The organism is Novosphingobium pokkalii, assembly GCF_014652855.1.
Classification (GTDB): domain Bacteria; phylum Pseudomonadota; class Alphaproteobacteria; order Sphingomonadales; family Sphingomonadaceae; genus Novosphingobium; species Novosphingobium pokkalii.
This window is the reverse complement of the sequence record NZ_BMZP01000010.1, coordinates 1-57,225: the sequence shown is the minus strand read 5'-3', so window position 1 is coordinate 57,225 and position 57,225 is coordinate 1. Positions and strand designations below refer to the sequence as shown.

Annotated in this window: 50 protein-coding genes (1 of these 50 only partly in view); 22 read left to right on the top strand and 28 right to left on the bottom strand. The window is 66.0% G+C overall.

Translation table 11 applies throughout. The annotated features are described in order from the left end of the window. The 3 genes from IE191_RS12115 to IE191_RS12105 all read left to right on the top strand — a co-directional run. A protein-coding gene (locus tag IE191_RS12115; RefSeq protein WP_191324629.1) for a cobalamin-independent methionine synthase II family protein crosses the window boundary here: on the top strand, positions 1–585 show its 3' portion. 549 nt of this gene lie to the left of the window's left edge; 585 of the gene's 1,134 nt are visible here — the last part of the coding sequence; its start codon lies off the left edge, out of view; it ends in the stop codon at positions 583–585. Then, positions 582–977 (top strand): nuclear transport factor 2 family protein, encoded by a 396-nt coding sequence (locus tag IE191_RS12110; RefSeq protein ID WP_191324628.1) that lies wholly within the window; start codon positions 582–584, stop codon positions 975–977. The genes IE191_RS12115 and IE191_RS12110 overlap by 4 nt, the downstream gene beginning before the upstream one ends. Before the next feature lie 84 nt (positions 978–1,061). Beyond that, positions 1,062–1,808, top strand: coding sequence for an IclR family transcriptional regulator (locus IE191_RS12105; protein ID WP_191324627.1), 747 nt, complete (start codon positions 1,062–1,064; stop codon positions 1,806–1,808). 314 nt (positions 1,809–2,122) lie between these two features. Here the strand turns inward: IE191_RS12105 and IE191_RS12100 are convergent, their stop codons facing one another. From IE191_RS12100 to desA, 6 genes are all read right to left on the bottom strand, one after another. After that, positions 2,123–3,175 (bottom strand): LPO_1073/Vpar_1526 family protein, encoded by a 1,053-nt coding sequence (locus IE191_RS12100; protein WP_191324626.1) that lies wholly within the window; start codon positions 3,173–3,175, stop codon positions 2,123–2,125. Positions 3,176–3,599: 424 nt separating this feature from the next. Continuing rightward, positions 3,600–4,460 carry a transporter gene (locus IE191_RS12095; protein WP_191324625.1) on the bottom strand — a complete coding sequence of 287 codons (861 nt, stop codon included), beginning with the start codon at positions 4,458–4,460 and terminating at the stop codon, positions 3,600–3,602. 53 nt (positions 4,461–4,513) lie between these two features. Next, entirely contained in the window at positions 4,514–6,088 is a 1,575-nt protein-coding gene (locus IE191_RS12090; protein WP_229815304.1) for an amidase, read from the bottom strand. Positions 6,089–6,273: 185 nt separating this feature from the next. Beyond that, complete coding sequence (locus IE191_RS12085; RefSeq protein ID WP_191324623.1) at positions 6,274–7,221, bottom strand: PAS domain-containing protein; 948 nt, start codon at positions 7,219–7,221, stop codon at positions 6,274–6,276. A gap of 271 nt (positions 7,222–7,492) precedes the next feature. After that, the gene (locus IE191_RS12080; protein ID WP_191324622.1) at positions 7,493–8,338 is read right to left on the bottom strand and encodes a beta-etherase; all 846 of its coding nucleotides are present in this window, start codon (positions 8,336–8,338) and stop codon (positions 7,493–7,495) included. A gap of 138 nt (positions 8,339–8,476) precedes the next feature. Further along, positions 8,477–9,865 (bottom strand): syringate O-demethylase, encoded by a 1,389-nt coding sequence (gene desA, locus IE191_RS12075; RefSeq protein WP_191324621.1) that lies wholly within the window; start codon positions 9,863–9,865, stop codon positions 8,477–8,479. 260 nt (positions 9,866–10,125) lie between these two features. Between desA and IE191_RS12070 the strand changes: the two genes are divergently transcribed. Continuing rightward, the gene (locus IE191_RS12070) at positions 10,126–11,037 is read left to right on the top strand and encodes a nucleoside hydrolase (RefSeq protein WP_229815302.1); all 912 of its coding nucleotides are present in this window, start codon (positions 10,126–10,128) and stop codon (positions 11,035–11,037) included. Positions 11,038–11,129: 92 nt separating this feature from the next. On the opposite strand, the gene IE191_RS12065 is transcribed toward IE191_RS12070, so the two are convergent. From IE191_RS12065 to IE191_RS12040, 6 genes are all read right to left on the bottom strand, one after another. After that, on the bottom strand, positions 11,130–11,384 hold the full coding sequence (locus IE191_RS12065; protein WP_191324619.1) for an ATP synthase F1 subunit epsilon: 255 nt from the start codon (positions 11,382–11,384) through the stop codon (positions 11,130–11,132). 51 nt (positions 11,385–11,435) lie between these two features. Beyond that, a complete protein-coding gene (atpD, locus tag IE191_RS12060) occupies positions 11,436–12,887 on the bottom strand; it encodes a F0F1 ATP synthase subunit beta (protein WP_191324618.1) in 1,452 nt (483 codons plus the stop codon). A gap of 29 nt (positions 12,888–12,916) precedes the next feature. Further along, positions 12,917–13,795 carry a F0F1 ATP synthase subunit gamma gene (locus IE191_RS12055; RefSeq protein ID WP_191324617.1) on the bottom strand — a complete coding sequence of 293 codons (879 nt, stop codon included), beginning with the start codon at positions 13,793–13,795 and terminating at the stop codon, positions 12,917–12,919. 69 nt (positions 13,796–13,864) lie between these two features. After that, positions 13,865–15,394, bottom strand: coding sequence for a F0F1 ATP synthase subunit alpha (gene atpA / locus IE191_RS12050; protein ID WP_191324616.1), 1,530 nt, complete (start codon positions 15,392–15,394; stop codon positions 13,865–13,867). Positions 15,395–15,424: 30 nt separating this feature from the next. Then, positions 15,425–15,979, bottom strand: coding sequence for a F0F1 ATP synthase subunit delta (locus IE191_RS12045; RefSeq protein WP_191324615.1), 555 nt, complete (start codon positions 15,977–15,979; stop codon positions 15,425–15,427). A gap of 406 nt (positions 15,980–16,385) precedes the next feature. Continuing rightward, a complete protein-coding gene (locus IE191_RS12040; RefSeq protein WP_229815300.1) occupies positions 16,386–17,942 on the bottom strand; it encodes a S1C family serine protease in 1,557 nt (518 codons plus the stop codon). Between the two features lie 101 nt (positions 17,943–18,043). Here IE191_RS12040 and IE191_RS12035 point away from each other — a divergent pair, with 101 nt between their 5' ends. Beyond that, entirely contained in the window at positions 18,044–19,075 is a 1,032-nt protein-coding gene (locus tag IE191_RS12035; RefSeq protein WP_191324613.1) for a bifunctional transcriptional activator/DNA repair enzyme AdaA, read from the top strand. Positions 19,076–19,177: 102 nt separating this feature from the next. On the opposite strand, the gene IE191_RS12030 is transcribed toward IE191_RS12035, so the two are convergent. After that, positions 19,178–20,737, bottom strand: a complete 1,560-nt coding sequence (locus IE191_RS12030; protein WP_191324612.1) for a cryptochrome/photolyase family protein — start codon at positions 20,735–20,737, stop codon at positions 19,178–19,180. Between the two features lie 5 nt (positions 20,738–20,742). Beyond that, positions 20,743–22,923 (bottom strand): primosomal protein N', encoded by a 2,181-nt coding sequence (locus IE191_RS12025; protein ID WP_191324611.1) that lies wholly within the window; start codon positions 22,921–22,923, stop codon positions 20,743–20,745. A gap of 175 nt (positions 22,924–23,098) precedes the next feature. Between IE191_RS12025 and fsa the strand changes: the two genes are divergently transcribed. The 3 genes from fsa (at position 23,099) to cysS (ending at position 27,321) form a co-directional block, all read left to right on the top strand. Continuing rightward, positions 23,099–23,752 (top strand): fructose-6-phosphate aldolase, encoded by a 654-nt coding sequence (fsa, locus tag IE191_RS12020; protein ID WP_191324610.1) that lies wholly within the window; start codon positions 23,099–23,101, stop codon positions 23,750–23,752. Between the two features lie 61 nt (positions 23,753–23,813). Beyond that, positions 23,814–25,634, top strand: coding sequence for a cobaltochelatase subunit CobT (gene cobT, locus IE191_RS12015; protein WP_191324609.1), 1,821 nt, complete (start codon positions 23,814–23,816; stop codon positions 25,632–25,634). A 214-nt stretch (positions 25,635–25,848) separates the two neighbouring features. Next, entirely contained in the window at positions 25,849–27,321 is a 1,473-nt protein-coding gene (gene cysS / locus IE191_RS12010) for a cysteine--tRNA ligase (protein ID WP_191324608.1), read from the top strand. A 167-nt stretch (positions 27,322–27,488) separates the two neighbouring features. Here cysS and IE191_RS12005 read toward each other — a convergent pair whose 3' ends face one another. Then, positions 27,489–27,860, bottom strand: coding sequence for a hypothetical protein (locus tag IE191_RS12005; protein ID WP_229815299.1), 372 nt, complete (start codon positions 27,858–27,860; stop codon positions 27,489–27,491). A 231-nt stretch (positions 27,861–28,091) separates the two neighbouring features. On the opposite strand from IE191_RS12005, the gene IE191_RS12000 reads away from it, so the two are divergent. Together IE191_RS12000 and IE191_RS11995 are read left to right on the top strand one after the other, a co-directional pair. After that, positions 28,092–28,829, top strand: a complete 738-nt coding sequence (locus IE191_RS12000; RefSeq protein WP_191324607.1) for a S24 family peptidase — start codon at positions 28,092–28,094, stop codon at positions 28,827–28,829. Positions 28,830–28,882: 53 nt separating this feature from the next. Beyond that, positions 28,883–29,557, top strand: coding sequence for an MBL fold metallo-hydrolase (locus IE191_RS11995; protein ID WP_308432903.1), 675 nt, complete (start codon positions 28,883–28,885; stop codon positions 29,555–29,557). Between the two features lie 10 nt (positions 29,558–29,567). Here the strand turns inward: IE191_RS11995 and IE191_RS11990 are convergent, their stop codons facing one another. Continuing rightward, a complete protein-coding gene (locus IE191_RS11990) occupies positions 29,568–29,963 on the bottom strand; it encodes an MAPEG family protein (RefSeq protein ID WP_191324606.1) in 396 nt (131 codons plus the stop codon). Positions 29,964–30,235: 272 nt separating this feature from the next. Here IE191_RS11990 and rpmF point away from each other — a divergent pair, with 272 nt between their 5' ends. The 6 genes from rpmF (at position 30,236) to IE191_RS11960 (ending at position 34,231) form a co-directional block, all read left to right on the top strand. Then, positions 30,236–30,415: a 50S ribosomal protein L32 gene (gene rpmF, locus IE191_RS11985; RefSeq protein WP_022676831.1), complete on the top strand. Its 180-nt coding sequence runs from the start codon at positions 30,236–30,238 to the stop codon at positions 30,413–30,415. 28 nt (positions 30,416–30,443) lie between these two features. Continuing rightward, positions 30,444–31,526, top strand: a complete 1,083-nt coding sequence (gene plsX / locus IE191_RS11980) for a phosphate acyltransferase PlsX (RefSeq protein ID WP_191324605.1) — start codon at positions 30,444–30,446, stop codon at positions 31,524–31,526. After that, complete coding sequence (locus IE191_RS11975) at positions 31,523–32,500, top strand: beta-ketoacyl-ACP synthase III (RefSeq protein WP_308432902.1); 978 nt, start codon at positions 31,523–31,525, stop codon at positions 32,498–32,500. The genes plsX and IE191_RS11975 overlap by 4 nt, the downstream gene beginning before the upstream one ends. A 207-nt stretch (positions 32,501–32,707) precedes the next feature. Further along, a complete protein-coding gene (locus tag IE191_RS11970) occupies positions 32,708–33,007 on the top strand; it encodes an integration host factor subunit alpha (RefSeq protein ID WP_191324604.1) in 300 nt (99 codons plus the stop codon). A 24-nt stretch (positions 33,008–33,031) separates the two neighbouring features. Continuing rightward, positions 33,032–33,496: a MerR family transcriptional regulator gene (locus IE191_RS11965; RefSeq protein WP_191324603.1), complete on the top strand. Its 465-nt coding sequence runs from the start codon at positions 33,032–33,034 to the stop codon at positions 33,494–33,496. A 180-nt stretch (positions 33,497–33,676) separates the two neighbouring features. Continuing rightward, complete coding sequence (locus tag IE191_RS11960; RefSeq protein ID WP_229815297.1) at positions 33,677–34,231, top strand: fasciclin domain-containing protein; 555 nt, start codon at positions 33,677–33,679, stop codon at positions 34,229–34,231. Positions 34,232–34,288: 57 nt separating this feature from the next. On the opposite strand, the gene IE191_RS11955 is transcribed toward IE191_RS11960, so the two are convergent. From IE191_RS11955 to IE191_RS11935, 5 genes are all read right to left on the bottom strand, one after another. After that, positions 34,289–34,537 carry a hypothetical protein gene (locus tag IE191_RS11955; protein WP_191324602.1) on the bottom strand — a complete coding sequence of 83 codons (249 nt, stop codon included), beginning with the start codon at positions 34,535–34,537 and terminating at the stop codon, positions 34,289–34,291. Continuing rightward, complete coding sequence (locus IE191_RS11950; protein ID WP_191324601.1) at positions 34,534–35,979, bottom strand: radical SAM protein; 1,446 nt, start codon at positions 35,977–35,979, stop codon at positions 34,534–34,536. The genes IE191_RS11955 and IE191_RS11950 overlap by 4 nt, the downstream gene beginning before the upstream one ends. Next, positions 35,879–36,649 carry a prolipoprotein diacylglyceryl transferase gene (locus IE191_RS11945; RefSeq protein ID WP_191324600.1) on the bottom strand — a complete coding sequence of 257 codons (771 nt, stop codon included), beginning with the start codon at positions 36,647–36,649 and terminating at the stop codon, positions 35,879–35,881. Before IE191_RS11945 ends, IE191_RS11950 begins: the two co-directional genes overlap by 101 nt. A 28-nt stretch (positions 36,650–36,677) precedes the next feature. After that, a complete protein-coding gene (locus IE191_RS11940) occupies positions 36,678–38,288 on the bottom strand; it encodes a lysine--tRNA ligase (protein ID WP_191324599.1) in 1,611 nt (536 codons plus the stop codon). A 150-nt stretch (positions 38,289–38,438) separates the two neighbouring features. Beyond that, positions 38,439–39,323, bottom strand: a complete 885-nt coding sequence (locus IE191_RS11935) for a flagellin N-terminal helical domain-containing protein (RefSeq protein ID WP_191324598.1) — start codon at positions 39,321–39,323, stop codon at positions 38,439–38,441. Positions 39,324–39,474: 151 nt separating this feature from the next. Between IE191_RS11935 and IE191_RS11930 the strand changes: the two genes are divergently transcribed. Both IE191_RS11930 and IE191_RS11925 read left to right on the top strand, forming a co-directional pair. Further along, positions 39,475–42,255: an ATP-dependent DNA helicase gene (locus IE191_RS11930; protein WP_191324597.1), complete on the top strand. Its 2,781-nt coding sequence runs from the start codon at positions 39,475–39,477 to the stop codon at positions 42,253–42,255. Next, entirely contained in the window at positions 42,252–42,797 is a 546-nt protein-coding gene (locus IE191_RS11925; RefSeq protein ID WP_191324596.1) for a SixA phosphatase family protein, read from the top strand. Before IE191_RS11930 ends, IE191_RS11925 begins: the two co-directional genes overlap by 4 nt. A 379-nt stretch (positions 42,798–43,176) precedes the next feature. Here the strand turns inward: IE191_RS11925 and IE191_RS11920 are convergent, their stop codons facing one another. The 3 genes from IE191_RS11920 to IE191_RS11910 all read right to left on the bottom strand — a co-directional run bounded on the left by IE191_RS11920 (position 43,177) and on the right by IE191_RS11910 (position 46,355). Then, a complete protein-coding gene (locus IE191_RS11920) occupies positions 43,177–43,500 on the bottom strand; it encodes a GIY-YIG nuclease family protein (protein WP_191324595.1) in 324 nt (107 codons plus the stop codon). Positions 43,501–43,839: 339 nt separating this feature from the next. Further along, positions 43,840–45,699 (bottom strand): DUF885 domain-containing protein, encoded by a 1,860-nt coding sequence (locus IE191_RS11915; RefSeq protein WP_229815295.1) that lies wholly within the window; start codon positions 45,697–45,699, stop codon positions 43,840–43,842. Beyond that, entirely contained in the window at positions 45,690–46,355 is a 666-nt protein-coding gene (locus IE191_RS11910; protein ID WP_191324594.1) for a prolyl hydroxylase family protein, read from the bottom strand. The genes IE191_RS11915 and IE191_RS11910 overlap by 10 nt, the downstream gene beginning before the upstream one ends. Positions 46,356–46,668: 313 nt before the next feature. On the opposite strand from IE191_RS11910, the gene IE191_RS11905 reads away from it, so the two are divergent. Beyond that, entirely contained in the window at positions 46,669–47,028 is a 360-nt protein-coding gene (locus IE191_RS11905; RefSeq protein WP_229815294.1) for a winged helix DNA-binding protein, read from the top strand. A gap of 65 nt (positions 47,029–47,093) precedes the next feature. Here IE191_RS11905 and IE191_RS11900 read toward each other — a convergent pair whose 3' ends face one another. Beyond that, entirely contained in the window at positions 47,094–48,020 is a 927-nt protein-coding gene (locus IE191_RS11900; RefSeq protein WP_191324592.1) for an RcnB family protein, read from the bottom strand. A 167-nt stretch (positions 48,021–48,187) separates the two neighbouring features. On the opposite strand from IE191_RS11900, the gene IE191_RS11895 reads away from it, so the two are divergent. Continuing rightward, the gene (locus IE191_RS11895) at positions 48,188–48,769 is read left to right on the top strand and encodes a PNPOx family protein (protein ID WP_191324591.1); all 582 of its coding nucleotides are present in this window, start codon (positions 48,188–48,190) and stop codon (positions 48,767–48,769) included. A 129-nt stretch (positions 48,770–48,898) separates the two neighbouring features. On the opposite strand, the gene ettA is transcribed toward IE191_RS11895, so the two are convergent. The 3 genes from ettA to IE191_RS11880 all read right to left on the bottom strand — a co-directional run bounded on the left by ettA (position 48,899) and on the right by IE191_RS11880 (position 53,921). Further along, positions 48,899–50,578, bottom strand: a complete 1,680-nt coding sequence (gene ettA, locus IE191_RS11890) for an energy-dependent translational throttle protein EttA (RefSeq protein ID WP_191324590.1) — start codon at positions 50,576–50,578, stop codon at positions 48,899–48,901. A gap of 105 nt (positions 50,579–50,683) precedes the next feature. Then, positions 50,684–52,204 carry a chemotaxis protein CheW gene (locus IE191_RS11885; protein ID WP_191324589.1) on the bottom strand — a complete coding sequence of 507 codons (1,521 nt, stop codon included), beginning with the start codon at positions 52,202–52,204 and terminating at the stop codon, positions 50,684–50,686. After that, positions 52,191–53,921 (bottom strand): methyl-accepting chemotaxis protein, encoded by a 1,731-nt coding sequence (locus tag IE191_RS11880; protein WP_191324588.1) that lies wholly within the window; start codon positions 53,919–53,921, stop codon positions 52,191–52,193. The genes IE191_RS11885 and IE191_RS11880 overlap by 14 nt, the downstream gene beginning before the upstream one ends. A gap of 241 nt (positions 53,922–54,162) precedes the next feature. Here IE191_RS11880 and IE191_RS11875 point away from each other — a divergent pair, with 241 nt between their 5' ends. Further along, on the top strand, positions 54,163–55,467 hold the full coding sequence (locus IE191_RS11875) for an O-acetylhomoserine aminocarboxypropyltransferase/cysteine synthase family protein (RefSeq protein ID WP_191324587.1): 1,305 nt from the start codon (positions 54,163–54,165) through the stop codon (positions 55,465–55,467). Between the two features lie 353 nt (positions 55,468–55,820). Continuing rightward, positions 55,821–57,161: a M28 family peptidase gene (locus tag IE191_RS11870; RefSeq protein WP_191324586.1), complete on the top strand. Its 1,341-nt coding sequence runs from the start codon at positions 55,821–55,823 to the stop codon at positions 57,159–57,161. Positions 57,162–57,225 lie beyond the last annotated feature (64 nt).

Sequence of the window (57,225 nt, the reverse complement as noted above, 5' to 3'; positions counted from 1 at the left end):
GAGGAATACGAGACCATCGTCAATGCCGGGTTCTTCCTGCAACTCGATTGCCCCGATCTCGCCATGTCGCGCCACACCGGCTATCAAGACCTGAGCGAGGCCGAATTCCTGAAAGTGGCCGCCGCCAATGTCGAGGCGCTCAACGCCGCCACGGCCAACATTCCGCCTGAAAAGATGCGCATGCACGTGTGCTGGGGCAATTACGAAGGCCCGCACGATCACGATATTCCGCTCGAACGGGTGATCGATATCGTGCTGGCCGCGCGGCCCGCCACCGTGCTGTTCGAGGCGGCCAATCCCCGGCACGAGCATGAATGGAAAGTCTGGGCCGATGCCAAGGTGCCCGATACCAAGATTCTCGCGCCCGGCCTGATCGACACCTGCTCCAACTATATCGAGCATCCCGAACTGATCGCGCAGCGGGTGGAGCGCTTTGCCGCCATCGTCGGCGCCGATCGCGTGGTGGCCAGCACCGACTGCGGCTTTGGCACCTTCGCCGGCTATGGCAAGATCGATCCGATCGTCACCTGGCGCAAGCTCTGGGCCTTGCGCGAAGGCGCCGACATTGCCGGAGCGCGCCTGTGACGGATGACGAACGCCGCGCCATCGAGGCCGACTGCGGCCGCCTGATCGCGCTCTACGCCAATCTCAACGACGAGGCGCGCTGGGACGAGGCCGCCGCGCTCTATGCGCCGGATGGCCTGATGACCCGGCCCACCGCGCCCGATGCGCCGATCGTGGGGCGCGAGGCGATCCTCGCCGCGTTCAAGGCGCGCCCGCCGCGCACCACGCGCCACGTGTGCAGCAACGTGGTGATCGAGGTGGAAAGCGCGCGTGAGGCACGCGGCACCAGCGCCATGCTGCTGTTCACCGGCGCCCCCGCGCCGCTGGTCGGCTCGTTCCACGATCGCTTCGTGCGCACCGAGGAAGGCTGGCGCTTCGCCGAGCGCCGCGGCACCCTCCTGTTCCAGACTTGACGAGCAAGCCCCCTCCTCTTCAGAGGAGGGGGTTGGGGGGTGGTGGAAATCCAGCACAACCCCGCCGAACACAAGGAAACCCCCATGGCCTCCGCCCCTTCCGTCGCCACCCCGGTCAAGTCCGCGCTGCGCACGCTCGACGTGATCGAATTCGTCGTGGCCCATGCCGCCGGCGTGGTGGCGCAGGACGTGGCCCAGGCCCTGGGCATTCCGGTCTCCAGCCTGTCCTACCTGCTCGCCACGCTGGTGGAGCGGCAATACCTCACGCGGGAAGGGCGCCGCTATCTGCCCGGCCCGGGGCTGGAGCGCCTGCGCGTCTCCCCCGCCGCGCTCCCCCTGGCCGACCGCGTCGCCCCCCTGGTCCGCGCGCTCAAGGCCGAACTCAACGAAACCGCTAGCTTCATGGTCCGCGTCGGCTGGGAAGTGGAAGCCGTGGTGACCGAGGCCAGCGACCAGACCCTGCGCTACGCCATCGAACCCGGCGCCCGCCGCCCGCTGCACTGCCTCGCCGCCGGCAAAGTGATCCTCGCCACGCTGCCCGAGGCAGACCTGCACCGCTACTTCGCGGAAAGCACCCGCACGGCGATGACCGAACACACCCGCGTCCGCGACGAAGAGCTGCGCGCCGACCTCGCCCGCATCCGCGCCGAAGGCATCGGCATGGCCTGCCACGAAGCCACCCTGGGCATCTGCGGCACCGCCGTGCCCGTGCGCGTCGACGGCAAAGTGGTCGGCGCCCTGAGCGTCGCCGTGCCGGAAGTGCGCTTCGACGCAGAGCTGGCAGCGCGGGTGCGGAGCGCGCTCAAGCGGGCGGCTGGGGCGGTGGGGTGAGGGTGGGCAACCGGCCGCTATCAACCGAAATGCGACATTTGCGGATCGGGTCTGAACAGCAGTTTCCGCCAGAACTGGCCGTTCGCTCTATGTACAGCCGTCGGGCAACGATGTGGTCATTTTGGTCGCTCGAGCGCTGAATTAATGACCAAGGAAGTCGCCTTTCCGGTTACGCATGTCGAACAGATCGTTCCAGCAGCATGGATGGCTGGGCGGAGCTAGGTGGGTTGTGACGGTCGTACGCGCAATGATGAATTTGTAATTACTATGATGAAAATTACAGGCTGTGAAATGCTGAATGCGCAGCTTTTTACTCATTTTATCCAAATGCTGAGGTCTGCATTTTCGAAGGTGGGGATTTGCGTCAGTCTAGCATGGCCGATGACTTTACCAATTGTAGTGAGATCAAGCGACTTCAACGATGATGAATTCCATTTGTAAATAACTTCCTCAATTCGAGGGCATTCCGGCTTTAACTTTTGCACGATAGCATCATCGTCAGCTAAACTTGCGATTGCCTGCGACCATATACGTCGAACGTGTTCCTCACTAACTGAGGGCGTCCGATATATACTCAATAGTTCTTCCAGTGATATTGCCCGAGGTCGGCGGCGGGAAGGATCAAATTCAGATGGAGTCAGTAGAAACTTAACATCCGGTGTTGAATCTTCAACTATTTTATCGACTTCTTCGGCGCTGAAGCCCTTCATAAATAGGCCTGGATAAACCTGCCTCCAAATATCAAGCAGACTAATTTCTAACGCGGAAATGGCAGTGCACCTTTGTGACACCAAATATTCGTATGAATCTCGATCTGTCTCTAAATCATCTAGCAGTTCATATATGTACGCGTTTAAATTTGCGCAAAATGAAGATAAATCATTAATTGCGGGATTTTTCGTGTGTCTCGCATAAAACGCGAACGCAAGTTCACTCATATCATTTTTCGTCAGTCGCGATACGACCGTAATCGCTTCATTAATTGCAAAAGCGCGACGCGATCTGGTATCCTCGCTCGATCTCTTGGCAATAAGATCTACCAACGTTCCATGCGTTTCCGGATCGCCAGTTCGAGCATAAGCGCGCTGTGCTTCAATGACAATGTGCAGGAAGTCAGGATCAGAAAAGGCTTCTCTCTTGGCCGTAGCATCATGATCGAAGCGCTTTATTAGGCTGTCTTCGAATGCATTAAGTCGGACATCCATCGCGGTTAAAGCTGTTTCGATGAACTTGGGCATTTGGTCGAAAAGCGACTCCACAATGCTTCGAAAATCATTCGAGCTTAAGCCTTGATTAACAATGGTGTCGCGCTGACTCTGAATTGCGGTAGCCCCTTCCGCAACCCGCTGATCTTGCCGTGAGCTCATTTGATACGATCCACCTTCGTGTCCCGACCTGATTGGATCGAAATTGACCCCTTCCCGGTTCGCTGACGTTGACTAACACGGCGACGTTTTTTGACTGCCGCGCTGACGCATATACCGATTATTGCCACAATCACAGCCGCTACACCGATGACGATCTGCCACTGCCCATCTGTCATAAACTCTGCCCTCTGTTTGCCGGGATTTCATATGCGCGGTCAGTTGTTAGACGCAAGTATAATTGATATAAATGGTCATTTAAGGAAGTGAGTCTATTTTGCCATTGATGTGAAAATATGGAAAAGCTGGAATTCCGGGAGCAGCATGCCTATTTCACACATTAATGCCGCTAACTATAGGTCGGGCTCTCCATTCGCCTTGGCGGTCAGTCTGCCGTCCCTACCGTCTCACTCCATCAATCCACCCCTCAAAACTTCCGCGTTACCCCAAACCCCACCTCCACATCCGGCGTATCCCGGTTCAACCCCGCCGTGGCCTGCACATCCAGTTGCAGCATCTTCGCCGGCTGCACGTCGAACGAGAGCGCCGCGCGGCTCATCGTCGCATGGCGCGCCGGGTCTTGGTCGCGCACGAATTGCAGTTCCGGGGTCAGGCGGACGGTCTTGGACAAGTGGACCTGCACACCCATCGCGGCGCCATAGGCGAGGTGGCGGCCCTGGCCGCTTTCGTTCACGGCGGCGTCCACTTCGGGGGAGAGTTCCAGCGACACGGTGTCGTCGAGCTTGTAGCTGGTCGGCAGGATCAGCCCGGCGCCCCAGTCGCCCGCGCCCACTTGGCTGTGGCCGGTGGGCAGGGTGACGAAGGGCAGCACAGCCACGGCGAGGCCGGTCTTGCCTTCGGCAGGGTGGCGCAGGTTCTGTTTCACGCCCAGGGTCAGGTCGCCCACGCCTTGTACGGTGTCGATCGCGCCGGTCTGCGTGTCGCGGGTGCGAACGTGGCCGAAGGTGGTCCAGCCCAGTCGCAGTTCGGTGGTGGGCGTCACGCCATAGCGCAGCAGCACGTCGCCCGCCGTGATCGTGTCGGTGCGTTGGTCGGGCTGGCGGTCCAGCGTCCAGTCGCCCAGGCCAAGTTCCATCTGGAGCCGGCCGGGATCGACCGTGCAGGCCGGGGTGTCGAGGCCCGGCCGGTCGCTGCACAAGTCGCGCAGGGTGGGGCGGTGCGTGCTGTCCTGCGCGATCTCGTCGGGTGTACCGATATCTTGCGCGGCGGCGGGCGTGGCGGCGAGCTGGGCGACAAGCGCCAGCGCCGCGAGGATCGGTGTTTGCATGATGGGCCCCCTGTGGTGTGAGGGGGCAACGTGCGCGCGGCCGCGCCGGTTCCTCAGCCGGGCGGCAGGGCAGGGGCGCGGCGGGCGTGGCTCGCCTGCTCGAAGGCATAGCCATAGGCGAGCACGCGCGCGTCGTCCCACGCGGTGCCGACGATCGACAGGCCCACGGGCAGGCCATCGACCTGGCCCATCGGCACGGTGAGGTGGGGATAGCCGGCCACGGCCGCCAATCCGCCCGCTCCGCCGCCCACGAAATTGTCCTTGAGCACCGGGTCGATCAGCCAGGCCGGGCCGAGCGTGGGGGCAACCAGCGCGGTCACCTTGTTGTCGGCCAGCATGCGATCAATGCCCTCGGGGCCGGCGCTGCGCTTCGCCTGCGCCGCTGCCGTGCGATAGGCCGGGTCGGCCAGGCCCTTGGTGGTCTCCGCATCCTCGAAGAAATCCTGCCCGAACAGGGCCAGTTCCTGCGCGGCGTGGGCCTTGTTGAAGGCGATCAGGTCGGCCAGCGTGCGGCTGGGCACTTTGGCCGGATCGGTGGAGGCGAGGTAGCTGGCCATGTCCGCCTTCAGTTCGGTGGAGAGCACCAGTTGCTCTTTCTCGCCCACGCCGGCCGTGGCGGGCGGCGGGGCCTTGATCTCCACCAGCGTGGCCCCGGCCGCGCGCAGGGTGGCCAGCGCGCGCTCGAACAGGGCGTCGGTTTCGGGGTGGAACCCGGCGGCAAAGCGCATCACCCCGATGCGTACGCCCTTGAGCGCATCGGGCGCGAGCGTGCGGGTGAAATCATGCCCCAGTTGATCGGCGCGCGCCGTCGCCGGGTCTGCCGCATCGCTGCCGGCCATTGCGCCCAGCAGCAGCGCGGCATCGCGCACGCTGCGCGCCATCGGGCCGGGCGTATCCTGGCTGTGGCTGATCGGCACGACATGGGTGCGCGAGACCAGCCCGACCGTGGGCTTGAACCCGACCAGGCCGTTCACCGCCGATGGACAGGTGATCGAGCCATCGGTTTCCGTGCCCACTGCCGCCGCCGCGAAACTGGCCGCCGCCGCCGCGCCCGATCCGGCGCTCGATCCGCACGTGCTGCGGCGCGGATCATAGGGGTTGCGCGCCTGGCCGCCCGTGGCGCTCCAGCCGCTGATCGAGTGGTTGGAGCGGATGTTGGCCCATTCCGAAAGGTTGGTCTTGCCCAGGATGATCGCCCCGGCCGCGCGCAGGTGCGCCACCAGCGGCGCGTCGCGTCCGGTCACGTTGCCCGCCAGCGCCAGGCTGCCCGCCGTGGTCGCCACCGGATCGGCGCTTTCGATATTGTCCTTGATCAGGATCGGAATGCCTTCGAGCGGCTGGTGCGTGGGGTGCGCCTTGCGCGCCGCGTCGGCCGCGCGGGCCTGCTCCAGCGCGCGCGGGTTGAGCGCGATCACGGCATGAAGCTGCGGGTCGATCTGCGCGATGCGCGCTTCATAGGCCGCGACCAGCTCTGCCGAGGTCACGCGCCCGGCATCGAGATCGGCGCGCAAGGTGTCGATCGATTTTTCCGCCACGTCATAGGCATGCGCGGGGCTGGCAGCGAGCAGGGCGGGGGCGAGCAGCAAGGGCAGGCGCATGGCGGGCGGGCTTTCTGTGCATTCGGGCATCGGTCATGGTCTCGCACCACCCCCCGGCCCCCTCCTCTGAAGAGGAGGGGGAGAGGAACGAGAAAGCCCCATCCTCTTCAGAGGAGGGGGTTGGGAGTGGTGCGAAACCTTGCGCAACGCAACCTGCCACAGCCCGCTCGCACCCGCCAGTTGCCCTTTAAGCACAGCGGCTCAACCCGGCGCGGTCAGTGCCTTATCGGCAAGTACAGGTCGGCTATCAGGCCTTCCGGGCGCCACAGCCGGCTGATGCGCCCCCCGGCCGCGCGCACCATGCGCTCGACCATCTGGGTGCCGAAGCCCTGGCGATCCTCGTCCGGCACTTCGATGGCGGCGCCGGTCTCGATCCAGGTGAAAGCCAGCACACCGTCGCTTTCCGTCCAGCGCACGGTGACTCGCCCGCCAGCCGTGCCCAGCGCACCATACTTGATCGAGTTGGTGGCGTATTCGTGAAACACCAGGGCGAGCGTGGTGACCACGCCGGGCGGCACGGTCGCGGCCTGCTCCACGATCTCGCAGCGCTCGCCATAGGGCGCCAGCAAGGCCCGCACCAGGTTGCCGAGGTCCACCGGTTGGCCGGCCGGCAGGCTTTCCGCGCCCACGAAGGCAACGTCGGATGCGCGGCTCAACGCGCGCAGCTTCTCATGCAGGTTGAGCGCCAGCGCGCTGGACCCATCGCCGCCGGTTTCGCGATCGGCAATGAACACCAGCCCCGCGACCAGCGAGAACAGGTTCTTGATGCGATGGTGCATTTCGCGCGCAAGCAAGTGTTCGCGGGCCACGGCGTCTTCCAGTTCGCGCTCCAACACGGTTTGCGATGTCACATCGCGCGAGACGCAAAGGATCTGGTGGACCTCGCCATCCTGACCGATCATGGGGGTGAGCAGGTTGTCCCAGAACAGGGTTCCTGCGTCCGTCTCGCTGCGACCGGGAAAGCGGGCGCTTTGCCCGGCAGCGGCACGGGCCAGCGCGGCGCGGCCTGCGGCCTGGATGTCTTCGGGCAGCAGCGGGATCCACGGCATGCCGAACGGGCCATGTTCGTCCACGTTCAGCGCGATGCAACCAGTTCGGTTCATCATGGCCAGATTGCCATCTGCACCAAGCAGCTTGATACAATCCGGCGTTGCATCGAGCATGGCTTTTTGAAGATTGGAAATGTTAGAGAATGTAAAATCGATCAGCGGTGCTTGCTCGCCAGTCAATTCTTGAACGCGTCGGATGTTTTCCGATCTGGTTTTGTCTCCGTTACTGTTGTCCATGGTGAACCTCCCCTGGGCACCGCGTGGACGATTGAGGTTAGCAGCGGGCAGGAACCCTCTCAATAGAGTGTGTAAACGGTTCGTCGCATAACCAAGGGCCGCCGGAATCATCGCTTCCGGCGGCCAAGTTTCTGTCATGGCGGGAAAATCAGGCCGGTTGCTTCATGCCTTGGGTGATTTTCTGCGTTTCCGCCTGGGTGGAGGCGGGGCCGGTGTTGCGCTTGTAGATGCCGCCAAGGCCGCCCTGGCGGTTGAACAGCGGCACGTCGCCCTCGCGCTGCTCCAGGCCGAACAGCGGGAACAGGCCGGGATGGCGGCCCAGGCCGCCATGGAGATCGAGGCAGCGGTCGAGCCAGTCACGCAGCGGATCGTCGGGCGCCAGCACAGGCGTCTTGCACACCGACGCGGTGAACAGGAAGCCGCCGAGGATGCGATAATCGGCATAGTTCGGCGCGCTGCCGCCCAGCCACGGGTGCTGCGCGAGGGTGGAGCGCAGCGGTTCGAGCGCGGCCGAGATGCCCGCCAGGCGATCCTCGCGACCGGCCTGGATCTCTTCCAGCTTGCGGCCCAGCATCTTCTCGCGCGAATGGGTGATGTACTCGTGGTCCTGCGGCAGCGAGAGATCGCGATAGTCGGCGCAGAAGCAGCGCATCCACGGGCCGACGGCGGCGCCCCAGAACCAGTGATCCAGCGCCTTGAGCGTGGCGGCGACGCTTTCATGCGGGATCAGCAGGGGGCGATCGGGATAGGTGGCGTCGAGGTATTCGACGATGCCCCAGCTATCGAGCACCCAGGTGCCGTCGTCGACGATCGCGGGCAGCCGCTCGGTCTTGCCGCCGGTGCGCTCCAGAATGCCGGTGAAGCCGCCGGGCACCACGTCGAGGTCGAAGCCCTTGTGCTTCAGGGCATATTTGGTGGCCCAGACGAACGGGCTGATCGTGGCACCGGTGGAAATGGCCAGGTCGTAGAAGGTGATCTTGTTGTCTTTTGCCATGGCGGCATCCTCTCCTTGGATGCCGCGATCATGCCATGAATTGTTAGCAAGGCAAACAAAATATCCCGCCCAAAAGGAAAGCGCCGGCCTCCGTCGGGTGGAGACCGGCGCCCGCAAGGAAGACGGTGTCTCCCTCGCTTACTTCTGCGTGCGCCAGCCTTCGGCGTAGCTGTCGCGCGCAACCTCGGAATAGGGCACGGGGCTGACCACGGCCTTGATTTCGGTCTGCACGTGCGGTTCGACGGTGGGCTTGGTGGTGCCGCCATCGGGCTCACCCCACAGCAGGCTGACTTCGCCGCCAATCGTCTCGTGGCCCTTGTCCATCATCGCCAGGGTCAGGAACTTGCCCTCGTTGGCGGAATAGCCGATCCAGGTGGAGAGGCCGACCATTTGCCCATCCTTGAGCACTTGGTCGAACGGATGCATGGCATAGACCGCGCTGGGATATTCCATGAACTTGGCCCGATCGCCCTTGCTCAGCGCGGAGGATTGCACGCGCATCACGTCTTCGTTGTCGAGCGCCAGCGTCACCTTGGTGCGGTGGTTGCCGGCGGCGTGCATCTTTTCCAGCGCGGCGCGGCCGATGAAGTCGTGGTCGAACTTCACAAACGGACCATAGCCCAGGTCCCGCGGCGTCGTGTAATAACCTTCGACGGTTTCCGGAACATAGCTGCCGCCAACCGAGCACTTGGCTTCATAGGAATTGGCCGAGAGCCATTCGCGGTAGGGAGCCAGCGCCTCGCCGGTGTAGATCGCCGGCAGCGGGGAGGGGATCCAGCCCGATTCCAGCGTGTTGGAGGAATAGGCGCGGCCGCCGACCAGGGCCATGCCGAATGCCTTGCCGGCCTCCACCAGCGCGGCGTGCACGGCGCCATAGTCTTCCCACGGACCGAACAGTTCAAAGCCCGGCTGGCCGGCCATGCCGTGGCGCAGCGCGCGCACGTCTTTGCCACCGATGGTCATGCGGGTCATGTGGAAGAACTTGAGTTCGGGTGGGGTCTTGCCAGTGGCCTTCTCGATGATCTTCATCGCGTTGGGGCCCTGGATCTGGAAGCGATAGCTGTTGCGCTTGCCGTCGTTGCGCATCGCCCAGCGCTCGTCACGCTCCACGGTCACGTTCCAGTTGCCGCTGGCGGCGTGGTATTCCACCCATTCGATCGTCGGCGCGCGGCCGACCAGGTTGAACTCGTTCTCGTCCAGATAGAACAGGATCACGTCGCCGATGACATAGCCATCGGGCGTGACCGGCACGAACTGCTTGGCGCGGTCGGGCTGGAAGTTCTTGAAGCTGTTGATGCCGAGATGCTCCAGCATCTTGAAGGCATCCGGCCCGCGCACGGCCAGGTCGACCATGTGGTAGCTCTGGTTGTAAAGCACGGCGGTGTGGCCCCAGGCCCACTGCTCGGCGCGCCAGTTGGAATATTCCGCCGGCACGCCGGGGTAGACATTGGGGCCAACCTGCTGGTTGCGCAGGAAATCGACAAGGTTGGCTTGCGCGCCGATGACGCTGGCCAGGCTCTGGGTCATGACAGGTATCTCTCCCTCGAACTTCGTGCTTGCTGCATGCCGCAAATTCACGCTGATGAAAAGTTCGCAAATACGAATTTGAGAAAAAAGTTTGTGTCACATACGATCGGCGGCGGGCATCGGATTGACTCGGTGCGATAACATGGTGTGATCGGCAGATGGAATGTTCACGACGCGCTGCGCTGACCGGCCTTGCGGCTGGTTCCCTCCTACCGATTCTGGCGCGGGCCGCGCCGATCCTTTCCGACGGACCACCACGCATGCGCGTGATCGTGGACAACGATTTTGCCGGTGATCCTGACGGACTTTTCCAACTGGCGCATGCCTTGCGCAGCCCTTCGGCCGATGTCCGGCTGATCGTGGGGTCGCACTTGCACAGCCCGCAGGATGCCGAGCCGGACGACGGGCATCAGGCGGACAAGGCCGCCGCCAAAGTGCGCGAACTGCTCGGGGTGATGGGCCTTGCCGGGCGCGTGCCGGTGGTGCGCGGGGCGGAAGGGGTGCTTGGCCGCAAGGACCGGCGCAATTCGGCCGAGGCCGTAGCGGCGATCTTGGCCGAGGGCATGCGCAGCGACGTGAACACGCCGCTGTTCTATACCGCCGGCGCCGGGTTGACCGACCTGGCCGCCGCGCTTCAGGCCGAGCCACGCCTGGCGCAGCGCATGACGCTGGTGTGGATCGGCGGGGCCGAGCATCCGGGCGGCGCCCTGCCACCGCCGGGCGCGACGAGCGGGGAATACAACTTCACGATCGATCCGGCGGCCGCGCAGTTCGTGTTCGGGCAAAGCGACATCCCGATCTGGCAGGTGCCGCGCGATGCCTATCGGCAAATGCTGGTCAGTTTTGCGGAATTGCGGGCTCTGGCGCAAAGCGGGCCACTCGGCGCCTGGCTGGTCGGCAATGTGGAGCGCATGCGTGGCGCGCTTGCTGAGCGGGGCATGAACCTGGGGGAGACCTATGCCCTGGGAGACAGCCCCCTGGTCACGCTCACCGCGCTGCAATCGGCATTTGAGCCCGATCCGGCCTCTTCGCGTTACCACCTGGTGCCCACGCCGCGTCTGGGCAGCGATGGGGCGTATCAGCTTCGGCCTGACGGTCGGCCGATGCGGGTCTATGACTGGATCGACACGCGGCTGACCTTTGCCGACATGTTCGCCAAGCTTTCGCACTGAATCCGTACCTGGGCATCCGTGCTTGGCCAAAACAAAAGCGGGCCGGCGCCACGAAGGCGCCGGCCCGCTTTGTGCGTCGGTGTAAGAAAGCGTCAGCCTTCGACGTGTTCGGCCAGAACCGTGAGGCCCTTGGCGTTGACTTCCGCGAAGCCGCCCTGGACCTGGATTTCCTCGGGCTGGCCGCCCTGGGTGCGATAGACCTTGATCGTGCCGTCCTTGACCGTGGACATGAACGGCGCGTGGCCTTCCAGCACACCGAATTCGCCCTCGGTGCCGGGAACGACAACCTGCCACACCGCTTCCGAGCGGACGAGGCGAGCCGGGGTGACGAGTTCAAAGTGGAGCATGGCGTGTCTTCCAAGGTCCCCTCCCGCAAGCAGGAGGGGTGAGAGTCAAGATCAGGCTTCAGCAGCCAGCTTCTTGGCCTTTTCCACCGCTTCGTCGATGCCGCCGACCATGTAGAACGCGGCTTCGGGCAGGTGGTCGTATTCGCCGTCGACCACCGCCTTGAACGAGCGGACGGTGTCTTCGAGCTGGACGAACTTGCCGGGGATGCCGGTGAACACTTCGGCCACGTGGAACGGCTGGCTGAGGAAGCGCTGGATCTTGCGGGCGCGCGCCACGGTCAGCTTATCTTCTTCCGACAGTTCGTCCATGCCCAGGATGGCGATGATGTCCTGCAAGGACTTGTACTTTTGCAGGGTTTCCTGGACGCGACGGGCGGTTTCGTAATGCTCGGCACCGACAATGCGCGGTTCGAGAACGCGGCTGGTCGAGTCCAGCGGGTCCACCGCCGGATAGATGCCGAGTTCCGAGATCGCGCGGTTGAGCGTGGTGGTGGCGTCGAGGTGGGCGAACGAAGTGGCCGGCGCAGGGTCGGTCAAGTCGTCGGCCGGCACGTAGATCGCCTGGACCGAGGTGATCGAGCCCTTGTTGGTCGAGGTGATGCGTTCCTGAAGCGCGCCCATGTCGGTCGACAGGGTGGGCTGGTAACCCACGGCCGAGGGAATGCGGCCGAGCAGCGCCGACACTTCCGAACCGGCCTGGGTGAAGCGGAAGATGTTGTCCACGAAGAACAGCACGTCCTGGCCTTCCTGGTCGCGGAAGTATTCGGCCATGGTCAGGCCCGAAAGCGCGACGCGAGCGCGGGCGCCCGGCGGTTCGTTCATCTGGCCATAGACGAGCGCAACCTTGGACCCTTCCGAGGTGGCGTTGCCTTCGGCGTCCTTGGCGATGACGCCGGCGTCGAGGAATTCGTGATAGAGGTCGTTGCCTTCGCGGGTGCGTTCACCCACGCCGGCAAAGACCGAGACGCCGCCGTGGCCCTTGGCGATGTTGTTGATCAGTTCCTGGATCAGCACGGTCTTGCCCACGCCAGCGCCGCCGAACAGGCCGATCTTGCCGCCCTTGGCATAAGGCGCGAGCAGGTCGATCACCTTGATGCCGGTGACCAGGATCGCCGCTTCGGTCGACTGGTCGATGAATTCGGGAGCCTTGGCGTGGATCGGGGCGAACTGGTCGGCGCCCACCGGGCCGCGTTCGTCGATCGGGTCACCAACCACGTTGAGGATGCGGCCGAGCGTCTTGGGGCCGACCGGCACCGAGATCTGCGCGCCGGTGCTGGTCACGGCCTGGCCACGGGTGAGGCCTTCGGTCGAGTCCATGGCGATGGTGCGCACGGTGCTTTCGCCCAGGTGCTGCGCCACTTCCAGAACCAGGCGGTTGCCGTTGTTGCTGGTTTCGAGCGCGGTGAGGATCGGCGGCAGTTCGCCGTCGAATTGCACGTCGACGACGGCGCCGATGACCTGGCTGATCTTGCCGGTCGATGAGATGACAGGTGCGGTTGCCATTTGTGTCTTTCCTTGCCTGCTGGTCGTCGTCAGAGCGCTTCGGCGCCGGCGATGATTTCGACGAGTTCGGTGGTGATCGCGGCCTGGCGGCTGCGGTTGTACTGGATGGTCAGCTTCTTGATCAGTTCGCCGGCGTTGCGCGTGGCATTGTCCATCGCGGTCATCGAGGCGCCCTGTTCGCTGGCCATGTTTTCGAGCAGCGCACCGAAGAGCTGGACGCGCAGGTAGCGCGGCAGCAGATCGGCCAGGATCGCTTCCTCGTCGGGTTCGTAATCGACCACGGCACCGCCATCGTTGACCACGGCGGCGGTCGGGGCCGGCACGGGAACGATCTGCTGCGTGGTGGGGATCTGTGCAAGCGCGCTGCGGAAGCGCGAGAAGATCAGGTGCGCCACGTCGAACTGGCCGGCTTCATACATGGTCAGCAGTTCGTTGGCGATCTTCTCGGCTTCGGCAAAGCCGGCCTCGCGCACGGTGGTGGTGTCGAAACCGCCGGCGATCGCATTGGGGAAATCGCGCCGGATCGGGGCGCGGCCCTTGCGGCCGACGAGGTAGAACTTCACCGTCTTGCCCTGGGCGATCAATTCCTGCGCCTTGGCCTTGGCGGCCTTGACGATGTTGGCATTGAACGCGCCGCACAGGCCGCGATCGGAATTGGCGACGACCAGGAGGTGAACCTGGTCCTTGCCGGTGCCGGCGAGCAGCTTGGGGCTGCCTTCGCCAACCTGCACCTTGCTGGCGAGGCTGGCCATCACGTCGGCGAGGCGACCGGCATAGGGGCGCGCGGCCTCGGCAGCGGCCTGCGCCTTGCGCAGCTTGGCCGCGGCGACCATCTGCTTGGCCTTGGTGATCTTCTGGGTCGACTTGACCGAGTTGATCCGCAGCTTGAGTTCCTTGAGCGAGGCCACTCGTCTATCTCCACTTCATCTCCCCCCGCCGCGCCGCAGGGGCGGGCAGGGGGGATGAGTCTTGCGTTATCAGGCGAACTGCTTGGCGAAAGCGTCGAGCGCTTCCTTGAGCTTGGCCTTGGCGCCGTCGCCCAGATCCTTGCTGTCGCGGATTTCGGCGAGCAGGTCGGCCTTCTGGGTGCGCAGGAAGCTGAGCAGCTCGGCTTCGTATTCGGTGACCTGATCCACCGGGATCGAGTCCAGGTAGCCCTGGGTGCCGGCGAAGATCACACAGGTCTGCTCTTCAAAGCCGAGCGGCGAGAACTGCGGCTGCTTGAGCAGCTCGGTCAGGCGTGCACCGCGGTTGAGCAGCTTCTGCGTCGAAGCGTCGAGGTCAGACCCGAACTGGGCGAAGGCCGCCATTTCGCGGTACTGCGCCAGCTCCAGCTTGATCGAGCCGGCGACCTTCTTCATCGCCTTGGTCTGGGCCGAGGAACCCACGCGCGACACCGAGAGGCCGACGTTGATGGCCGGACGGATGCCCTGGTAGAACAGACCGGTTTCCAGGAAGATCTGGCCGTCGGTGATCGAGATCACGTTGGTCGGAATGTAGGCCGACACGTCACCGGCCTGGGTTTCGATGATCGGCAGGGCGGTCAGCGAACCGGCGCCGTTGTCGTCGTTCATCTTCGCGGCGCGTTCGAGCAGGCGGCTGTGCAGGTAGAACACGTCGCCCGGATAGGCTTCGCGGCCCGGCGGGCGGCGCAGCAGCAGCGACATCTGGCGATAGGCGACGGCCTGCTTGGACAAGTCGTCGTACACGATCACGGCGTGCATGCCGTTGTCGCGGAAGAATTCACCCATGGTGCAGCCGGTGTAGGGCGCCAGGTATTGCAGCGGAGCCGGTTCCGAAGCGGTGGCGGCCACGACGATGGAATATTCCATCGCGCCGTTTTCTTCGAGCTGGCGCACGATCTGCGCCACGGTCGAGCGCTTCTGGCCGACAGCGACGTAGATGCAGTAGAGCTTCTTGCCTTCGTCCGAACCGGCGTTGACCGCCTTCTGGTTGATGAAGGTGTCGATGGCGACGGCAGTCTTGCCGGTCTGGCGGTCACCGATGATCAGCTCGCGCTGGCCACGGCCCACGGGCACCAGGGCGTCGATCGCCTTGAGGCCGGTCTGCACCGGTTCGTGCACCGACTTGCGCGGGATGATGCCCGGCGCCTTGACTTCGACGCGGCGGCGCTCGGTGTACTCGATCGGGCCCTTGCCATCGATCGGGTTGCCCAGCGCGTCGACCACGCGGCCCAGCAGGCCCTTGCCGATCGGCACGTCCACGATCGTGCCGGTGCGCTTGACGGTGTCGCCTTCCTTGATCTCGGAGTCCGAGCCGAAGATCACGACGCCGACGTTGTCGGCTTCGAGGTTGAGGGCCATGCCCTTGACGCTATTGGCGAATTCGACCATTTCACCGGCCTGGACCTGGTCCAGGCCGTGGATGCGGGCAATGCCGTCACCGACCGAGAGCACGGAGCCGACTTCCGAGACCTGGGCCTCGGTGCCGAAGCTGGCGATCTGGTCCTTGATGACCTTTGAGATTTCAGCGGCGCGGATTTCCATCGTTCAGCCTTTCGTGCAAACTTTTTGGCTTCAGCCCTTCATGGCCTGGGCGAGCGAATTGAGACGGGTGCGGATCGAGCTGTCGATCATCTGGCTGCCGATCTTGACGACCAGCCCGCCGAGGATTTCGGGATCGACCGCAGTCTTGAGCTTGACCGACTTGCCGGCGCGAGCGGCCAGCTTTTCGGTCAGCGCGGCGATCTGTGCATCATCGAGGGGATGCGCGCTGGTGACCTGCGCGGTCACTTCATTGCGCGCCGCCGCCGCGATCGCGGCATAGGCGCGGGCCACGTCGGGCAGGGCGGCCAGGCGGCGATTGCCGGCCATCACGCCCAGGAAATTGGCGGTCAGCGAAGAAACGCCCAGCACCTGGCCCACGGCGGCCACCGCGCGGGCAGCTTCGTCGCGGCCCACCTGCGGGTTGCGGATCAGCGCGGCAAAATCGGCCGATTCGCGCAGGCCGTCGGCCAGGCGTTCGAGATCGCCTTCCACGGCCGCAGCCTGGCCCTGTTCATTCGCCAGCTCGTAAAGTGCGGAAGCGTAACGCCCCGCAAGGCTGGCCGTGATGCCGCTGGAAATCTCCACGCGCCTCAGTCCCCTTCGTCCAAGGATTTCAAGCAAGGCACATGACGCGCAAGAAATGCACGTGACGGCCCGCAGTCCCGGCGCGCCTAGCAACGTCACCGCCATATGACAAGTCACCAGTTGGCAAGCCCTGTTGAACCTTGGGCCGGAACACGCAAACGTATGCGTGTTGGGGGTGCGAAAATGTATCAGGAGCGGGACGCGGGGCTGTTTGCCGCGCGGGTGTGATTCGGCGTCTGGTTCAGGAACAGGGGGGCTTCGACAAGCTCAGCCCGAACGGATTTCACACATCAGAATTCACGCGCTCCGTTCGCCCTGAGCCTGTCGAAGGGCGTTGGCGGGGCGCATTGCTGCGCGGGGCTGCGACAGGCTCAGTCCGAACGGCATGAGGGGAGTATTGCGTGCTTCAGGGCACGGGCTGGCAGTTATAGCGCATGCGTTCGTTGGGTTCGCCCGGCAGCAGGGCGCGGATGGCTTGTTGGGCGTCGCCAAAGCGGCGGGCTTCGGCATCGCCGGCGCCGCACGCCGGGGCCACGATCTTCTGCCGTGCGGCGCGGGCCTGGTTCATCGCGTCGAGGCCCATGAGGAAGCGCTCCACCGTGTAAGTGTGGCTTTCCGGATCGAAGTGGGTGACGGCAATGGCATCTTCGCCATTGGGCACCAGCACGCGCGACCAGCCGTCTCCGGCCAGGCCATATTGGCTGCGCCCGTTCATGCAGCCGTCCTGGCTCCAGGTGATCGGCACGTCGGTAATGTCGGACACGGTGACGCGGCTGCGCTGCGGATCGAGCACGCAGATGAACTTGCCCGCGCGCGCCGGGGCGCCAGGTGCCGTGCTGCCCGACGACGCCGGCGTGGCGCTGGCCGCCACGATGTCTTCGGCGCGGCTGTCGATCGATTGCAGGCTGGGGCGCAGTGCCCAGGCGGCGACGGTGCCGAGCAGCAGCACCAGCGCGCCGCCACCGGCAAGGCGCGTGGCGCGAGCATTGTCGCGCTGGGCATAGATGAACGCGGCGCCCCCTGCGCCCAGCGTGGCGACCAGCAGCAGCACGGCGATGGCCATGCCGTTGTCGCGCTGGGTCAGCACGTCGATCTCGGCCTGGCGGCGGGCCAGTTCCAGTGCGCGGGCGCGGGCATTCTGCTTGGCCTGGGCTTCGGCGGCCTGGCGCGCCTGGTCCCCTGCGGCGCGCTCGCTTTCGGCGCGATCGAGATCGGCGATGGAGGTGCAGGGCAGGTCGCTGGCATGGGCCTGGACCCCGTTCTGTTGCAGGAAGCGGGCCAGCTCGCGCATGGAAATGGCGAAGTAGAAGGCCGAATCGGTGCCGTTGTCGCTGACCGTGCCAAAGGAATTGACCCCCACCACGCGGCCGCAGGCATCGAGCAGCGGGCCGCCCGAATTCCCCGCGCCGATCGGCGCGGTGTGCAGGATCGTGTCGAATTCCTTGGAACTGCGCCCGGCCGAGACATAGCCGCGCGTCTTCACCGCCGCCTGCGGGCTGACCAGGTCGGACAGCGACAGGCCCTGCGCCAGATCGACATTGCCGGGATAGCCCACTGCGCTCACATCGGCGCCGTCGGCCACCTGCCCGGCATAGAGTGAAAGCGGCGTGAGGTGCCCGCCGCCCTGGATCTTGAGCAGGGCCAGGTCGTTGCGCGGGGAATAGGCGACAACCTTGGCTTCATAGCCGCCGCGCCCCTCGGGCGGGACGACGCCGGCAATCAGCGTATCGTCCTGGCGCAGCGCCTCCACCACATGGGCGTTGGTCACCACATATTCCGGCGTGACGGCAAAGCCGCTGCCGTGGCCGATCATCGTGGAATTGCGCCCTTCGGTCTGGACGATGACCACGCGGACCACCCCCCGGCTGGCGGCGGCAATGTCTGCCGGGTCGGCCAGGGCCGGCGCGGCGGGCAGGGCCAGCAGGAGCGAAACGAGGAGCGAGGCGATGAGGCGGCGCAACATGGCGCCGGTCATTGCCGGGATTCGCTTTGATCGCAAGGCGCGGGATGCATGCGGCGCGCAAGGATGGCATGAAGAGGCTGCAAACTGCACCGGAAAACGCCATGACGACTCCCGAAGCCCTTGATCCGCAAGCCTGCTGGCAGGCCGTTCTTGCGCGTGACCGCGCCTGGGACGGGGTGTTCGTCACCGGGGTGCTGACCACCGGGATCTATTGCCGGCCATCGTGCCCGGCGCGGCATCCGGCGCGGGGCAACGTGCGGTTCTTTGCCGATGGCGCTGCGGCGCAAGAGGCCGGTCTGCGCGCCTGCCTGCGTTGCCGGCCAGATGACCTGGCGCGCGATGCCGCCGCCGTGGCCGGGGCGATTGCCATGATCAAGGAAGCGGAGGAAGCCCCGGCGCTGGCGCAACTGGCCGCGCAGGCCGGCTATTCGCCCGCCCATTTCCAGAAGCTGTTCACCCGGCACACCGGGCTGTCTCCCGCTGCCTATGCCCGCGCGCTGCGCCAGCGGCGCATGGGCGACGCGCTCGCCGGGGCAGGCAGCGTGACCGAGGCGATCCACGCCGCAGGCTATGGCGCGCCCTCGCGGTTCTATGCCGAAAGCGCCCGGCTGGGCATGGCGCCTTCGGCCTGGCGCAATGGCGGGGCGGGCGTGACGATCCGCTGGGCGCAAGTGGCCACCAGCCTGGGGCCGATGCTGGTGGCAGCAACCGACAAGGGCGTGTGCCGCCTGTCGTTCGGTGAGGGCGAAGCGGCCCTGCGCGCGCGCTTTCCCAAGGCAGACCTGGTGCCGGGCAGTGGCGAATTTGCCGCGCTGCTGGACGCGGTGGTCGACGCGGTGGAAGTGCCGGGGCGGGCCGATCATATCCCGCTCGACGTGGCGGGCACCGCGTTCCAGGAAGCGGTGTGGCGGCAATTGCAGGCGATCCCGCCGGGCGAAACCCGCAGCTATGCCCAGATCGCCGCCGCCGTGGGCAAGCCCGGTGCCGTGCGCGCCACGGGCAGCGCCAATGGCGCGAACCACGTATCGGTGCTGATCCCCTGCCACCGCGTGGTGCGCAGCGATGGCAGCCTGGGAGGCTATGCCTGGGGTCTGGAGATCAAGCGGGAATTGTTGGAGCGGGAGCGGCCCTAGGTTGGCGGTGGGCCCCGGATCAAGTCCGGGGCGACGTTAACATTTCAGAGCTGTCAGGCATGCTTCGTCGCCCCGGACTTGATCCGGGGCCCACCGCCAACCTCAACCCCTTGCCCAGCCCTTGCGTGCCGGTTGCAATGTCTGGAGGAACGCCGCCGCGCTGTCGCAGTATTCGGCCTGTTTGTCCGCGTTCATCCGGCGCCACGTGGCGTAGGGGTTGGCGAGGCGCGGGTTGCCTGCGAGCTTGTCTTCGTTGCGGGCGAGGAAATCCCAGTAGAGCGCGTTGAACGGGCAGGCGTTCTTGCCGACCTTCTTCTTCACGTCGTAGGCGCATTGGCCACAATAGTTGCTCATCCGGTCGATATAGGCGCCGCTGGCGGCATAGGGTTTGGACGCCAGCTTGCCGCCGTCCGCGAACAGCGCCATGCCCGCCACGTTGGGCAGTTCCACCCATTCGAACGCATCGGCATAGACCACCAGGAACCAGTCGGCGACATCCTGCGGTGAAAGCCCGGCGAGCAGGGCGAAATTGCCCATGACCATCAGGCGCTGGATGTGATGGGCATAGGCCGTCTTGCGCGTCGTGCGCACGCAATCGGCGATGCAGGCCATCTGCGTCTCGCCGGTCCACCAGAATTCGGGCAGGGGGCGGGTGGCGTCCAGTTCGTTGGCTTGCGCCAGATCAGGCATGGTCAGCCAATAGATGCCGCGCACATATTCGCGCCAGCCGATCACTTGGCGGATGAAGCCTTCCACCGCCTCGATCGGGGCGCGGCCTTCGCGCCATTCGGTTTCGGCCAGGCGGCACATTTCCACTGGATCGATCAGCCCGATGTTGAGTGCGGGGCTGATCACCGCGTGATACATCGTGTCTGCCCCGGCCATCATCGCATCCTGATAGCGGCCGAACAGCGGCAGGCGGGTTTTCAGGAAGCGATCGAAAGCCTGCGCCGCTTGTGCCGCCGTGACCGGCCAGGCGAAGTCTTCCAGGCTGCCGAAATGGTCGGGGAAGCGCGCGGCGACCAGATCGAGCACTTCGCGCGTGATCGCATCGGGCTTGAACTGCGCCACGGCGGGCGGCCGGCAATCGGCGTCGGGACCGCCGCGATTGTCCGCGTCGAAGTTCCACTTGCCGCCCACCGGCTTGTCACCATCCATCAGCAGGCCGGTCTTGCGGCGCATGTCGCGATAGAAATACTCCATGCGCCACTGCTTGCGCCCGGCTGCCCATTCGAAGAAATCGGGCAGGGGGCAGACGAAGCGGGTGTCGGGCAACACGCGCACGCGCACGTCCAGGCTTTCGCGCCAGGCATCGATCATCTGCCGCACGCGCCATTCGCCCGGCTCGGAGATCTGCACCCCGCGCGCCTTGTGGCGGGCGACGGCAGCGGAGACTTCGCCGGTGAAACTGCCGGAATTGGCTGGATCGTCGAGCGTGATGTAGTCGACCGTGAAGCCGCGTTCGCGCAGTTCCTCGGCAAAGTGGCGCATGGCCGAAAAGATCAGCGCGATCTTGGCCTTGTGGTGGCGGACATATTGCGTCTCGTCCCACACTTCCATCATCAGCACGACGGTGTCGGCCGGGCTGCGATCGGCCAGGCTGGACAGGCCATGCGAAAGCTGGTCGCCCAGCACGGGAACGAGAACGGGGCCTTTGGTCATTGCGGTCAAACGAAGCTGTAGGGATCGATATCGACTGCGACGCGCACCCCTTGGGGAAAGCGCAGCGGTTCGAGCCACTGGCGGATGACTTTCTGCACTTCGCTCGACCGCCGCGCGTTGACCAGCAGGCGATAGCGATAGCGCCCGCGCAACAGCGAGAGCGGCGCAGGGGCAGGGCCAAGGATCATCACGTCGTCAAGCCGCGGCGCGGTGCCGCCGATGGCGCGGGCGGCGTCGCGGGCTTCGGCTTCGTCCTCGCTCGACACGATGATCGCGGCCCAGCGGCCGAATGGCGGGGCATGGGCTTCGCGCCGGGCTTCGGTTTCGGCGGCATAGAACGCATCGCGCTCGCCGCTGGCCAGCGCGGCGATCACCGGGGCATCGGGATGGCGCGTCTGGATCAGCACTTCGCCCGGCTTCTCGCCGCGCCCGGCGCGCCCGGCGACTTGCGCGACCTGCTGATAGGTGCGTTCGGCGGCGCGCAGGTCGCCCCCTTCCAGCCCCATGTCGGCATCGACCACGCCGACCAGCGTCAGGTCGGGGAAGTGATAGCCTTTTGTTACCAATTGCGTTCCCACGATCACGTCGATGGCCTTGTTCTCTGCCTGGGCCACGAATTCGGCCGCCTTGGCCGCACTCGTCAACGTGTCCGAAGTGACAAGCGCCACGCGCGCTTCGGGCAGGATCGTGGCGACTTCATCGGCGATCCGCTCCACGCCGGGGCCGCAGGCGACCAGGCAATCGGGCTCGCCGCATTCGGGGCAGGCATGGGGCGTGGGCACTTCATGGCCGCAATGGTGGCAGGCCAGCCGCCGCGACAGGCGATGCTCCACCAGCCAGGCCGAGCAATTGGGGCACTGGAAGCGATAGCCGCAGGTGCGGCACAAGGTGAGCGGGGCATAGCCACGCCGGTTGAGGAACAGCAGGCTCTGCTCGCCCTTGGCCAGCCGGTCGCGCAGGCCTTCCACCAGCGGCGGGGCCAGCCAGTGGCCGCGCTCGGGCGCGTGCTCGCGCAGATCGAGAATCTTGATGTCGGGCAGGCCCGCCCCGCCAAAGCGGCTGGGCAGCACCAGCCGTTCATAGCGGCCGGTACTGGCCATGTGCAGGCTTTCCAGCGCCGGGGTGGCGCTGGCCAGGACCACGGGAATGCGCTCGAAATGGCCGCGCATCACGGCCACGTCGCGCGCGTTGTAGCGCACGCCATCGTCCTGCTTGAACGAGATTTCGTGCGCTTCATCGACCACGATCAGGCCGAGCGACGCGAAGGGCAGGAACAGCGCCGAGCGCGCGCCCACCACCACTTGCGCCTCGCCCTTGGCCACCGCGCGCCAGGCGCGGCGCCGTTCGGAGGACTTGAGCGAGGAATGCCAGGTGACCGGAGCGGTGCCAAAGCGCGCCTCGAACCGCGCGAGGAAGCTTTGCGTCAGGGCGATTTCGGGCAGCAGGACCAGCACTTGGCGCCCCTGTTCCATCGCCGCGGCAATGGCTTCGGCATAAGTCTCGGTCTTGCCCGATCCGGTCACGCCATCGAGCAGGAACGTGGTGAAACGCCGCGCACCCACCGCCGCCACCAGCCGCCCGGCGACTTCGGCCTGGCCCGGCGTCAGGTCCGGCACGGCATGGCGCGGATCGGCGGGGGGATAGGGCCGGTCGGCATCGACCGTGACCGGTTCGAGCAGCCCGGCATTGACCATGCCGCGCAGCACCCCGTCCGACACTTCGGCGATTTCGGCCAGTTCGCGGATCGTTGCCTGCTGGTCGATGAGCAGGTCCATCGCCTGCGCCCGCTGCGGCGTGAGGCGGCCCGGTTCCTTGCCCGAGAGGCGATATTCGGTGACCGTGCTGCCGCCTTGCAGCGCCGCCGTGCTCGACAATGCCATGCGCGCCACGGCCGAAAGCGGCGCCATGTAATAGTCGGCCGTCCATTCGATCAGGCGGCGCAAGGGCGCGCCCAGCGGCGGCACCGGCACCACGCCCAGGATCGGGCGCAGCTTGTGCTCGGGCACGTCGGCGCTGGGCAGGCGGTCTTCCTCCCACACCACGCCCAGGATCTGGCGCGGGCCAAGCGGGCAGACCACGACCTGGCCCGGCACCACATCGAGATGGGCGGGCACCTTGTAATCGAGCGGACCCAGCGCCGCGTTGAACACCACGCATCGAATGCGGCGAGAAGGGGGCTGGATCATCACCTGGTGCATATAGGCAGGCTATCGCATGGGGCAAACAGGGAACGCGGGGGAAACGGGCTCGTTCATCCGGCATGGCGCGCACAACCGCACCTGACAGCGCGGCGGGCCTGCCCTATAGCCCGCTCCAGAATCGCCGTTATCAAATCATAACCCTTGCGCAGGAAACATCCTCATGAAGTTCTTTGTCGACACGGCCGATACCGCCGAAATCGCCGATCTGGCCGCCACCGGCCTGCTCGATGGTGTGACCACGAACCCCAGCCTGATTGCCAAGGCGGGACGTGACTTCATCGAGGTGACCAAGGAAATCTGCCACCTCACCCATGGGCCGGTCTCGGCCGAAGTGGTCGCGCTTGACCACGCCGGGATGATGCGCGAGGCCGAAATCCTGCGCAAGATCGCCGACAACGTGTGCATCAAGGTGCCGCTGACCGTTGACGGCCTCAAGACCTGCAAGAAGCTGACCGCCGATGGCACCATGGTCAACGTCACGCTGTGCTTCTCGGCCAACCAGGCGCTGCTCGCCGCGAAGGCCGGGGCCACGTTCGTTTCGCCCTTCGTGGGCCGTCATGACGACAACGGCTTCGATGGCATGGACCTGATCCGCGACATCCGCCTGATCTATGACAACTACAACTTCGAGACCGAAATCCTCGTCGCCTCGATCCGTCACGGCATCCATGTGCTGGAAAGCGCGCGCATCGGCGCCGACGTGATCACCGCGCCGCCGGCGGTGATCAAGGGCCTGTTCAAGCATGTCCTGACCGAAAAGGGCATCGAAGGGTTCCTTGCGGATTGGGCCAAGACCGGCCAATCTATCGGGTAAGGATGAACCCGCGCCCCGGTTTTCGCAGCCGGGGCGCACTTTTGCGAAACTGGATTGATTCTTGGCTGCCGAATCCCCGCTCGATACCTTCCGCTCGGTTCTCACCGGCACGTCCCGCGCGCTGGCGGAACAGCCCGAAGTGGAAGTGGCCTGGACATCGGACCAGGCGAGCCAGACCGGCAAGCTGATGCGCGTGCCCATGCCGGGCCGCGCCCTTCCGGCCGACCAGGTCGCCCAGGCGCGCGGCGCCGCCGATTCCATGGCGCTGCGTCTGCGTTTCCACAACGAAGCGCTGCACAACGCCGGGGCGCCGGGCGAAACCCTGGCTCGCGCCTGTTATGATGCGGTGGAGCGGGTGCGCTATGAAGTGCTCGGCTCTGACGGCTATAGCGGGATGCGCGGCAACCTCGATGCGGTGACGGCGCAGCGCGTGGCCGCCGATCCGATCAGCCGCGCCACCAAGCCCGAGGAAGTGCCGCTGCCCACCGCGCTTTCGCTGCTGCTGCGCGAGAAGCTGACCGGCGTGCCGATCCCGGCGCTGGCCCGGCTCGGCACCGACATGGTGCGAAGCTGGATCGAGGCCAAGGCGGGCGAAGACATGGCCGGCCTGGCCCAAAGCCTGGAAGACCAGAAGGCGTTCCAGAAGCTGGCGCTCTCGATGCTCGGCCACCTCGACCTCACGCAAGTCTCCGCGCCCGAGCAGAACGACAACCAGGACGAGGACAGCGAGGACGAGGACGACGCGGGCACCGAAAAGCCCGAGGACGCCGAAACCAGCGCCGACGACCAGCAGCCGATCGAGCAGGCCGGCGACAGTTCCGATGGCGAAGGCGAGGGCGAGGACCAGGAGGAAGTCGAGCGCCCGGACGATGCGGCCGACGCCGACATGGCCGACGAGGGCGAGGAAGGCATGCTGCCGACCCGGCCCAACCGGCCGTGGACCGACTTGCCCGAAGACTTCGACTACAAGACCTATACCACTCGCTTCGACGAAGTGATCGCGGCCACCGACCTGTGCGACGAGGAAGAGCTGACGCGCCTGCGCGCCTATCTCGACAACCAGATGAAGGGCCTGCAAAGCGTGGTGACGCGGCTGGCCAATCGGTTGCAGCGCCGCTTGATGGCCGCGCAGAACCGCAGTTGGGATTTCGACCAGGAAGAAGGCCTGCTCGATGCCGCGCGGCTGGCCCGCGTGGTGATCGCGCCGGGCCATTCGCTGTCGTACAAGATCGAGCGCGAGGTGGAGTTCAAGGACACCGTCGTCACCCTGCTGATCGACAACTCCGGCTCTATGCGCGGGCGACCTATCTCGATCGCGGCGATCAGTGCCGACATCCTGGCGCGCACGCTGGAGCGCTGCGGGGTGAAGACCGAAGTGCTCGGCTTCACCACCCGCGCCTGGAAAGGCGGCCAATCGCGCGAGGCCTGGCTCGCCGGTGGCAAGCCCGCGCATCCGGGGCGCCTCAACGACTTGCGCCACATCGTCTACAAGAAGGCCGATGAGCCCTGGCGCCGCGCGCGCAAGAATCTCGGCCTGATGATGCGCGAGGGCCTGCTCAAGGAAAACATCGACGGCGAGGCGCTGCTCTGGGCGCACACCCGCATGCTCGCCCGCCCCGAAGACCGCCGCATCCTGATGGTCATTTCCGACGGCGCGCCGGTGGATGACAGCACACTGTCGGTCAACCACGCCGGCTATCTGGAGCAGCACTTGCGCCGGGTGATCGACTGGATCGAGAAGCAGAGCCCGGTGCAGCTCGTGGCCATCGGCATCGGCCACGACGTGACCCGCTACTATCGCCGCGCCGTGACGATCATGGACGTGGAGCAACTGGGCGGCACGATCGTGGAGCAGTTGGCGGATCTGTTCGAGGTGGATTGAGGGCGGGGCTGGCGGGTGTTTCTGCAACCTGACTCCAATATTCCGTTCGCCCTGAGCTTGTCGAAGGGCGCTGGCCCTGCGCTCGCTTGCAACGGGCTTCGACAAGCTCAGCCCGAACGGATTGCGGACCTGTAAAGCCCCCTCCTCTGAAGAGGATGGGGAGATAGACCAGGAACCTTGACCTTGCGCCCGGATGCAAGGCAAAGCGCGGGCCATGACCGACCAATCCGCTCCGCTCGTGCTGTTCAACAGCCTCACCCGCGCGCTCGAACCGTTCGTGCCGGTTCATCCCGGCGAAGCGCGGGTCTATTCCTGCGGGCCGACGGTCTACAACTATCCCCATATCGGCAACATGCGCGCCTATGTCTTTGCCGACGTGCTGGGCCGCACGCTCTCGTGGAAGGGCTACAAGCTGACCCACGTGATCAACATCACCGACGTGGGCCACCTGACCGACGATGCCGATGCCGGCGAGGACAAGCTGGAAAAGGCTGCGAAGGCCAACGCGCAATCGATCTGGGACATCGCGCGGCATTATACGCAGGCCTATTGGGCCGATATCGACGCGCTGGGCATTCGCCAGCCGGCGCACTGGTCGATCGCCACCGACTATGTTCCGGCGATGATCGAGTTTGCCCGGAGCATTGCCGAAAAGCATTGCTACGAGCTGCCCGGCGGGCTCTATTTCGATGTTTCGACCGTGGCCGACTATGGCAAGCTGGCTCGCGCCGCAACCGACGAGGGCGAGGGCCGGATCGAGCAGGTGGAAGGCAAGCGCCACCAGGCCGATTTCGCCATCTGGCGCAAGACACCGCCGGGCGAGACGCGGCAGATGGAATGGGACAGCCCGTGGGGGCGCGGCGCGCCGGGCTGGCACCTGGAATGCTCGGTGATGTCGGGCAAGCTGCTGGGCTTTCCGTTCGACATCCACACCGGCGGGATCGATCACCGCGAGATCCACCACCCCAACGAGATCGCGCAGAACCAGGCGTTCTGCTGCGCCGGCAGCCTGGCCGATCCGGCCAATTCCGGGGCGCGGATGTGGATGCACAACAATTTCCTGGTCGAACGCTCCGGCAAGATGAGCAAGTCCTCGGGCGAGTTCCTGCGGCTGCAACTGCTGATCGACAAGGGTTATCACCCGCTGGCCTATCGCCTGCTATGCCTCCAGGCGCATTATCGCAGCGAGCTGGAATTTTCGTGGGAAGGCCTGGGCGCCGCGCTCACGCGCTTGAAGCGCATGGTCATGGCCGTGGCGCAGCTCAAGGAACGAGCCGAGCCGGGCGCCGACGCCAGCGGCTGGCGCAGCCATGCCAAGCTCGCGCCGCTGGTGGACCGCTTTGATGCGGCGATCAGCGAGGATCTCAACACCGCCGTGGCCCTGACCGTGCTGGACGAGGTAATCGCGCTCAAGAAGATCGATCCGGCGCTCAAGCTGGCGGCGATCGCGGCGCTCGATGGCGTGCTCGGTCTCAACCTCATGGGCCTGTCGCGCACCGACCTGCGCCTGCGGCCCAAGGCGGCCACGATCACCGAGGAAGAAATCGCCCGCGTGATCGCCGCCCGCCAGGAAGCCCGCGCCGCCAAGGACTTCGCCCAAAGCGACACCCTGCGCGACGAACTGGCCGCGCAGGGCGTGGACGCCATGGACGGCGATCCGCTGGGCTGGGACTGGCGGCTGGGGTGACCGTTTCCCCCCTCCTCTTCAGAGGAGGGGCTGGGGGTGGTGCGAAGTCTCGCGCTAGGCCCAGCACCACCCCCCGACCCCCTCCTCTGAAGAGGAGGGGGAGGATAATGCCGATCCCCGTTCGGGCTGAGCTTGTCGAAGCCCCCTGCGTTGGCGCGCCACGCCGATCACCCCTGGTCGAGCAGCAGCAGTTCCAGTTCCACTTCCAGCGTGCGCTCGGGCAGCACGGCTTCGTCGGTGCGGACCACGGTCACGTCGGCCACCAGCGCGCCGGGGACGGTAAATTCGTGGTCGGGCAGGGCGGCGATCAGGGCTTCGCCATCGTCGCAGGCTTCCCAGCCGGTGTAGCGCAGCACCACACTGTGGCGTGCGCCGGAGAAAGTGACGCTGGCCCAGGGGCGTTCGCGGTGGTCGATCAGTTGCGCGCTGCGCCCGGCGAGAGCCAGCACGCTGCGCACCACGCGCGGGGCAAGGCCGCTGGCGACTCGGCGGCGGGGGGCGGGCTTGGCTTCACCGAAAGAGGCGTGATCGCGCAGCATGGCGGGCATCCTTTTTGCTGGAAAGACAGGGAAGTTCTTGAAATGTTCTGCGGCCGTTTCCTTGGCGTACGGCGGCTGGGGCTGGGGTGAATGGTTAAGGGGCCTGTTTGAATCGGGGCATGAAATTTCCTCGAAAACCGGTGCAGTCCTGTGGACAAATCCTGATAAAAATCCTATAAGCATAGTGAAAGACCGAGTGTCTAGGAAAAATCCTTCGAGTTTGGACTCACCATGACGAAGCCTCTGGAATCTGCGGATAGCACTGGCGCGACGGGCGGGAATGGCGGCAAGCCGCTCGATCCGGCGCGGGCGCGGCTGGTTGAACTGGCCGATGCGCGGGGCGTGTCGCTCTCGGCGCTGTCAGGCCTGATCGGCCGCAATGCCAGCTACTTGCAGCAGTTCGTGCGCAAGGGATCGCCGCGCAAGCTGGAGGAAGTGGACCGGGGCACCCTGGCCCGGTTCTTCGCAGTGGACGAGAGTGAACTGGGGGCGCCCGATCCTGTGGTGCATGTGGCGGGCGCGCTGCGCGGCGAGGGCGCCGGGCTGTCTGCCCCACGCAGCCATGCCGAATGGGCCGACATTCCCCGCCTGGCGCTGGGTGCCTCGGCCGGGCCGGGTGCGCTCGCGAACTATGAAGTTCCGGTGGGGCGGCTGCGCTTTTCCAGTCGCTGGCTCAAGTCGCAGGGGCTCGATCCGGCCATGCTCAGCGTGATCGAGGTGGAAGGGGATTCGATGGAGCCGACGCTGCGCGACAGCGACGAAATCCTGGTCGACCGCACTCCGCGCCCCTTGCGCGCCGGGATTCACGTGATCCGGGTGGACGATGTGCTGCTGGTCAAGCGGCTGGAAGCGGGCGCGGCGGGCATGATCCGCGTGATCAGCGACAATCCCGCCTATCCGCGCATGGAACGCCCGATGGAGGAAGTGGACGTGGTCGGCCGCGTGGTGTGGAAGGGCGGCAAGATCTGAACCTTGTGGTGCGGCGGCTTGCCATTTGCCGCCGGGCTGGCCATTTCAGGGGCATGAGCCAGACCCCCGCCAGCACCCTGCCGCCCATGCAAGTGGCGATCCTGCCCGTTACGCCGTTGCAGCAGAACTGCACGCTGCTGTGGTGCACCGCCACGATGAAGGCCGCCGTGATCGATCCCGGCGGCGATCTCGACCGGATCAAGGCGCTGGTCGCCAAGGCCGGGGTGACCGTGGAAAAGCTGCTGATCACCCACGGCCATCTCGATCATTGCGGCGGCGCGGCGCAGCTTGCGCGCGAGCTGGGCGTGCCTATCGAAGGGCCGCACGAGGCGGACCTGTTCTGGATTGCCAAGCTGGCCGAGGATTCGGGCCGCTGGGGCGTGCCGGCAGAAATCTTCACGCCCAGCCGCTGGCTGGAGCAGGGCGACACGGTGACGGTGGGCAATCTCGTGCTCGACGTGATCCATTGCCCGGGGCACACGCCGGGCCATGTGGTGTTCTTCCACCAGCCCTCCCGCTTTGCCGTGGTGGGCGACGTGCTGTTCCAGGGCGGGATCGGCCGCTGGGATTTCCCGTTGGGCAATTTCGACGATCTGGTCGCCTCGATCACGCAGCGGCTCTGGCCGCTGGGCGATGACGTGCTGTTCAATCCCGGCCACGGGCCGCGCAGCACGTTCAGCCAGGAGCGCGCCACCAACCCTTATGTAGGTGACGCCGCCCTGGCCTGAGTCATGTGCTTCAGGCGTCGGCCGCGATGGAAATGGCCCAGATCGCCAGGCCGAGCAGCGTGAGCAGGGTGGTGAACGTGCCGACCATGCGCAGGCGGCCGAGCTTGCCGCCGTCCATGCCCACGCCGTGGCCCACGCGGCCCAGCAGATAGATGGCCACGGCGCCGAGCAGGAACGGGCTGCCGGGACGGGCAAGTTCCACCGCGCCCGACAGCACCAGCACGATCGGCGCGCTTTCGATGAAGTTGGCATGGGCGCGCATGCGCGCGATCAGCGCGGGATGGCCACCATCGCCCAGCGAGATTCGCGCTTCGCGCCGGACCATGCCGACGCGCACCATCAGCCAGATATTGAGAATCGCCGCAGCCCCGGCAGCGGCCAGGGTGATGGGCAGGACGATCGGCATGAATGTTTTCCCCTCTCCAAATCGCCGACGCGGCGCGTTTTGTCCGCAAATCCGCGCGGTCGGCGAAGCCAACCTAGCGAGGCGAAGCTTGCAAAGCACCAGAAAATCCGTATAGGCGCGGCCTTCGCCCGTGATTGGCGATGCCGGTCCACCCGCTCTCATCCAGAACGGAAGCCGTATGAACCCTTCGTCGTGAGATGCGGGGTTGTGCGGTGGCACGGTTTTCCCTATCGCGCCCGCAACCGATGTAATTTTCAGGAACAGGTGCCGAAATGGCCGTCCCAAAAAGAAAGACCTCCCCGTCCCGCCGGGGCATGCGCCGCAGCCACGATGCTCTCAAGGCCGAAGCGTTCCACGAATGCTCGAACTGCGGTGAACTCAAGCGTCCGCACATGCTGTGCAACGCTTGCGGTCACTACAACGGTCGCGAAATCATCGCCGTCGGCGCCTGAGCCGATCTGACGGAGGGATGATCGGATCATGAGCTTGCCCAGAATCGCCGTCGATGCGATGGGCGGCGACGAGGGCGTGCGCGTGATGATCGAAGGCGCCGCGCTTGCGCGTCGGCGCCACGATCGCTTCAAGTTCCTGCTGGTCGGGGACGAGGCGAAGATTGCTCAGGCCCTAGACCATCATCCCAATCTTCGTGGTGCATCGGAGATTCTCCATGCGCCCGAAGCCGTGGCTGGCGACGAACGCCCCACGCAAGCCCTGCGCCGCGCCCGCACCACGTCGATGGGATTGGCCATCGATGCGGTGAAGCGCGGCGAGGCTGGGGCTGCCGTCAGCGGCGGCAATACCGGCGCGCTGATGGCCATGGCCAAGCTCGCCCTGCGCACGATGCCCGGCATCGACCGCCCCGCGCTGGCTGCACTGCTGCCCACGCTCGGTACGCATGATCTGGTGATGCTCGATCTGGGCGCCAACACCGATTGCGATGCGCGCAACCTGTTCCAGTTTGCCCTGATGGGTGCGGCCTATGCCCGCATCGTCCATGGCCTCGACAGCCCGCGCGTGCGCCTGCTCAACATCGGCACCGAAGAGACCAAGGGCACCGACGACCTGCGCGATGCCGCTGCGCTGCTCAAGCACGCTGCCGCCTCGCTGGCGCTGACCTTCGATGGCTTTACCGAATCCGACAAGCTGTCGCGCGGCGATTTCGATGTCGTGGTGACCGACGGTTTTTCCGGCAACATCGCGCTCAAGGCGATGGAAGGCGCTGCCCGCTTCGTGGGCGACCTGCTGCGCCGCAGCTTTGCCTCGTCGCTGCGTTCCAAGATCGGCTTCCTGATCTCCAAGCCGGCGACCGAGACGCTCAAGCACCATCTCGATCCCAACAACCACAACGGGGCGGTTTTCCTCGGTCTCAACGGCGTCGTGGTGAAAAGCCACGGCAGCGCATCGGCCATGGGGGTGGCCAATGCCGTGGCAGTGACCGCGCGCCTGCTGGAGGAAAACCTGATCGAACGCATCGCGGCCGATGTGGCCGCGGTGGACCCGGATACGATTCGCCAGCCGGCCCGGCGCCGCGTGGCAAACACGGAAGGTGAAACCGCGCTGTGACTCTGCGCTCGGTGATTACCGGCAGCGGCTCCGCTCTGCCGCAACGTGCCGTTTCCAATGCTGAAATGGCACAGATGGTGGATACCACCGACGAATGGATCGTCGAGCGGACGGGTATCCGCAATCGCTATATCGCCGGTGAGGGGGAAACCACGTCGTCGCTGGCCATCCTGGCCGCGCGCCGTGCGATCGAGGCAGCCGGGATCGAGGCATCGAGCATCGACCTGATCGTGCTGGCCACGGCCACGCCCGACCAGACCTTTCCCGCCACGGCCACGATCGTCCAGCATGCGCTGGGCTGCAACGGCGGCATGGCGTTTGACGTGGCGGCGGTGTGCTCGGGCTTTCTCTATGCCCTGGGCACGGCCGATTCCCTGCTGCGCACCGGCATGGCGCGCCGCGCGCTGGTGATCGGCGCGGAAACGTTCAGCCGCATTCTCGACTGGGAAGACCGCACCACCTGCGTGCTGTTCGGCGATGGCGCCGGCGCTATCGTGCTGGAAGTGCAGGACGTGGACGCCAGCGATCCGGCGGCACCCGGTATCCTGGCCACGCGCCTCCATGCCGATGGCGCGCATAACCAATTGCTCTATGTCGATGGCGGTGCCTCGACCACGGGCACGGTCGGCAAGCTGCGCATGAAGGGCCGCGAGGTGTTTCGCCACGCCGTGACCAACCTCGCTTCGGTGCTGGAGGAAGTTCTGGCCGATACCGGCCACGTGCCGGCGGATATCGACTGGGTCGTGCCGCATCAGGCCAACTATCGCATTCTCGATGCCACCGCGCGCAAGCTGGGCCTGCCGGCGGAGAAGGTGGTGGTGACCGTCGATCGCCATGCCAACACCAGCGCGGCCTCGGTGCCGCTGGCGTTCGATACGGCGATGCGCGACGGGCGCATTCGCAAGGGTGACCTGGTGGTGTTCGAAGCCATGGGTGGTGGCTTCACCTGGGGTGCCTGCCTTGCCCGCGTGTGATTCGCAGGCGGTGGGGTAGAACCGTTTCGGTGATCGGATCGGGCATGGGGATGCCTGAAATGATCCGAAACAGGCCGTTTGGAGCCTGATTTTCGCTGCGCGGAAAATCGATCGGGGCTGCAACGGTCTGGAGTGCATTGCCTGTCCTGCAAAACGCGCTATTGTATGGGACGGGAAGGGATTTTTTTACCGGGGGGTAAAATAACCATGCGTTCTGTGGGTACGCTGACACGGGCCGATCTGGCCGAAAGCATCAACCGTCGGGTCGGCCTTTCGCGGGCGGATTCGCTCGAAATGGTCGAGGCCATTTTGCAACATATGAGTGGCGCTCTGGCCGAAGGCGAGAACGTCAAGATTTCCGGATTCGGTACGTTCCTGCTACGGGACAAGGCCGAGCGCATCGGGCGCAACCCCAAGACCGGGGTGGAAGTGCCGATCACGCCGCGTCGCGTGCTCACCTTCCGGGCCAGCCAGATGCTGAAGGATCGCATCAGCGACGGTAGCTGATCGATTGCCGAATAGATTGGATGCATGACGGATAAGGGCCATCTCGTTTCTCCCGACAGTGTTTTTGATGACGGCAAGGCGCCTGATGCCTTGCGCACGATCGGAGAGGTGGCCCGGCTCCTGGGCGTCAAGCCACACGTCCTGCGCTATTGGGAAGAACAGTTTCCGATGCTTCGTCCGCTGACGCGGGCGGGCAACCGGCGCTATTACCGGGCCGAAGACGTGGCGCTCGTGGCCACGATCGACCGCCTGCTCAACCGCGAGGGCTATACCATTCGCGGCGCCCGCCAGGCGCTGGAAGGAGGCTTGTGCCCGTCTATGCCAACATCCACCGTTGCGCCAGCACCAGCGCCCGTCGCTGTTGCGGATCAGCCGGCTGCCGCGAGCGAACCGGCTCTGGAAACGGAACTGGTGGCCGCCGTCGCACGCCTGCGCGTCCATCTGGAACAGATCCGCAGCGGCCTGTCAGCAGCGCTCGACGAGGAGTGAGCGGCGCGGGCACGGCGCCGCAGCCTCGACCACCCCAAAGGGCAATCTAGCTCCATTTCGGATAAGCTCTGTTTTTCAGAAATTTACCGCGCATTGCCCTTCTGGGCAGGCGCAGCGGGGGGAACGCATCACAGGCTCTGCTGTTCGAGCGACGGCAATGATGCCCTGTGGAGAGTTCCCATGCTGAAAAGCAAGTTCACCGCCTCGCTGGCCGTCGTCGGCCTGGCTTTCGCGCTCACTCCGGCTGCCCACGCTGCGTCCAAGATGGTTGGCGGCGCTGCCATGGTCGACAGCAAGACCATCGTGCAGAACGCGTCCAAGTCGGCCGATCACACCACTCTGGTCGCCGCCGTCAAGGCTGCCGGCCTGGTCGATACGCTGAACGGCACTGGCCCGTTCACCGTCTTCGCGCCCACCAATGAAGCCTTTGCCGCGCTGCCCGCCGGCACGGTGGACACGCTGCTCAAGCCCGAGAACAAGGCCCAGCTTACCCAGATCCTGACCTATCACGTCGTGGCGGGCAAGGTGACGGCGGCCGACCTGATCGCCAAGATCAAGGCCGGTGGCGGCAGCGCGAGCCTCACCACGGTGGAAGGCGAACCGCTGACCGCCAGCCTCGATGGCAGCAACGTGGTGCTGACCGACGCCAAGGGCGGCAAGGCCACGGTGACGATTGCCGATGTGCCGCAGTCGAACGGCGTGGTGCACGTGATCAACGCGGTGCTGATGCCGTAAGGCGATCCCGGTTCGCATACTTTCGGCCCCCGTCTGCCCGGTGCAGGCGGGGGCTGATTATTGAAACGTATCCCTATGGTCCTGCTGGGGCTGTCGGCGCTGCAACCGCTTCCCGAGGAAGAACAGGCCAAGGCCAATCGCGAAGGGAATCCCGCCGAACAGCGCGATCAGAAGCAGGATGCCAGGGTCCGATCCCAATCCGCCCGAAGTGCCCATCGCCACGGTGAACCAGGCCGAACAGAGCCCGCTCGCCCCGGCGATCAACAGGCCGATCGCTTGCAGGATGGCGCCGAGCAGGCGGATCATGACCGCACCTGCGCCAGCCCGCGATGCCGCGCAACAACACCGGCACCCTCGGCCCCGTCGCGATAAAACGTGTTGTAGGTGTCGAACGGGATGATCTGCCCATCCCCGGTCACGAAGTGCACGCAACTGCGCTTCACCGTCGCCAGGTCGAAATTGTAGCGATCGAGGAATTGCAGGATCACCACGCGGAAGCTGTGTTCATAGCCCAAGTCTTGCGGCACCATCGCCTGGGGCAGACAGCACAAGACGCCGGCCAGCTTGTCGCTGGTGTTGACCTGGGTGGTGGCCAGCGAAAGCAGGTCGAGCAACCCGGCGCGCAGCTTGGGATAGGCCTCGTAGCTGATCGTGTTCGGCCCGGCGAGAAGCACCTCGCGCGGCAGCAGCCGGGTGATCGGCGTGACCTTTGCGCCCTGGCGCAGGCCATAGCCGATCGAAATCTGGTCGGGGTTGCAGGGCAGGGGGATCATGTCCTCGCTTTCGAACACGCCGGACTTGCCCACTTCGCGGCGGATCTGCGTGAGCAGCACGCGGTTTTCCGCCGGATCGAAGCCTTCGTTGCGCCCGGCATCCTGCACCGGCTGGAACGTCACCCCGCGCACGCAGCGCCAGGTCAGTGCGTGCTGGATGATCGGCGCGACCTGTTCATCGTTCACCCCGCGCTTGACCACGCAGACCAGCGTGGTCGCCAGGTTCACCGCTTCCAGCGCGGCCAGCGCCTGCTGGCGGATGCGCGCCAACCGCGCGCCGCGCAGATCGAGCAGCGCTTCGTCATCCAATGCGTCGAACTGGAGATAGACTTCCAGCGCCGGGGCATAACCGGCCAGACGCGCGACGAACTCCCGGTCCTGCGCGATGCGGACGCCGTTTGTGTTGATCATCACGTGGCGGATCGGGCGGCGCTTCACCGCGTCGAGTATCGCGAAGAATTCGGGGTGGATGGTCGGCTCCCCGCCCGAAAGCTGCACCAGGTCGGGTTCGCCTTCGCTCGCCACCAGGGCATCGAGCATGGCTTCGATCTCGGCCAGCAGGCGGTGGCTGCCGTGGACATCGGCCGCATCGGCAAAGCACACCGGACAGGCAAGATTGCAGGCGCTGTTGATCTCGATGATAGCCAGGCACGAATGCTGCTCGTGATCGGGGCACAGCCCGCAATCGAACGGGCAGCCCGCCTCGGTGCGGGTCTGCGCCGTCAGCGGGCGGTCACCGGGCTTGAGCCACAGCTTCTGCGCGCGCCAATAGTCGATATCGTCGCTGATCAGCGTCTTTTGCACGCCATGCTGGCGGCAGCGCTTGAGGTAATAGACCCGTTCGTCTTCCAGGATGACTTTGGCCGGAACGGGCTCAAGGCAGGTTTCGCACAGGCTCGTCGTCTGGCTGTGAAACACATAGGGCGCCGCCTTGCGCACCGCGGCGTCGGTCGTTTCGCCAATACACGATGCCATAGACCACCAGCCCTCCGCAGATCAGGTGGAACAGGTTAAACGGCCCGGCAAGGTTTGGATAGGGTTTGAAAAATTCCCAGACGAAACGCTGCGCGCCATACCAGATGGCAAAGGCGTGGAAGGCGTGGTGCCGCGCCCAATCCGCCCCGCGCCGCCGCGCCACCACGTACACCAGGATGAACAGCGCCATGGCCGCGCTTTCATAGAGCTGCACCGGATGCCGCCCCACGCCATCGCCCAAATCGACCGCCCAGGGCAGGGCAGTGGGCGTGCCATAAGTGAGATCGGGCAGGCCGGCGAAGAGGCAGCCCAGCCGGCCGATCATGATGCCCGTGGCCATCGGCAGGACGAACGACCCGCCGGTCGAGCCGCGCACGCGATGGCGCGCCTTCCACAGTTCCACGGCCACGATGCCGCCCGCCAGCGCGCCCGCCACGCTGTGCGATGGTGCCCAGGTGAGGCGCCAGGAATTGAGCGTGCCGGCCGCCCAGGCACCCAGCAGAGCGCCAACCGCCAGCCAGCGGTAATAGCCCGGCGCGGTCAGGCGCAGCAGGGTCTGCGTGCCCTGTGGCCAGGCGCGGTGCTGGCGCCAGGCGACCAGGCTCGCCGCGATCCAGGCGGCGAGATCGAACGCGATATGGGCCGGGGGCGCCGTGGGCAGGTGGATCATGCCGGGCGCCCCGCTATCGCTGTGTAGTTCAGCCTTCCAGCGCTTCGGCGATCAGCTTGCGCGTGTTGCCCACGCCATAGAGCGCGATGAAGCTGCCCATGCGCGGGCCCTGTGGAGAGCCGAGCAGGGTTTCATAGAGCGCCTTGAACCAGTCGCGCAGGCTTTCAAAGCCATAGTGCGGATCCTTGCCGATCTCGTAGACGATGTTTTGCAGTTCTTCTGCCGTGGCATCGTCGCTGGTGGCGGCCAGTTCCTCGTCCAGCGCGGCGAGCGCTGCCGCTTCGCCGGCTTCGGGCTTGCGCCGCACCAGCGTGGGGGCGATGAAATCGCGGTTGTAGGCGAGCGCGCGGGTCACCAGCGCATCGAGCGCGGGGTGGGCGGCCGGATCGGCATCGGCCACATAGTTGGCGAGATAGGACCAGACCTGCTCGCGCGTGGCATGGGCGCCGAGCACGCCGACGAGGTTGAGCAGGAGGCCATAGGTCACCGGCAGCTTGTCGCCCGCACCCGCCTGTTCGCCATTGGTGCGCAGCAAGTGCCACACCGGGTTGCCCAGTTGCTGCTCGATCGGCTGGCTCGCCAGCTTTTCCCGGAACTGCCAGTATTCATCGACCGCGCGCGGGATGATGCCGACATGGAGCGACTTGGCGCTCTTGGGTTCGCGGAACAGGTAGAAGCCAAGGCTTTCTTCGCTGCCATAGTCGAGCCACTGCTCGATGGTCAGGCCATTGCCCTTGGATTTGGAGATCTTCTCGCCCTTCTCGTCGAGGAACAGCTCGTAGATCAGGCCTTCCGGGCGGCGTCCGCCGAGCACCTGGGCGATGCGGCCCGACTGGGTCACGCTGTCGGTCAGGTCCTTGCCGCACATCTCGTAATCGACGCCCAGCGCAACCCAGCGCATGGCCCAGTCGACCTTCCATTGCAGCTTCGACTGGCCGCCCAGGATCGATTGCTCGACCACTTCGCCGGTCACATCGACAAAGCGGATGGTGCCGGCCTCGGCATCGACCACTTCAACCGGCACTTGCAGCACCTGGCCATTGCTGGGCGAGATCGGCAGGACCGGCGAATAGGTCTTGCGGCGTTCCTCGCGCAGGGTCGGCAGCATGATGGCCATGATCGCGTCGAAGTGGCGCAGCACGTTGCGGAGCGCTTCGTCGAAGGCGCCGGAATTGTAGCGATCCGCGCCCGAGACGAATTCATAGTCGAAGCCGAAGCGATCGAGGAATTCGCGCAGCATGGCGTTGTTGTGGTGGGCAAAGCTTTCGAACTTGCCGAACGGATCGGGAATGCGGCTCAGCGGCTCTTGCAGGTGGGCGCTCAGCAGATCCTTGTTGGGCACGTTGTCGGGCACCTTGCGCAGCCCGTCCATGTCGTCGGAAAAGGCAACCAGGCGCGTGGGATGGCCGCCGGTGAGCACTTCATAGGCGCGCCGCACCAGCGTGGTGCGCAAGACTTCCTGGAACGTGCCGATATGCGGCAGGCCCGAGGGGCCATAGCCGGTTTCGAACAGCACCGGCACCAGCGCGCCGCTCGCGTCCCGTTTGCCACCGGGATAGCGCTTGACCAGCTTGCGCGCTTCCTCGAACGGCCAGGACTTCGACACTTGGGCGGCGGTGGTGAGTTCGGTTTGGGTCATGGTTCCCGCCCTTTCGCGCCTGGCGCGCGCGAAGGCAAGGTATTTGGGAGCCTGCGCGCGCGGCGCGCACGCGAAAATGCGGCACAACCCGGGGGAGGGCTGTACCGCATTTCCGTGGAGGCTCCGGAAGCGTGGTGTGGATGGGGGTTCTTACTTCAGGAGCGTCAGGACATTCTGCTGGTTCTGGTTCGCCTGCGAGATCATCGCAGTCGAGGCCTGGGCCAGGATCTGGGCCTTGGCCATGGCCGTGGTTTCAGCAGAATAATCGGTATCGAGAATGCGGCTGCGCGCATCCGAAAGGTTCGTGACATTGTCGTTCAGGTTGTTGACCACCGATTGCAGGCGGTTCTGGCCGGCGCCGAACTGGGCGCGCACCGAATTCACGGTGGTCAGCGCGGCATCGACATTGTCCATGGTGGTTGCGGCGGTGGCCGCCGTGCCGACGTCGAGCGCCTGGACCGCCGTGGGATCGGTATCGTAGGCGCTCTTGCCCGAGCCGAACAGGACCTGCCCGTCGAACGCCACCGAACGCAGGGTGACGACGTTGTTGGTATCGGCGCCGGCCTGGATATCGAGCGTGAGATCGTCGCTGCCGTCGGTGGCCGGAGTCGAACTCATCACCTTGAACATCGGGTTCTTGTTGAACTGCGAATTGTTGAGCACGTCGGAAATCTGGGCGGTCAGGTTGCTCACTTCCGATTGCATCGCCACGCGGTCTGCGTCCTGATAGGTGGCCGACTTGGACTGGACCGCCAGTTCACGGATGCGCTGGAGCATGTTGGTCACTTCGTTGAGCGCACCGTCGGCGGTCTGCGCCATCGAGATGCCGTCGTTGGCGTTGCGCACGCCCTGCTGCATGCCCTGGATCTGCGAAGTCATGGTGGTGGTGATGGCGAGGCCGGCGGCATCGTCCTTCGAGCTGTTGATGCGCCTGCCGGTCGACAGGCGCTGCATGGCAACGCCGGTCTGTTGCGAAGCGGTGATAGACGCATTGGCGGCACGGATCGCCGCGATATTGGTGTTGATGACTGCCATTTTCCCATTCTCCACTATGGGTTGAGTGACGATCCGGCGGTTCCCATCCGGTTCGCCAGCAAAGACGACTGCGGCGGCGATTGTTTAAGGGCGGCGTTTGCGGGCGGCTGTGCGCTTGCCCCGCGTTCCATTTTCGTTCACAGGACGGGCGATGGTCGATCCTGCTGTTCCAGACCCGGGCGATCCCGCCCCGCCGGCGCTCGATCTGCCGGCGATTCATGCCAGCCACGGCGGCTGCTGGCTGCGCGGGGTGGACCTGTTCCCGTCCACCCGCGCGGTGGGCAAGGGCGAGGCGATCGTGGCGGCGGCCGATACCCCGCTGCTCATGCTCAACGCGCCATTGGTGGCGAGCCGGCTGGGCTATCCCGATCTCTCCGGGCTCGATCTGCTGGAGCTTTACGCCTTCGTGCATCCCGCGCGTTTCGTGGTGCCCACGCCCAAGGGGCTGGCCACGGCGCTGGGCCTGCCGCAACCGGCGGGCGATGCCGACGTGCCGCTGCTGTTGCAGCAGGCCGCGCAAGCCCTGCTCGCCACCACCGCCGCGCCCGGCTGGGCCGAGCGGGAAGGGGCGTGGAGCGCCCTGCAATCCATGATCAAGCTGCGCTGGCCCTGGGCCACGCTGCTCAGCGGCCAGATCGCCCGGCCCGAGCGCGCCGAGCGCTGGCTGTTTGCGCGCCTGCCGGAATGGGAAGAAGCGGGCGAGCGGCCGCAGCCGGCGCAAGTCACGCTCGATCCGGCGGCGGTGGAAACGCGCCTGGCCACGCTGACCGGCGCCGGGGCGGAAGACCGGCCGGGCCAGCGCGCCTTTGCGCGCGAAGCGGCGCGGATGTTCGCGCCCCGCCGGGGCGCGCGCCAGCCGCATGTCGTGCTCGCCCAGGCGGGCACCGGCACGGGCAAGACGCTGGGCTATCTCGCCCCCGCCTCGCTATGGACCCAGGGTTCGGGCGGCACGGTCTGGGTTTCCACCTATACCAAGGCGCTGCAACGCCAGTTGCGCCGCGAAAGCACGCGCGCCTTTGCCCAGCCGCCGCCGGGCAGCAAGGCGCCACCGCCGGTGGTGGTGCGCAAGGGGCGCGAGAATTACCTGTGCCTGCTCAACCTGGAAGACGCGCTGCAAGGCGGCTTTACCGGGCGCCCGGCGATCCTGGCGCACCTCGTGGCGCGCTGGGCCGCCTATAGCCAGGATGGCGACATGATCGGCGGCGATCTGCCCGGCTGGCTGGGCACGCTGTTCCGCAAGCGCGGGATTGCCGCGCTGACCGACCAGCGCGGCGAATGCGTCTATGCCGGGTGCCCGCATTATCGCAAATGCTTCATCGAGCGGGCCGCGCGCGCCAGTGCCGAGGCCGAGCTGGTGATCGCCAACCACGCGCTGGTCATGGTCAACGCCGCGCGCGGGCGCGATGCGGCGCAGCGCCCCACGCGCATCGTGTTCGACGAAGGGCATCATGTGTTCGACGCCGCCGACAGCACGTTCGGCGCCGCGCTGACCGGGGCCGAGGCGATTGAGCTGCGCCGCTGGGTGATCGGGCCGGAAGGCAAGTCACGCGGGCGGCGGCGCGGGCTTTCGGCGCGGCTGGCCGATGTGGCCAGCTATGACGACGAGGGCGCCACTGCCATCACCCAGGCGCGCGAAGCGGCCGAGCTCTTGCCCGCCGATGGCTGGCTGGCGCGCATCGGCGAAGGCGCGCCCGATGGGCCGCTGGAGCGCCTGCTCGCCACCGTGCGCGCCACCGTGCTGGCGCGCGACGAAAGCGGCGGGACCGAGGCCGGCTATGGCCTGGAAACCGAAGCCGCGCAGCTCGACGGGCCGATGCTGGAAGCCGCTGCCCAGGCGCTCGAAGCGCTGGAAGACTTGCGCCAGCCGCTGCTGCGCCTGACCGTGCGGCTGGAAGCGATTGTCGAGGAAGGGCCTGACTGGCTCGATGGCCAGGCCCGCGCGCGGATCGAGGGGGCGCGCAGCGCGATCCAGTGGCGCACCGATCTGCTGGCCGGCTGGATCGCCCTGCTCGGGCGGCTGGGCGGCCCGGCCGATCCCGATTACGTCGATTGGCTGGCGCTCGACAGGTCGGACGGGCGCGAGTGGGACATGGGGCTGCACCGCCACCATCTCGATCCGATGAAGCCCTTTGCCGAAGTGGTGCTGGCCCCGGCGCACGGCGTGCTGATGACCTCGGCCACGCTCACCGATGGCGGCGACTGGAGCGGCGCGGTGGCCCGCAGCGGCGCGGCCCGGCTCGACGTGCAGCCGCAGCTTTTTGCCGCCAAGAGCCCGTTCGATTATCCCAACCAGGCGCAAGTGCTGATCGTCACCGATGTGCCCAAGGGTGACATTGCCGCGCTGGCCGGCGCCTATGCCCGCCTGATCGAGGCGAGCGGCGGCGGCGTGCTCGGCCTGTTCACCGCGATTCGCCGCCTACGCGCGGTGCATGGCCGCATTGCCGATCGCCTGGCCCGCGCCGGGCTGCCGCTCTATGCCCAGCATGTCGATCCCATCGACACCGGCACGCTGGTGGACATCTTCCGCGACGATCCGCGGGCCTCGCTGCTCGGGACCGATGCCCTGCGCGACGGGGTGGACGTGCCCGGCCAGTCGCTGCGCCTGGTGGTGATGGAGCAGGTGCCCTGGCCCAAGCCCTCGATCCTCCACCGCGCCCGCCGCCTGGCGGCCCCGCGCGAGGAAGGCGGCGCGCAAGGGCACGACGACCGCATCATCCGCGCGCGCCTGGCCCAAGCGTTCGGCCGCCTGATCCGCTCGGCGGACGATAAGGGACACTTCGTGGTGCTCTCCTCGGCGTTCCCGTCGCGCCTGCTTTCCGCCTTTCCCGAAGGCACCCCGGTGCGTAGGGTCAGCCTGGAGCAGGCTTTACAATCCATCGCCGGGCGTGTTGATGAAGGCGTGTTGGCATCGAAAGTCGAGAATTCGCCGTGAAGACGCTTGCTCTGTTCCGCCACGCCAAGTCCGACTGGAGCGACGCCCGCGCCCGCGATTTCGACCGCCCGCTCAATGAACGCGGCCAGCGCGGCGCCCTGGCCATGGGCGAGCACGTGCGCGACAGCGGCCGCCGGTTCGACCGCGTGATCGCCTCGCCCGCCGTGCGCGTGGCCGAAACCATCGAATGGGCGAGCAAGGCGTGGAACCGCGTGTTCCCGGTGGAATGGGACCGTCGCATCTACCTTGCCAGTTCGGCCACGCTGATGGACTTGCTGCGCGAATTGCCCGGCGATCCGGGCAGCGTGCTGATGATCGGCCACAATCCGGGCCTGGAAGACCTGATCTTCGACCTCGTGCCCGACGACGGCACCAGCCCCTTGCGCGACGTGGTCGAAGCCAAGTTCCCCACTGCCACTTTCGCCGTGCTGGAACTCGACGTGGCCCGCTGGGCCGACGTGGACGCCGGCTGCGCCCGCCTGGTGGCACTCACGCGCCCTCGTGACCTTGATCCCGCGCTGGGGCCGCAGTTGTTGGGGTGAGGGTTGGGGGCGGATGATTGCAGCGTCGGGTTTCGCCCAGTTTTCGCCGCTCCAAGATTGTGTATGATAACCTTATGCGAGAGCGCTCTTGGCATCTTCCCGTGAAAATCGCTTTGCCTGCTTTGGCGGGTGGGTTCTTGGCTGATTGGTTATGGTTCAAGGATTTACAGGAGGCTACACGTCATTTTCCCATGCGCGCGATCGCGATGTTGGCGCTGGTTTTGATGGCGTCGGTATTCCGACATTGGCGATCGAAAAGAAAACGGAAGTTCCGCTAACCACCAATGGCCGCCAATAGCGTTTCAAGTCGTGGAGAAAGGCGGTATCTCCCGGAGCCGCGGAACATCTGCGGTCGCCCCGTGCTTGACACGGGGCTTGGCTACTTTGTGGTCTCGCCTTTCGGCGCGGCCACTGGATACCACTCGTCCCAAAGATCCAGCCAATCGGGATTGCCCGCCTCGATCAATGCGAATTTCCATTCGCGGCGCCATTTTTTGACCAGTTTCTCACGTGCAATCGCGGGCTCGATCTCTGGGTGTCGCTCGGCATAGACCAGCCTTGTCTTGCCAAAGTCCCTTACGTGGATCGATCCATGACCCTCGCGATGCTGCCATACGCGTCGGTTCAGGTCGGATGTGACACCTATATACATTCCGCCGCGATAGCGGTTCGCCATGATGTAAACCCAGCCGCCCTTTTCCATTCTGCCAGCATGCCAGAGACAAGGTGGCAACGGAAGCCAAGCCCCGTGTCAAGCACGGGGCGACGGGTAGCCTGGTCGATGGTGCCCGCTATCCAACAATCACCGTCCTTCGCGGGCTCCACAAAGACATGAAGAGCATCGCCTTCTTTGTGTCTTCGTGGCTTTGTGTGAAATCATTTTGGAAACCAGCGCGCTCGGTTCGGGCATGGCATCGAGGGACAAAGCCGGACCCCGGATCAAGTCCGGGGTGACGAAGAATGTGAGGTATTTTATATATACGAAATCAAATGCCTAACGTCACCCCGGACTTGATCCGGGGTCCAGCTGCCTTCTGCGCGATCAACGCGCCGCCTGTTCCGCAATCCAGTCTCGCACTTTGCTTTCCAGCACCGGCAGCGGCAGCGCGCCGCTGCCCAGCACTTGCGCATGGAACGCGCGCAGGTCGAACCGCGCGCCCAGCCGCGCCTCCGCTTCGCCGCGCAGGCGCTGGATGGTCAGGGCGCCGATCTTGTAGGCCACGGCCTGGCCGGGATCGGCGATATAGCGATCGACTTCGGCCTGGGCGTCGCTGCGGCCCATGCCGGAATTGGCGAGCATGTAGTCCAGCGCCTGTTCGCGGCTCCAGCCCTGGCTGTGCAGCCCGGTATCGACCACCAGGCGCATGGCGCGCAGCATTTCGTCGTCCAGCGTACCCCAATGCTGCATGGGATCGTCATAGAGGCCCATGGGATAGCCCAGCGTTTCGGCATAGAGCGCCCAGCCTTCGACATAGGCGGTGTTGCCGCCATAGCGCTGGAAATCGGGCAGGCGCGGGTTTTCCTGGGCCAGGCTGATCTGGAAGTGGTGGCCCGGCGCGCCTTCGTGGAGATAGAGCGTGGCAATGCCGGTCAGGAAGCGGCTCTTGAGATCGAAGGTGTTGAAATAGAACACGCCCGGCCGGCTGCCATCGGCGGTGCCGGGGCTATAGCTGCCGCCCGCCTCGAACCGCGCGCGATAGGCGGGGTGGGGCATGATCAGTAGCGGGGTGCGCGGCATGGTCACGAAAAAGCGCGGGGCCTGCGCCGCCACGATCTGCGCCACGTGGCGATAGCCTTGCGCCAGATCGTCGGCCTTGCGCGGGTGATAGCGCGGATCGAGGCGGATCGCATCGAAGAACGCGCGCAACGGGCCGGTGAAGCCAAGCTGGCCTTTGACCACCTCCATCTCGGCCTGGATGCGCGCCACTTCGGCCAGGCCGAGCGCGTGGACTTGCGCGGGATCGCAATCGAGCGTGGTGTGGTGGCGCAACAAGGCGCGATAGAGCGCCGCGCCACCGGGCAGGGCATCCAGCCCCACGCTGGTGCGCGCGGCGGGCAGGTATTCGTTGGCCAGGAACGCGCGCAGCGTGCGATAGGCGGGATAGACCGCGTCGACCGTCGCGGCGCGATATTCGGCGCGCAGGCGGTTGCGCGCCAGCACGGCCGACTTGCCGGACAGGCCGCCCTTGTCGGCCAGGCCCTGCGGCTGCTGCGCGGGAGACATGAACAGCGAGCGTTCGGGTGGGCGGGCCAGCAGCGCATCGATCTGGCCGATCAGGGTTTCCACCACCGGGCGCGGGCTGGTCACACCGCGCGCCATGCCTTCGCGATAGCGGGCGATGGCGCTGGCAAACACGGCGGGCAGGGCGCGGTCCCGCGCCAGGTTGGCGGCATGATCGGCCGCGCTGTCGAGCGGGGCCGGCCCCCCGGCCGAGGCGAGGCCGGGATAGTCCACCTGAAGCCCGCCCACCGGGTTGAGCGGCATCATCGCCAGCATGTCTGCCACCGGCGGGCTGAGCATCACCTGCTCGTCGTCCAGCACGGCGGCATAGGCGCGGGCGGAAATGCGGTGCGCCGGGTCGAGCGAGGCCAGGTCGATCTGCGCCAGCGCATCGCGTGCTGCGGCGTTGCGGGCGCGTTGCAGCGCGGTGAGCGCCGGATCGAACACCAGCCGGAACTGCGCGGCCGAAAGCGGCTCGCCACGCTCCAGCGTATCGAGCGGGTCGAGCGCGCGGCGCGCGGCATCGTCCTGCGCCAGGAAGCCATCGAGCGCGGCATCGGCCGCCGCGATGGCGGTGGTGGAGGCGGCAGGGGCCGGCGCCGCCGCGCCAACCGGCGTGGCGGCAGCCAGCAGAGGAAGGACAAGCGCGCGAACCAGCCTGGTGGCAGGCGTCAATTCCACGGGCGGGACCGATACCACTTGGTCAGCACGTATTTGACGCCCTGGATCACCGGGCGCCCGGCATGCAGGCTCTTGGCATTGGGCCGTCCGTCACGCGCCATGTTGTTCCAGATCAGCAGCGCGCCGGGCTGGGGCGGGATCGACAGGTTGACCTTGGGAAAGTCGGTCGAGCCGCCTTCCTCCACGGTGTTGAGATAGGCCATCGCCGTCCAACTGCGTTGGCCGCCATTGCGCATTTCCTCGTTCCACATCGGGTCGGATGGGCGGAAGTGATCGAAATGCGCCTTGAACTCCTGGCCGGGCAGATAGCGCTGGCCCTGGATGGTTTCGCCATAGGACGGATCGAGGCCCATCAGATCGTCGATGCGCCGTTGCAGCATGCGGATGAACGGATCGTGCGGATCGACATCGCCGCTGTAGCTCGTGCGCCCGCCATCGTTGCTGTAGCTGTCGGATGGGCGCGCCACGGCATCGACCACCTTGATCAGCCGCTCGCATTCCGGGCGGGTGAAGAACTCGCCCACGGCGTAGATTTCGAAATCCTCGACGGGGATACGATAGGCCGCGGGATCTGCATCGAGTCGCGCGCGCACCTGGTTGCCGATGCGCTTGAGGTCGGCGGCGTCTGGGTGAGGCTCGGAACGGAACAAAACCATGATTGGATCGTCATGACGCAAGGTCGCGGTCGCGGCAAGCCGGGCCGATGGAAAGCCTTACGAAACCCGGTGGAACTGCAAATTTTCGTGGTTTTGGTCCGATGTGGACTGAAATCGTTGATAATTCACGCGAAATATTGTCGATATGGGGTTATTGCAAGTTCTAGTTAACCTGAAGCCGTCCTGCGGTTTGGGCCAAGCGCCCATCGGAAGGCCTCGCGAAAGTAACGGTAACCCTGTGCCGACCATGCCATTCGCGCCTGCAGTTCCCTTCAACAGTAAGGCTGTTCCTGATGTGGGAGGTCGCGTTCCTTTGGATGCCGTAGTCGATGTCGAGGCGGAAGCGTTCCGCGTTGCCAAGGCCCTCTATACTTTGCGCCGGCGCCGTGACGCGGCAACCCCGGTGAAGGGGCTGTTCGGGGAACCGGCGTGGGATATCCTGCTCGACCTGTTCATTGCCTACAAACGGGGCACGGAGTTGCAGGTCTCCAGCGTCTGTCTGGAAGCAGGCGTTCCATCCACCACGATTCTGCGCTGGATCGCGCGGCTGGAACGGGAAGGACTGCTCTATCGCCAGGCCGATACCGGTGACTCGCGCCGGCGCTATGTGCGCCTCACCCAGGATGGCCTGACGATGATGCGCAATATCCTGGGGGCGATCGGTACATTCTGATTGCTTGGTGGGGCATTGCCGACAGCAAAACAGGCCGGACCCGAAAGTCCGGCCTTTTTGATGCCTTACCAGAAGAAGTCGTAGATCACGTCGGCGACTTGACCGGTGTATGTGTCGATCAGCAGCACGTCGTCGTAATAGCGCACCCAGCGATAGGGCGGATAGGCCGGCGGCAGGCGATAGGCCCAGGGATCGGCAATCCAGTACTGCTGCGCATAGAATGGCGCACCCAGGTAGATGCCGATGCTCAGGCGGTTGTAGCGATAGCTGGGCAGCGGTGCGAAATAGCGCGGACCACGGAACAGGTCACGGTGGTCGTCGCGCCAACCGCGCCAGTCATAGCGGCGATCCTGGCGCCAGTCGTTGCGCCACGGGCCGCGATTGTCGTTCCAGCCGGGGCGGCCGTTGCCGTTCCAGCCCGGACGGCCATTTCCGTTCCAGCCGGGGCCGCCATTGCCGTTCCAACCGGGACGTCCATTCCCGTTCCAGCCCGGACCACGGTTGTCGTTCCAGCCGGGACGGCCGGGGCCGCGATCGCCACCTTGCCAGCCGGGTTGCGGCGCGGGATTGCCGCCGCCGGGGCGCGGGCCATTGTTGTTCCACGAAGGCTGCGGGGGCTGGCCGGGCTGCGGCACGGCGTGGCCGCCGCGCCAGCCACCGGGCTGGCCCTGCCAGCCGCCGGGGCCACCCTGCGGGCCGCGAGGGCCTTGCTGTGGCGCGGGTTGCTGCATCTGAGGGGGCATCTGGGGCGCCGGGCGCGGCTGACCGCCGCCGGGGAAGCCGCCGCCACCACCGGGGAAGCCGCCGCCGCGCGGCTGGCCACCGCCCGGGAAGCCGCCGCCACGATTGCCGCCGCCACCACCACCACGGTTTTCACCGCCATGATGGTCGCCGCGTTCCTGGGCAAAGGCCGAAACCGGAACGGCCGCGGCGAGGGTGGCAACGGCCAGTGCCGCGCCGATCTTGGATTTCCACTTGCTGCTGGCGGCCATGGCCGGTCTCCCTAGCGAATTCGAGTCCCAAAACGTCAGGCGATGGCGGTTTGTTTCCCATCGCTTGCCGATATTGCTAAACCTTGGCCGCTGTCGCATCGCTGAACCGGTTGGATGCCCCCTCGTTCATCTTGGCACGGCCGTGCCAAAGCCGCCACACCGCTGCGATGGACAGTCTGGAACAGACGATGGCTGATGCGCAGGCGCGGTTGGAAGCGGCCGTGGCCGATCGCCATGCGGCAATGCACAGCCCGGTGGTCGGCACGCCCGATGGTGACATGCGGGTCATGGTGCTGCGCGCGGTGGGGCAGGGCCTGGCCGGCCTGCGTTTCCACACCGATGCGCGCAGCCCCAAGGTCGCCACGGTGGCGCTGCACGGCCGGGCCAGCGTTCTGGCCTATGATCCGGTGGCGCGGGTGCAACTGCGCCTCTCCGGCCCAGCGCGAATCGAGCGGGATGGTCCGGTAGCGGATGCGGCGTGGGACGCGGCCGCGCCGTTCAGCCGGCGCTGCTACCTGGCCGAGCATGGCCCCGGCGCGCCGCTGCCTGCACCGGGCAGCGCGCTGCCGGCCGATCTGCTGGCCCGCCGGCCCAGCCTGGCGGAAACCGAAGCGGGCCGCGCTGCTTTCGCGGTGCTGCTGGTGGAGCCCGAGACGCTGGACTGGCTGCGGCTCGATGCCCAGGGCGGGCAGCGCGCGCGCTTTGTGCGCTTGGGCGATGTCTGGAGCGGGGGCTGGGTGGCGCCTTAGGTTCGCTCAGGTTTCCACCACCCCCCCCGACCCCCTCCTCTAAAGAGGAGGGGGAGAAAATACAAAAAAGCCCCCTCCTCTTTAGAGGAGGGGGTTGGGGGTGGTGAGAACCCTTAGCGCAAACTCAAATCAGCGCGTCAGCTTCTTGTAAGCCAGGCGCGTCGGGCGGTCGGCGGCGTCGCCCAGGCGGCGGCGCTTGTCTTCTTCGTACATGGCGAAGTTGCCTTCAAACCATTCGACGTGGCTGTTGCCTTCGAACGCCAGGATGTGGGTGGCCAGGCGATCGAGGAAGAAGCGGTCGTGGCTGATCACCACGGCGCAGCCGGCGAAGTTTTCGATGGCTTCTTCCAGCGCCGCGAGCGTTTCCACGTCGAGGTCGTTGGTCGGTTCGTCGAGCAGCAGCACGTTGCCGCCCTGCTTGAGCATCTTGGCCATGTGCACGCGGTTGCGTTCACCGCCCGAGAGCTTGCCGACGTTCTTCTGCTGGTCCTGGCCCTTGAAGTTGAACGCGCCGACATAGGCACGGGTCGAGGTGTCGAAGCCGTTGACCTTCATGTAGTCGAGCCCGTCGGAGATTTCCTCCCACACGTTCTTGCTGGGATCGAGGTGGTCGCGGCTCTGGTCGACATAGCCCAGGCGCACGGTCGAGCCGATGTCGATCTCGCCGCTGTCGGGCTTTTCCTGGCCGGTGATCAGCTTGAACAGGGTGGACTTGCCCGCCCCGTTCGGCCCGATCACCCCGACGATGCCGCCCGGCGGCAGCATGAACGAGAGGTTCTCGAACAGCAGCTTGTCGCCATAGGCCTTGGAGATGTTCTTGGCCTCGATCACCTTGCCGCCCAGGCGCTCGGGCACCTGGATGACGATCTGGGCCTTGCCGGGGCTGCGGCTTTCCTGGCTGGCGACCAGTTCCTCGAACTTCTTGATACGCGACTTCGACTTGGTCTGGCGGCCCTTGGTGCCGGCGCGGATCCATTCGAGTTCGTCGTTGATCGCCTTCTGGCGGCCGGTCGCCTCGCGGTCTTCCTGCTCCAGGCGCTTGGCCTTCTTTTCCAGGTAGGTCGAGTAGTTGCCTTCGTAGGGGAAGTACTTGCCACGGTCGAGTTCGAGAATCCAGCCGACCACGTTGTCGAGGAAGTAGCGGTCGTGGGTGATCATCAGCACCGCGCCGGCATATTCCTTGAGGTGGTTTTCCAGCCATTCGACGCTTTCGGCGTCGAGGTGGTTGGTCGGTTCGTCGAGCAGCAGGATCGACGGCTTCTGGATCAGCAGGCGGGTCAGCGCGATGCGGCGCTTTTCACCGCCCGAAAGGCTTTCCACCGACCAGTCGCCGGGCGGGCAGCGCAGCGCTTCCATCGCGATTTCGAGCTGGTTGTCGAGCGTCCAGCCATCGACCGCGTCGATCTTGCCCTGCAGATCGCCCATTTCCTCCATCAGCGCGTCGAAATCGACGTCTTCCGGCGGATCGGCCATGATGTTGGAAATTTCGTTGAAGCGGTCGACCAGGTCGGCCACTTCGCGCGCGCCGTCCTTGACGTTTTCCAGCACGGTCTTGCTGGGGTCGAGCTGCGGCTCCTGCGGCAGGTAGCCCACGGTGATGTTTTCGCCGGGCCAGGCTTCGCCGGTGAAATCGGTGTCGATCCCGCCCATGATCTTCATGAGCGTGGACTTGCCCGCGCCGTTGGGGCCGACGATGCCGATCTTGGCACCCTGGTAGAATTGCAGGTTGATGTTGTTGAGCACCGGCTTTTGCGCGCCGGGGAAGGTTTTCGTCATGTTCTTCATGACGTAGGCGTATTGGGCGGCCATCAGTGGGTCCTTGCGCGAGACAGAACGTTTGGCAAAACGTGCGAAATTGCCTCGCGCTCTACAGGGCGCGCCAAGGTTGGGCAAGCGGTTGGGGGAACAGGCGGCTCAGGCGGCCTCGTCGGCCTGGGTGGCCAGGGCAAAGGCTGGCGGCCCCAGCACTTCCCAGGTCTCGTTGGCGCGGCAGCGGATCGTTGCGGCTGGCAACTGGTGCGAGGTGGCCTGCGCCCGCAGCGCCTGGAGCGGCACCCGCTCGACCGAGCACAGCATGTCGGCCAGGAAAGCCCGCCGCTGCCCGGCCATGCCGACCACGACCATGATCGCCTCGGCACCCTCGGCCTCGCATCGGCAACCCAGCCGCGCGGCCAGGTCGATCACCGGCGTGGGCCGGTCGCGATGCAGGAACACGCCCGAAAGCGGAAATTGCCCGGCCAGCGGCAGCGTGGGCTGGTTTCCCGGCAGCACGGCTTCCACCGTGGCCAGCGGCAGGGCATAGCGCGCGGTGCCCAGCCGGAACGTGAGCCAGGCATCGGTGGTGCTCGCACCCTTGCCGCCCGCCAAGCTGGCGCGGGCGTGGCCGGGTTCTTCGCTGCTGCCGGCAAGAGGCACCTGCATCGCGGCGACTTCGCCAAGGCGCGGATCGGCGGCAATGGCAGTGGCATCAAGGTGGAGCACCGGCCGCCCCGCCACATCGACGAGCGCGTGGCGCGCCCCGGTGCCCGATACGCCGATCGCCCCCAGCGACGCTGCCGCCTGGCGCGGCAACTGGCGAATATCATCCACCGCGTCGATCAGCAGCGCCACGCGCGCCTGCTGTTGGCCTTTGCTGCCGACATGAATGACCACGGCGGCGCTGCACCCGGGCATCCGCCCCAGCGTGCCGATCCCGATCAGGCACAGCGTGTCCACCGCCGGCACGGCCATGCCGTTCCAGGCAAGCGTGCCCAGCCACAGTTCATTGTCCACCGGGGGCGCGGTGAGCGCGCTTTCGGGCAGGGTGGCGACGATGGCATGGGCATCTAGCGCCAGATGCTGGCCGCCGGCGCGAAACACCAGGCAATTGGCGCGATCACCGCTGCGCTCGCCCCCGCGTTGCGATGCGCCGTGGCTCTCGCGCTGCCCGGCAAGGCTGTCGGGCACCAGCGGCAGGCCGGGCATGGCGGCCAGTTGCGGCACATCGAGCACCACGCCGCGCGTGGCGCCATGCAGGAACCCGGCCGCCGCCAGGCGATACAGCGGCGCGTCGTCGGGATAGTGCAGGGCACCCAGCGCGGTTTCGGGCAGGCGGGCAATGCCGTCTATGCCATCGAGCAGCAGGCCGGTGACGCGCGCGTCGTGCCGCACGATCACGACGATGCCATCGTCCGCCCGCGCCGGGGCCAGGCCGAGCATCACGCCCATGTCGATGACCGGGATGATTGCGCCGCGCACTTCGATGGCGCCGGCCAGATCGGGCCGGGTGACCGGGAACGGCAGCAGTTGCGCGGGCCGGGGCACCACTTCGCGGATGGCGGCAGCGGCCATCGCCAAAGTCATTCCCGCCACCTGGAGCAGGCCGTAGAGCTGCGCCGCCGGGCCATCGGCCGCGCTGCCAGCGACCGGCGCGAGCGGGGCGTCAGTCCGGCTCATGGGCGGTGGCGGCCAGTTCCTGGATCAGCGTGACGATGTGGCGGGCCACTTCGTCCTGGGCCAGTGCCGATCGCGTGATCACCTCGATCGCAGTGCTGGTATCGCCCACGCTGGCGGCAATGGCGCTGAACGCGTTCTGCGCCGCCTGCGCGCGTTCGGTGCCCATGCCGATGCGCACCAGGCTTTCCTCGATCAGCCGGCTGATGTCGCGCGCGGCGGTGCTCGATCGCTCGGCCAGCTTGCGCACTTCGCCGGCCACCACGGAAAAGCCGATGCCGTGCTCGCCGGCGCGGGCCGCCTCGATTTCCGCGTTGAACGCCAGCAGGTTGGTCTGCCCGGCGATTTCGGAAATGACGCGCACGATTTCGGCAATGCCGGTGGCTGATTTCTGGATCAGCTCGATCGATTCGAGCGCTGATTTCAGAGCGACGCCGCCTTCATCGGCTTTCATCTCGGTCTGGTTGGCCAGCTTGTTGGCCGTTTCGGTGCTGCGGTTGATCTCGTCGATGGTGCGGCCCAGGCGATCGGCAACGCCGGCGGTTTCCTGCGATCGCGCGGCGATCTTCTGTTCCAGTTGCACCTGCTCGGTGATGTCGGTGGCGTATTTGACGATCCGTCGCGGCTTGCCCCGCAAGTCCAGCACCGGGTTGTAGGTTGCCTGGATCCACACGTCGCGGTTGTGCTTGCCGATGCGGTGGAACCGGCCGGACTTGAAATTGCCCTGGTTCAGGGCGATCCAGAAATCGGCATACTCGCGCGTCCGCACATAGTCCGGCAGGCAGAACATCGCGTGATGGCGGCCGATGATCTCGCGCGGGGAATAGCCCATCACCGACAGGAAGTTGTCGTTGGCACTGATCACGTTGCCGTCGAGATCGAACTCCACCACCGCCATGGCGCGGTCGATCGCTTCCAGCTTGGCCTCGTATTCGGACGTGGCGAGGCGCTGTTCGGTGATATCGTAGGCGATCTTGAGCACGCGCTGCAATTTGCCGTCTGCGCCGCGTATCGGCGTGTAGAACGCGCGCAGCCAGACATCGGCCTCGTTCTTGCCCACGCGCTTGTAGGCACCGTGGCAAACCTGGTCGCGCTTGAGCGCATTCCACAGGTCGCGATAGTTGTCCGATGCCGCCGTCTCGGCATCGCAAAACAGCGTGTGCGGGCGCCCGACCACTTCCGCCAGGGTGTAGCCCATCAGCTTGAGATAGTTTTCGTTGGCGGCCAGCACCTGGCCATCCATGTCGAATTCCACCAGAGCGACGGCGTGGTCCATCGCATCCAGCTTGGCCAGGGCGTCAAACCGGGCGAGCCCGTCGCGGCTGATGTCGATGCCCACGGCCAGCACGCGCGCGGGCAAGCCCTGCGCCCCTTCCATCCGCCCGAACGACAGCCGCACCCACACCGGCGCGCCTTCGGGCGCGGCGAGCCTGATCGCCATCACCTGGTTATGGCCATCGGCCACGCGCTGCCAGAAGCCCGGTGCCGCGCTAGGGTCTTGCACGCCGTCGTGGCACAAGTTGGCGAACCGCTGCCCTACGAGCGCGTCGGGCGTGGTGCCCAGCAATTGCGCCAGATTGTCATTGACGCTGACCAGCACCCCTTCGGCCGTCAACTCGCACATCAGCAGCATGGCCTCCATGGTGGCGATGCGGTCGAGCGCGGCGCTGTCCTGCGCGTTCCGGCGCGCGCTTGGCGGAATCGGTGTCTGGTCGGTCATTCGTGCAATCCCTGGCCTGCAAATCCCCTGGCGGCCGGACGGCGGCCCCCCTGCAACGCGCCTTGTCGCGCTGCCCACGCGGGAATGCCTAGAGCATCATGGTTGCTTGTGTTTGTGCGCGTGGCTGCGCAATTCTGCGCAGGGCAGGCGCCATGACCCGGCAATCGGTCGAGACTTGAAAATCTCAATTGATTGAGTAGACAAAAGGTCCGGAATGCCCGCAACGATCGAGGATGCCAACATGACCGAGACTCCCGTTTCACCCGCCCAACGCCCGGAAACACTGGCCCTGCACGCCGGCTGGCGCGCCGATCCGGCAACGGGCGCCGTGGCCGTGCCGATCTACCAGACCACGTCGTACCAGTTCGACAGCACGGAGCAGGCGGCCAACCGCTTTGCGCTCAAGGAACTTGGCCCGATCTACACCCGGCTGGGCAATCCCACCACCGATGTGCTGGAGCAGCGCGTGGCCGCGCTGGAAGGGGGCGCGGCAGCCGTGGCGGTCGCTTCGGGTCAGGCGGCTTCGACTTATGCCGTGCTCAACCTGGCGCGGGCGGGGGACAACATCGTCAGTTCCACCGATCTTTATGGCGGCACCTGGAACCTGTTCGCCAACACGCTGAAGGATCTCGGTATCGAGGTGCGCTTCGTCGATCCAGCCGATCCCGAAGGGTTTGCCCGCGCAACTGACGATCGCACCCGCGCCTATTACGCCGAAAGCCTGCCCAATCCCAAGCTGGTGGCCTTTCCCATTGCCGAAGTGGCGGCAATCGGCCGCAAGCTGGGCGTGCCGCTGATCGTCGACAACACCGCCGCGCCGCTGCTGATCCGTCCGTTCGACCATGGCGCTGCGGTGGTGGTCTATTCCTCCACCAAGTACCTGGGCGGGCACGGCACCTCGATTGGCGGGCTGATCGTGGACGGTGGCAATTTCGCTTGGGATGAATTCCCCGAACGCCAGCCGCTCTTCAACCTGCCCGATCCCAGCTATCACGGCGCGGTCTGGGCGCGGGACATCAAGCCGCTCGGACCGATCGCCTTTGCTATCCGTGCGCGGGTGATCCTGCTGCGCGACATGGGCGCCGCGCTGTCTCCGTTCAACGCGTTCCAGTTGATCCAGGGGATCGAGACGCTGCCGCTGCGGATCGAGCGGCACAGCCAGAATGCGGCGGCCGTGGCCAAGTGGCTTGCCGGCCATGCCAAGGTCACGCGGGTGATCCACCCGACGCTGGCGCAGGGCCGCGCGGCGGACCTGGCGGCGAAGTATCTGCCGCGCGGGGCCGGTGGCCTGGTCGGGTTCGAACTGGCCGGGGGCGCGCAGGCGGGCCGGGCGTTCATCGACGGGCTCAAGCTGTTCTACCATGTCGCCAACATCGGCGATGCGCGCAGCCTGGCGATCCACCCTGCCTCCACCACCCATTCGCAATTGTCTGAAGCCGAGCAGGCCGCCGCCGGGGTCAGCCCCGGCTATGTCCGCCTCTCGATCGGTATCGAGCATATCGACGATATCCTGGCCGATCTGGAACAGGCGCTGGCGGGGGCTTGAATCAGCATGTTTTGAACAGGCTGGCGGTTGACTTAGCAAGGCGGCGTGGACAAGTTCCACAGCGCCACGGCTGGAGGCAAAAACCGCCAGTTCGAGGAGGCGAGGAAGCGCAATATCGGGAATATTGCGTGACGAGCCGACGCTGAAATGGCGGTTTTTGGTCCAGCCCCGCAGGGGTTGCGCTGTAAAAGGCCCTGGCAGCGTTGCTCGTCCTTGAAGGAGGCCCAATCCTCCTGCGTCCTCGCGCCTCACCAGGGCCTTTTACAGGGCAACCGTGGCGTTGTGGAACTTGTCCACGCCGCCTAGGGGCGCGCAAATGTGGCGCACCCCCCAACTCCTTCCGGGATTTGCCGATGCGCTTGTTGACCGCCCGCCTTTCTGCCGCTGCTGCCGTTCTGTCGCTTGTCCCCTCCCTGGCCCACGCGACGGCGCCCGCCACCGATGTTGCTTGGGATCTGGTGCGTGACCTGACCACGCAGATCGGCCCGCGCCCGGCCGGCAGCCCGGCCGAAGCGCGCGCCCGCGAATGGGCCGCCGCGCGGCTCAAGACGCTGGGCTTTCAGAAGGTGGCGATCGAGCCGTTCACCATGCGCGCCTATCGACGCGGCACCGACAAGGCCGAACTGGTCGGCTTTGCCGCGCAGCCGCTGGCGATCACCGCGCTCGGCTATTCCGGCGCCACGCCCGAGGCCGGGATCACCGCGCCGCTGGTCTATTTCCCCTCGCTCGATGCGCTCAAGGCCGCACCCGACGGGTCGCTGGCCGGCAAGATCGCTTTCATCGACCATGCCATGGCGCCGACGCAGGATGGCAGCGGCTATGGCCCCTATGGCAACGTGCGGCGCCAGGGGCCGGGCGTCGCGGTGGCCAAGGGCGCGCTGGCGGTGGTGATCCGCTCGGTCGGCACCGACAAGCATCGCAATCCGCACACCGGCGCGATCATGTGGCCCCAGGGCATGAAGCCCATTCCCGCCGGGGCGGTGTCCAATCCCGATGCCGACCAGATTGCCCGCCTGGCCGCTACCGGCCAGGCGCTGAGCCTGCATCTCACGCTCACCGGCCAGATTGTCGACGGGGCGCCTTCGGGCAACGTCATCGGCGAATTGCCCGGCCGCGATCCGTCGCTGCCCATGGTCCTGGTGGCCTGCCACCTCGATAGCTGGGATCTGGGCACCGGCGCGATCGACGATGGCGCGGGCTGTGCCATCGTGACGGCGGCAGCCCTGCGCGCGCAGGCCGGTGGCGCGCTGCGCACCATTCGCGTGCTGTTCGCCGGCAGCGAGGAACTGGGCGGTTTCGGCGGTGATGCCTATGCCAAGGCCCATGGCAAGGAACCGCATGCCCTGGCCATGGAAAGCGATTTCGGCGCCGACCGGGTGTGGCGCGTGACCACCAACTTCGCCCCGGCGGCCGATGCGGTGAAGGCCCGGTTGACGGCAGCGCTCAACCCGATCGGCGTGGTGCCGCACGATGGCGCGGCCGATGGCGGGGAAGACGTGGGCGCGATCATCGCCGCGCAGAAGCTGCCGGTGGTGGACCTCAATCAGGACGGCACGCACTATTTCGACCTGCACCACACGCCCGACGATACGCTGGACAAGATCGACCCGGCGATGCTGGCGCAGAACGTGGAAGCCTGGACCCGCACCCTGGCGATCCTGGCCAACGAACCCGGCCCGATCGCGGTGAAGTAACCTAGCACTACTTTGGCAGAAGTGTGATTTTTGGGATTCCCAAGGCGTAAAATCGCTGATTCAT

Excerpts from the sequence above, each read along its gene's own strand:
- IE191_RS12105 (WP_191324627.1), top strand. The coding sequence starts at position 1,062 with ATGGCCTCCGCCCCTTCCGTCGCCACCCCGGTCAAGTCCGCGCTGCGC.
- IE191_RS12100 (WP_191324626.1), bottom strand. The coding sequence starts at position 3,175 with ATGAGCTCACGGCAAGATCAGCGGGTTGCGGAAGGGGCTACCGCAATT.
- IE191_RS12095 (WP_191324625.1), bottom strand. The coding sequence starts at position 4,460 with ATGCAAACACCGATCCTCGCGGCGCTGGCGCTTGTCGCCCAGCTCGCC.
- IE191_RS12090 (WP_229815304.1), bottom strand. The coding sequence starts at position 6,088 with ATGCCCGAATGCACAGAAAGCCCGCCCGCCATGCGCCTGCCCTTGCTG.
- IE191_RS12085 (WP_191324623.1), bottom strand. The coding sequence starts at position 7,221 with ATGCTCGATGCAACGCCGGATTGTATCAAGCTGCTTGGTGCAGATGGC.
- IE191_RS12080 (WP_191324622.1), bottom strand. The coding sequence starts at position 8,338 with ATGGCAAAAGACAACAAGATCACCTTCTACGACCTGGCCATTTCCACC.
- desA (WP_191324621.1), bottom strand. The coding sequence starts at position 9,865 with ATGACCCAGAGCCTGGCCAGCGTCATCGGCGCGCAAGCCAACCTTGTC.
- IE191_RS12070 (WP_229815302.1), top strand. The coding sequence starts at position 10,126 with ATGCGCGTGATCGTGGACAACGATTTTGCCGGTGATCCTGACGGACTT.
- IE191_RS12065 (WP_191324619.1), bottom strand. The coding sequence starts at position 11,384 with ATGCTCCACTTTGAACTCGTCACCCCGGCTCGCCTCGTCCGCTCGGAA.
- atpD (WP_191324618.1), bottom strand. The coding sequence starts at position 12,887 with ATGGCAACCGCACCTGTCATCTCATCGACCGGCAAGATCAGCCAGGTC.
- atpA (WP_191324616.1), bottom strand. The coding sequence starts at position 15,394 with ATGGAAATCCGCGCCGCTGAAATCTCAAAGGTCATCAAGGACCAGATC.
- IE191_RS12040 (WP_229815300.1), bottom strand. The coding sequence starts at position 17,942 with ATGTTGCGCCGCCTCATCGCCTCGCTCCTCGTTTCGCTCCTGCTGGCC.
- IE191_RS12035 (WP_191324613.1), top strand. The coding sequence starts at position 18,044 with ATGACGACTCCCGAAGCCCTTGATCCGCAAGCCTGCTGGCAGGCCGTT.
- IE191_RS12030 (WP_191324612.1), bottom strand. The coding sequence starts at position 20,737 with ATGACCAAAGGCCCCGTTCTCGTTCCCGTGCTGGGCGACCAGCTTTCG.
- IE191_RS12025 (WP_191324611.1), bottom strand. The coding sequence starts at position 22,923 with ATGATCCAGCCCCCTTCTCGCCGCATTCGATGCGTGGTGTTCAACGCG.
- fsa (WP_191324610.1), top strand. The coding sequence starts at position 23,099 with ATGAAGTTCTTTGTCGACACGGCCGATACCGCCGAAATCGCCGATCTG.
- cysS (WP_191324608.1), top strand. The coding sequence starts at position 25,849 with ATGACCGACCAATCCGCTCCGCTCGTGCTGTTCAACAGCCTCACCCGC.
- IE191_RS12005 (WP_229815299.1), bottom strand. The coding sequence starts at position 27,860 with ATGCTGCGCGATCACGCCTCTTTCGGTGAAGCCAAGCCCGCCCCCCGC.
- IE191_RS12000 (WP_191324607.1), top strand. The coding sequence starts at position 28,092 with ATGACGAAGCCTCTGGAATCTGCGGATAGCACTGGCGCGACGGGCGGG.
- IE191_RS11995 (WP_308432903.1), top strand. The coding sequence starts at position 28,883 with ATGAGCCAGACCCCCGCCAGCACCCTGCCGCCCATGCAAGTGGCGATC.
- IE191_RS11990 (WP_191324606.1), bottom strand. The coding sequence starts at position 29,963 with ATGCCGATCGTCCTGCCCATCACCCTGGCCGCTGCCGGGGCTGCGGCG.
- rpmF (WP_022676831.1), top strand. The coding sequence starts at position 30,236 with ATGGCCGTCCCAAAAAGAAAGACCTCCCCGTCCCGCCGGGGCATGCGC.
- plsX (WP_191324605.1), top strand. The coding sequence starts at position 30,444 with ATGAGCTTGCCCAGAATCGCCGTCGATGCGATGGGCGGCGACGAGGGC.
- IE191_RS11970 (WP_191324604.1), top strand. The coding sequence starts at position 32,708 with ATGCGTTCTGTGGGTACGCTGACACGGGCCGATCTGGCCGAAAGCATC.
- IE191_RS11965 (WP_191324603.1), top strand. The coding sequence starts at position 33,032 with ATGACGGATAAGGGCCATCTCGTTTCTCCCGACAGTGTTTTTGATGAC.
- IE191_RS11960 (WP_229815297.1), top strand. The coding sequence starts at position 33,677 with ATGCTGAAAAGCAAGTTCACCGCCTCGCTGGCCGTCGTCGGCCTGGCT.
- IE191_RS11955 (WP_191324602.1), bottom strand. The coding sequence starts at position 34,537 with ATGATCCGCCTGCTCGGCGCCATCCTGCAAGCGATCGGCCTGTTGATC.
- IE191_RS11950 (WP_191324601.1), bottom strand. The coding sequence starts at position 35,979 with ATGGCATCGTGTATTGGCGAAACGACCGACGCCGCGGTGCGCAAGGCG.
- IE191_RS11945 (WP_191324600.1), bottom strand. The coding sequence starts at position 36,649 with ATGATCCACCTGCCCACGGCGCCCCCGGCCCATATCGCGTTCGATCTC.
- IE191_RS11940 (WP_191324599.1), bottom strand. The coding sequence starts at position 38,288 with ATGACCCAAACCGAACTCACCACCGCCGCCCAAGTGTCGAAGTCCTGG.
- IE191_RS11935 (WP_191324598.1), bottom strand. The coding sequence starts at position 39,323 with ATGGCAGTCATCAACACCAATATCGCGGCGATCCGTGCCGCCAATGCG.
- IE191_RS11930 (WP_191324597.1), top strand. The coding sequence starts at position 39,475 with ATGGTCGATCCTGCTGTTCCAGACCCGGGCGATCCCGCCCCGCCGGCG.
- IE191_RS11920 (WP_191324595.1), bottom strand. The coding sequence starts at position 43,500 with ATGGAAAAGGGCGGCTGGGTTTACATCATGGCGAACCGCTATCGCGGC.
- IE191_RS11910 (WP_191324594.1), bottom strand. The coding sequence starts at position 46,355 with ATGGTTTTGTTCCGTTCCGAGCCTCACCCAGACGCCGCCGACCTCAAG.
- IE191_RS11900 (WP_191324592.1), bottom strand. The coding sequence starts at position 48,020 with ATGGCCGCCAGCAGCAAGTGGAAATCCAAGATCGGCGCGGCACTGGCC.
- IE191_RS11895 (WP_191324591.1), top strand. The coding sequence starts at position 48,188 with ATGGACAGTCTGGAACAGACGATGGCTGATGCGCAGGCGCGGTTGGAA.
- ettA (WP_191324590.1), bottom strand. The coding sequence starts at position 50,578 with ATGGCCGCCCAATACGCCTACGTCATGAAGAACATGACGAAAACCTTC.
- IE191_RS11885 (WP_191324589.1), bottom strand. The coding sequence starts at position 52,204 with ATGAGCCGGACTGACGCCCCGCTCGCGCCGGTCGCTGGCAGCGCGGCC.
- IE191_RS11880 (WP_191324588.1), bottom strand. The coding sequence starts at position 53,921 with ATGACCGACCAGACACCGATTCCGCCAAGCGCGCGCCGGAACGCGCAG.
- IE191_RS11875 (WP_191324587.1), top strand. The coding sequence starts at position 54,163 with ATGACCGAGACTCCCGTTTCACCCGCCCAACGCCCGGAAACACTGGCC.
- IE191_RS11870 (WP_191324586.1), top strand. The coding sequence starts at position 55,821 with ATGCGCTTGTTGACCGCCCGCCTTTCTGCCGCTGCTGCCGTTCTGTCG.